We start from the raw sequence: 47915 nt of genomic DNA, 5'->3' as shown, positions 1-47915 counted from the left end.
ACGTGCTGCAGATCCTGCAGCAGTCGTTCAACCTGCCGATCTGGCTGACCGAGTGGGGCTTCAACATGTACGACACCTCCGCACAGCAGGGCAGCTACGTGTCGAGCGCGATGGCCGAGTACTACTCACTGCGTGAGCAGTACAACGTGCAGTCGATCATGATGTATGAACTGATCGACATGGCGACCACCGACGAGTACGGCCTGATCGAAGCCGACGGCGCGACCCACAAGGCGTGCTACGCATCGTACAAGGCCTTCACTGCGGGCAATACGCCCTGAGGTTGACAAGAGGGCATCAGAGTTCGCAGCGGCGCTTCGTGTGAAGCGCCGCTGCGCGGCTTGCATGAATTGCAACGCTCGAATACGTCAGCCCTCTGACGTTCCAGCAAATCTGTTTCGCCACCTAATGAGGCGAAGCCGCGTCACTCCCCTGCTTATGGGTTCGCCAAACGCCACGTCAGGCGGCCCATACACCCCCATACCCAGCCCACCCCATTAGCGATCCACCAGGATCCGCACAGTCGCCCTATTCCGGGCCTCAATCTCCCCCTGCCGCACCGCAGAACGGCCAGCGCGCCCAATCCGCACAAAACCCGATTGCGCCGCGCGCCAGACGCTGTGTGCGAAAACGTACCGAAGCCCGAATACAGAGGCGGCACCCTTCGTTGTCGGCGACGTAATTTGCCGGGTCGGGTGCGACATCCCGTCTTCCCCTGATGACTTGGACGGTAGCCGCTGTTGCGCGTCTTTCTAGAGGACTTCAAAAGATGAAATGTGACGTCTTGATCGTGGGAGCTGGCTTTGCGGGCGCAGTCTGCGCTGAGCGCCTTGCCGCTGCTGGCAAACGAGTGCTGGTCATCGATAAACGGAACCATATCGGTGGAAATGCGTTCGATTGCCTCGATAAGAACGGCGTGCTGATACATCCGTATGGTCCGCACATTTTTCACACTTCCAGCAAACGGATCTTCGAGTACCTGTCCAACTTCACCGACTGGCGCTTCTATGAGCATCGTGTTCTCGCTCGCGTGGAAGGAAAGTTTTATCCCATCCCGATCAACCGAACGACGATCAACGAGCTTTACGACCTCGACCTCGACGAGCAAGGCGTAACGGCATATCTTGAATCGGTGCGAGAATCCCGCGAGCGTGTTGCGACGAGCGAGGATGTCGTGCTGAGCAGCGTGGGCAACGACCTTTGCGAGAAGTTCTTCCGAGGTTATACGCGTAAGCAATGGGGCCTTGATCTCTCCGAGCTCTCAGCAGGCGTCGCTGCGCGCATTCCCACCCGCTCGAACGACGACGACCGTTACTTTACCGACGCGTACCAGTTCATGCCGGCCCAGGGTTACACAGCGATGTTCCAGAAGATGCTCGCGCATCCGAACATTGAGGTGCGCCTGTCGGAGGATTTTCAGGTCATTGGTTCCAGAATAGAGCGGGAACATACGGTCTATACCGGGCCTATCGATACCTATTTTGAGTATCGCTTCGGCAAACTCCCCTATCGCAGCCTGTCGTTTGAACATGAACACATGAGCGACACGGAACAATTCCAGGCAACCGGGACGATCAATTATCCTAACGACCATGAATACACGCGGATAACGGAATTCAAACATTTGACCGGCCAGCAGCATGACGGCACCTCGATCGTGAGGGAATATCCGCAAGCCGAAGGTGAACCGTACTACCCCATCCCTCGCCCCGAAAACGAAAGCCTGTTCAAGCGCTACAGCGAACTCGCGGACGCTACGCCCGACGTAACGTTTGTCGGCAGGCTCGCGCAGTATCGTTACTACAATATGGACCAGGTCGTGGGTGCCGCGCTGAAATCCGTCGAGGAATTGATTAGCGCACTGAAACCCGCCGAGGAACTGGTCCAATGAGCCCGCGCGTCGCAGCAATCGTTGTTTCGTACAACCGGAGAGCCTTGCTGCAAGAATGCGTCGAGGCGCTGCTCGCTCAAACGCGGCCCGTGGATACCATTTACGTAGTCGACAACGGCAGCAACGACGGCTCACGCGAGTATCTGGCCTCCGTCGCAGCGCAGCACGCCAAGGTTTCTGTCGTGCTGTCTGAGAGCAACATCGGAGGGGCTGGCGGATTCGCAAAGGGCATCACCACTGCATTCGCAAAGGGCTTCGACTGGTACTGGCTCATGGACGATGATGCAGAGCCAATGCCCGATGCGCTCGAAAAGCTGATGGTGTCCGAGGACGCCGCGCGTGCTGATGTGGTCGCGCTGTGCGGCTCGGTGTGGGGCATCGATCGGCGCGTGCAGTTCTGGCATCAAGGCGCCTTCGATGAACGGATGCGCCTGATTGCACCCACACCGGAGTACCACAAGGCGGCTTCCTTCAAGACCGACTACATGTCGTTCGTCGGCGCGTGCATCCGGCACGAGGCAATTCAACGCGTCGGTTTTCCCGCGCACGAGTATTTCGTCTGGAACGACGACGTTGAATACACAGCACGTCTGAGCCGCATTGGCGAGCTGCGTTGCGTCACCAGTTCACACATGACCCACAAGGACGGCGAGAACCGCGATGCGACGGATCGCCCTCGCTCGTTGCACGACTGGTTTGAAAGCAGGCGGATGCCGGCGGCCACGCAATGGAAGCACGCGTGCGGGCTGCGCAACTACGTTGATATGGTGTTCCGGCATCGCGGTCGCGCACCGTTGTGGGCGGCGTCGCTCTTTGCCAAGAGGCTCGCGCGTGTGCTCCTGTTTGGCGATCGTCGTTTTAGCGTCATCATGCTGTACGTTCGCTACTTTCAGCAGGCGGTTGGTCAAAGGAAGTTCGATACAGTCAGACCGACCGACTGGAAAAGGACGCTCGCGAAGTCCGATCGGACGCAGCCCGCCGCGAGCGGCGTCCCTCGCTAACAAGACGTCAACAGCTATTTCGTCTGCGCGTTTCTGATCCTGCCTTTACGACCGCGACGCTAAAGCAATTCGGCCACCGTTACTCAGACGGTGGCCGAATCGTTTTTACAACCTAGCCTGCTCAGCCATTCCGAAGAATGGCTATGCCGCCAGTTATCCCAACTTTTCGTGGCCCGGCCCGCTGCTTACGGGCCAAAGCCAGACCAGGCGCCGCCGCACAGCTCGCTTGATGCGTTTGGGCGTCATCTTCTTCAGCCACGCTTCTTGCCCAACAGCCTGGGTAGGTGCAGTCAATCGCTCTTCGAGCCAGCGCAGGCGTGCCTCATTTTCCCGCTCACGGTCTGCATAAAGCGCGAGAGGGAAAGGGTGCCCAAACCGTGGCGCGTAAACTGCGAACGCGGCATCCACGATGTCGCGGTTCTCTTCCCGCTGCGTGAAATAGGCAATATGGACGTATGGCACGCTACGCACGGAGACGATACGAAGATCGTTGCGCTCGCAGTGCATGTGCATCATATGCTCATCGTCGCGGCCGCCGTCGTCGATCTCTTTCCATAAATCCTTGCGGAACAGAATGCAGCCAATCGAGTAGCGCGACTGCGACGGCACATCGCACGACTCCAGCGCTCGCGTTGCCGCGATAAACGCGTCAGGTTGCAGCGTGGTGCGTTCGTGCAGCCAACGGGCGATGTGCGGATAGCCCCAGATAGTGCCGTTTGTACCGGTCTCGATCTGCTCCGCAGGAATGATTCGCAGCGGAAAGCGTTTGCTGGTGGCCGAGCCGACGAAATGCGGATGCGCCTGAGTGGAGAAGTATTCCTGCTCCAGGTTCATCGCCTTCAACAGTTGAGGGAAGCCCCAAGCGTTGTTATTGATGAGCGGCGTGACATACGCCAGCTTCCGGCCATTGCCTTTCTCAGCGCCGTCATAGGCTTCGATCATGTGGTCGAGCCATTGATGCGTAATTGGGAATGCGTCGTCGTCAACCTTGCAAATCAGCTCGATATCCGCGAACTCCGGCTTGGAGAGCAACTTCTTGATCGAGCTATAGGGGTCCCCAGGCACGATGTCGTCAACGACACTGACAACGCCAGGGAACAACCTTTCGTATCGCCGGGCCACACCGAGCGTCCGCTCGGCGTCGTACCCGCCACGGCAATTCTGCAGGATGAAGAACGGCACTCCCGGCGGCCGATATGCCATCTGGCTCGCAAGCGCCAATTCGAGTGCCGCATAGTCGCGACACGCAAGTATTACGACCGCCACTCGCCGGGCTCCGACGTTCGGATGCGATGTACTCATGCGTCAACTCCTTTTGGCAAATTCATGCATTCAACATTCATCAGCCGATGCCCTCGGCAAGAAAAACGGTACTTTCCTCTGCACGAGATAAAGCGCCATGGCGCTGGTGACAAGCGTCTCTGTCGCTAGCAGGGACATCGCCGCGCCCTGCGCTCCGAACCGAAGCGAAAGAGGGACCAGCAGCGCGACGTTAAAAACACCGGAACCAAGCAGAATCTCGCTGAATTTTTTCTTCATGCCGAGCGGCAGCATCATCTGGACCCCAAGAACGTTGTTCAGCGCCACCATCCATGGCACGAACGCCATCCACCGTAAAACCCCGACCACCGGCTCATATTGAGGTCCCATGCCGATGCGAACAATCCACGGCGCACACACCCAAAGCATCACTGACGCGACGAACATGACTACGCCCATCGCACATAGCGCTTTGCGCACCAGCGCGTACGCTTTCGCCGCATCCTCGGCGAATAGCGCGTTGACGCGTGGATAGATCGCGTTGCTAAGCGGCGCGATCAGCGCCTGTGTCACGTTGCGGATCTTGTCGGCCGCACCAAAGTAACCCAGCGTTACGTTCCCCGTCAGAAACCCCAGCAGCACCGTGTTCGTGGTTGTGTACAGGCTGACTGCGGCAGTTGCAATAAATACATGCCAGCCCTCCCGGAAAGCCTCGATCACGTCGCCAACGCTCGGAAACGAGCGCGAGATCATCTTTGTGCGGACGATCAATATCAGCGAGATGATCCCAGCCACGACGGTACTCATTGAAGCGATCAGCGCCGCGCGCCACGTGTCGTCTGTGGTGTGGACCAGCAGATACGTCGCGGGAATCACAAGCAAGCGTGCGCTCAACGTCGACACGGTCACAAAAACCATGCGCTCCAAACCCTGGAAGAGCCATTGTGGAAACAATACCGTGCCGACAACAAGCGGAAACGTCGCGAACAGAATGGGCCGCATTTCGATCAGTTTCGGCACCAGCAAAACGCCCAGCACCAGAAGCACCAGACCGCCACACGCAACCAGCGCCTTGGCAGCCTGGGTCTTCCAGAAAATCCTCGACACGGCGTCGCGGTCGTCCTGCACTTTTGCAATCTCGCCGGTGGCCGACCAATTGAAGCCATAGTCAGCCAGCAACACCAGATAGGCGATTGCGGCCTGAGCAAAGACATAGGCTCCGAAATGGTCGGGACCCAGCACGCGGAACAGATACGGCAGCGTCGCGAGCGGCAGCACCATATTCGCCACCTGCAGTAGCGAAAGTGCAGCCATGTTCCGCAATATACGGTGCGCCATAGTCAGTTAGTCCGTAGTTCTTACCGTTCGTTAGAGTCAGAAGTAGATGGTGTTACGCGGTACCCGAGGTAAATCGTGAAAGGGATGCGCGCCGCTGATCCCTCACAAACTAAGCATGGCGGGCGGTAAAGGCCTGGGTCTGGGTTTGTGTCGGCGTCTGCGCCCCACTCAACTGCATAATGTTTGCCAGCCGCTCTGCATAGCAATGAGGTAAAAATTCACTCACGTCGTAGTGTCTTTCCGGCCTCGCGAGGTGCGCCGCAAGGTCATCGAGCGCTGTCCGAAGGCTCTGCGGGTCGTCGCGATACATAATCTTGCTGCCGACCGTGTCGCCAAAGGCCAGCCGATGAACCCCTTCGCGCACGAGTGTTGGCAACCCCAGCATCGCGGCCTCGACGATCACCAGGGGCGCGATTTCGATTCCCACTGAAGGCAATACCGTTGCATCAGCAAAACGTCGCAGTTCGGAGAAAAGCCGGTCCTGCGGCAGCCTGCCAAAGAAAATGAGCTTCCCCGACTCGACGAGCGACGCATAGCGTTGCTCGATCGCCGCGCGGTCCGGACCGTCGCCGAAAACACCCAGGCACTTGATTCGCCCGAAATCGATCGAACGTGCGAGTTCGATAAACTCTCCCAAGCCTTTATCGTGGGCAACGCGTCCGACAAACGCCAGATTGAAGCGATCCCGATCACGAACGTTCACCGGCTTGTTCGCTACTGCAAGCGCGGAGGGGTTGTAGAGAACCACCGTGTTATTGATCCCACCCCGATGCAAAGCCTCTTGCATGAAATCACTTGGACAAAGGATCTGATCGAAAATCCGCTCCGGCTTGCACACAGCCCGCACCGCATGCCAGTACGCCTTCGAAAGGATGTCATGGACCGGACCTTTTGCGCTGGCGCGCAACTTCAGGACCTGCCAGGTCCCCAACGCATCGAGTGACAAATGTTCGATATGGCCGTTGACGTGGTAATGCAGCGTCGTGTTGTAGTAGATCAAATGATAGTCATGACAGGTCAGATACGCGCGATAGCCCAGCTCACGCTTGTATCGGGCGATCACATTCAGGACTGATGCTGATAATGCGTTGTGGTAGTTGTGGACAAGGATCCGATTCGGGCGATAGGTGATAAGGGTCTGCTTGAGCGCGCGTGCTGCCGCCAGGTTCCACGATTTCGACAGCAACGACGAACTCCCGTCGAACCGGCTGGTGTCGAAGCATTCCACTTCGACGCCGGACATCGCGCGCAGAAGTTCGGCGGACTGTCGATAGACAACCTCCGCACCACCTTGTTGCACAAAATCGTTGATAACCAAGACCCTGTATCTCTGCATGCCTGTCCCTTGTCCAGCAAGTACCATCGGCTCAGGCAACAAGAATACGTGGTGCAGTGCGGGACGCTATGTTCGGAATCACACAGAGGCCAAAGCAGGCGGGGCGGGAGAAGGGAGGCGTCGCCCTTACCCCGGCGGGCTCCGGCCGGGGCATGTGGGCAACCGCGTCACAGCAGCGTGTGACGACAAATCTATCGGCAACTTACACGCAGCAATGAAGACTCATCTTAAAGTGCGGGTAGTTCGGGCGGATTCGAGAGCACGCTTAATGCCACCGGCCTGAACGGATTGCATTCAGGCCAGGTGGGTGGAGCGCTCCTCCTCACTCGTTGGAGCCAAGTGGCGCCGGTTGAAAGTGGCTTTCGTGCAGCATGCTGGGCGGCGCGGAGTTAAGGATCCAGCGGCGCCGCATCGGATAAAGAATGACTTTTGCCGAGACTCCCGCAAGCATCGAGATGCACGCGACGAACACGAACACGCTGCTCCATCCACTGTGGGCCGCCAGCAGCGAGGCGACTGGAACCATCATCGCGGCAGTGCCCTTCGCCGTATAAAGCGTGCCGGCGTTACCGGCGGCATACTTGCCGCCGAACGTATCAGCACAAGTCGCGGGAAAGTTGGAGAACACATCACCGTAGCACAGGAAAATGAGCCCGGAAAACGTGATGAACAGATACGGGTCATGGCCGAAGTGCATCAAGCCGAGTAACGCGAGGCCCTGTCCGAGAAACGTCATGAACATGGTGTTCTCGCGGCCAATCCGGTCGGAGATGAAACCGCATAGTGGGCGCGTGAAGCCGTTGCACAGATTGTTGATGGACAGCGTCATCGTCAGGAGCGGCAACGTCACGCTTAAGACGCTTACCGGCATCGCCGCGAAACCGTATGACTTGGCGATCGGGCCGATCTGCGCGGTGGCAATAATGCCGCCCGAGGCCACACAAACGAACATCGCATACATCACCCAGAAGAGCGGCGCGCGAATCATCTGCTTGGTCGTGTAGTCCGTCTTCGTGGCCACGATGCGCTTGAATCCTGCCGCGTGGGCCGGCGGCTTCGGACGCACCAGCAGCGTGGCGAGCATCAGAATGCACACGCCCTGCAGGACACCGAAGAAGACGAACGCGTGCTCGTAGCCGGCGTGCTGGATCATGTTCGAGATCGGGATCACCGTCAGCGCCGCCCCGGCGCCGAAGCCCGCTGCCGTCAAACCCGCGGCAAGGCCACGTTTGTCCGGGAACCACTTGAGCGCCGTGCCCACACAAGTGCCGTACACGCAACCGGCGCCCACACCGGCGATCACAGCAGCCGCATACAGCACCGGCAGACTCGGCGCATACGCATCGAGCACCCAGCCGAGCGCCGCGCAGATCGATCCACCAATCACCACCGGACGCGGGCCCAACTTGTCGACCAGCCAGCCCTCCACCGGCACCAGCCAGGTTTCGGTCACGATGAAAATCGAAAACGCCAACTGGATTGCCGCTTGTCCCCAGTGATGTTTGGCATCCATCGGGACCACAAAGAGCGTCCATGCATATTGAAGGTTGGCGATGAGACCCATGCAGGCGACGCCGGCCACCAGTTGAACCCAACGGTTATGACGGCGCGCCGTATAACCGCTCGAGGCTGTGTCAGTATGTGCCACGTTGTTTGTCTCCATCAATTGACTTGTTAGCTTGCCTGATAAAAACACCAACCCGTCTACGCTGGACAGCCATGGCGCTTTAGACATCTTTGGTTCGACTCTGCCGCTCTGTTGAGAACCTGAGCCATGATGGACGGCCCAAATGATTAGCAAAATTTAAAGTTTTTTATGCTTTGGATTACGTATCGGTTATGCGTTCTGCAACGTGTTAGAGAGCACACCGATCCCTTCGATCATCACCTCGACTGTCGAGCCGTCCTTGATCGAACCTACGCCAATCGACGTGCCGCAGGCGATCACGTCGCCGGGCATCAGCGTCATGTCATGCGAGATCAGGCTCACCTGTTCGGCGGGCGAGAAGATCATGTCCGAGAGCGGATAGTTCTGCCGCTCCACGCCGTCGAGCCGCGTCACGACCCGGGCATTACGCCAATCGAATTCACGCTGCACCACAGGGCCAATGCAACTGAACGTATCGAAGCCCTTCGCGCGACACCATTGGGCGAAATTCGGATCCTCATTGAGCAACTCAACCGCCGTGACGTCGTTGATACAGCTAAAGCCAAAGATATAGTCGTCAGCCTGATCAACGGACACGTTGCTGCAACGCTTGCCGATCACGATGGCCAGTTCGCCTTCGTAGGCGATCTTGCCGCCATACTCTTTAGGACGACGGATCGGTTCGCTGGGTCCGATTACCGACATGGGCGGCTTGATCAGAAAGAGCGGATGTGAAGGCGCTGCCTTGCCGAGCTTCTCTGAAAGCGCATAGAAATTGTTCCATAGAGCGACCACCTTGGTCGGCATGCACGGGCTGAGCAGGCTGATCTCGTCCAGATTCAGGCTCGGTTCTACCGCGCCTGGGACGGCGTCACCAAACATGTCTCCTTGGTACTCCGTAATCCGATGGTTCTCCAGCACGCCAAATCCGATGTGGCCATCGACGTGCCGAAAACGTATCCACGATTTCATCTGACTCTCTCCTCCAATCTTTTATCTGTGCGCCGGTGCGCTTCAGGCCTGGCGTGTCTTTTTTCGCGGCAAGCGCTTTGGGCAAGTTGCGCGTGCGAAACCTGCTTCCCTAGATGGCGCCGACCGCGCGTAAGTGGGCAATTTGTTGCGCGTCGTAGCCCAGTTCGGCCATGACCTCGTTGGTGTGCTCACCCAGCAATGGCGAACGCTTGACCTCGGTCTCACTGTCCGACAACTTGATAGGATTGCCAACCGTAAGATATTTTCCGCGAACTGGATGATCCACTTCGACAATCGTGCCGGTCTTGCGCAGTGACGGCTCCTCGGCGATCTCCTTCATCGAGAGAATTGGCCCGCACGGAATGTCATATCGGTTAAGCGTTTCCATTGCCTCGAACTTGGTACGCGTCATCGTCCAGCGTTCGATTTCGGCAAATATCTCCTTCAGATTCGGCAGTCGCGCAGCGGGTGTCGCGTAGTCCGGATGCGTGGCCCATTCTTCCTTGCCGATCACATTGCAAATCTTCGTCCACACGGGCGCCTGGGCAATGAAGTAGATGTATGCGTTTGGGTCCGCCTCCCAGCCCTTGCACTTCAGGATCCAGCCAGGCTGGCCGCCGCCAGATGCATTGCCGGCTCGCGGCACCGCTTCGCCAAAAGTGCCGTTGGGATGTTGCGGATACTCGCGCATTACGCCGGTACGCTCAAGGCGCTGCTGATCGCGCAGCTTGACGCGGCACAGGTTGAGTACGGCGTCCTGCATCGCCGCGAGCACGTATTGACCACGCCCGGTTGTCTTGCGCTGATAGAGCGCCGTGACGATACCCAACGCGAGATGCAGGCCCGTGCCGCTGTCGCCGATCTGTGCGCCGGTGACGACCGGCGGACCGTCGTCGAAGCCCGTGGTCGAGGCCGCGCCGCCCACGCATTGCGCGACGTTCTCGTAGACTTTGCAGTCTTCATACGGGCCGGAGCCGAAGCCCTTGACCGAAGCCACGATCATGCGTGGATTGAGTTCCTGGATACGCTCCCACGTGAAGCCCATCCGGTCGAGTGCCCCCGGTGCGAAGTTTTCCACCAGCACATCGCAGGTCTGAATCAATGCTTCAAGGACCAGTTTGCCCTCGGCGTGCTTCGTGTCGATCGTCACCGAGCGTTTGTTGTGGTTGAGCATCGTGAAGTAGAGGCTGTCCGCCTCGGGAATGTCGCGCAACTGTTCACGCGTCACGTCACCGGCGCCCGCCCGCTCCACCTTGATCACGTCCGCGCCAAACCACGCCAGCAATTGCGTGCACGTCGGACCCGATTGCACGTGCGTGAAATCGAGGACCCGCACATCCTCCAATGCTTTGCCCATCTCGCCTCTCCTCGCTCACCACATCAAGTCCGCCGTCACGCGCCAACGCGCGCTTCAAGTTCGGCGATGCGCTTGCGCAAATTGCGCTCTTCCTGGAAACGGCTGGTTTCGTCGCGGATTACGGCAACGATTCCGGTCAACTCGTTTTCCGGCGAATGCAGTAATGCAACCGTGAAGGCAATCGACAGCGCGCGCCCCGCCTTATCCACGGCGGGTACGCGCAACACGTCGTTGCCATAGCGGGTCTGCCCGCTCGCCATGGTCTTGTGATATCCATCCCAATGCCTCCCACGCAGACGCTCCGGGATAATCAGGTCCAGCGACTTCCCAAGCGCCTCGCTTTGTGTGAAGCCGAACATGCGCGTGGCAGCGGGATTCCACAGTGTGATTTTTCCTTCGGCATCCGAAATGACGATGGCGTCACCTATCGCGTTGACGAGTTGCGCGAAGTCGATGGTGATTTGCATGAGGCTCCCCGAAGGCGAAGAAAGAGGGTGCGGCATGGATACGGCGTCGTGCAGCACGCAGTACCCATGTCAGTCGACTACGCGAATGCACATGCGAAGCCCAGTTGAACCGGACTTCGTGGCGCGACCGTCAAACCGCCTTTACCTCGCGCAGATTGAAGATTTCCTGCTTGCTATAGCCAAGGCTCGCCAACACTTCTTCCGTATGCTCGCCCAGCAGCGGCGACGCTGTAATCTCAGGCTTCAGATCGGAGAACTTGATCGGGCTGCCGACCGTCAGATACGTGCCGCGCTTCTTGTGCGGCACTTCGACGATGGTGCCGCTCTCGCGCAACGAGGGGTCGTTGGCGAGTTCCTTCATGGTCAGCACGGGTGCGCAAGGAATATCGAATTTGCGCAGAATATCGACCGCTTCAAACTTGGTCTTGTCGGCTAGCCATGCCTCGATCGTCGCGAAGATATCGAAGATGTGCGGCTGACGCGCCTCGGGCGTCTTGTAGGCCGGATCGTCGATCCACTCCGGCTTGCCCAGTGCGCGGCAGATCGGCTCCCATGCGTGGCCCTGAATGGTGAAATAGATGTAGGCGTTCGGATCCGTTTCCCAGCCCTTGCACTTCAGGATCCAGCCCGGCTGACCGCCACCACCTGCATTGCCGCCGCGCGGCACTACGTCGCTGAATTCGCCGTGCGGGTACTGCGGATATTCCTCGAGGTAGCCAACCCGCTCCAACCGTTGCTGATCGCGCAGCTTGACACGGCACAGGTTGAGCACGCTGTCCTGCATCGATACGGCCACTTTCTGGCCCTTGCCGGTCTTGTCACGGCCAATCAGCGCAGTCAGGATGCCGATGGCCAGATGCATGCCCGTGTTGCTGTCGCCCAGCGCCGCCGCGCTGATGGTGGGCGGGCCGTCCCAGAAGCCAGTGGTGGAGGCCGCGCCTCCCGCGCATTGGGCGACGTTCTCGTAGACTTTCAGGTCGTCATAGTGATGGCCGTCGCTAAAGCCCTTCACGGAGGCGACAATCATCTTCGGGTTGAGTTCGTTCAGGCGTTCCCACGAGAACCCCATGCGGTCGAGCGCACCCGGACCGAAATTCTCCACCAGCACGTCGGACTCGCGGATCAGCTTTTCGAGCACCTCTTTGCCTTCCGGCTTCTTGGTGTCGAGTGTCAGCGATTTCTTGTTGCTGTTCAACATCGTGAAGTAAAGCGCGTCCGCATCGGGAATGTCGCGCAACTGGTTACGTGTGACGTCCCCTGAGCCGGGACGCTCTACCTTGATCACGTCGGCGCCGAACCATGCCAGCAACTGGGTACACGCTGGGCCGGCCTGTACGTGCGTGAAGTCGATAATCTTGATGCCGTCGAGGGGTTTGCTCACTTGATCTCTCCTTGGTTGGCTCACGTTACTTTTTCATCGCCGCGCTTTGCGGATTCAGGTTTGTCAGACGGCCACTCTCCGTGCCGGCTGCTTCGTCGATCACGGCGTTGATGAGAGCGGGTTTGCCTGACGCAATGGCTTCGAGCAGTGCGTTGGTTAGTTCCTCCGGCGTGGTGGCGTGGTAACCGACGCCGCCAAATGCCTCGATCATCTTGTCGTAGCGTGCGCCCTTGACGAAGACGGTCGGCGCGACGTCCTTGCCGCCGGTCGGATTGACGTCAGTGCCGCGATAGACGCCGTTGTTGTTGAACACCACAGTGCAGACCGGCAACTCGTACCGGCAAATGGTTTCTAGTTCCATGCCGCTAAAGCCGAAAGCGCTGTCGCCTTCGATGGCAACGACCGGCTTGCCGCTTGTCACGGCCGCGCCGATTGCGAAGCCCATGCCAATCCCCATGATTCCCCACGTGCCAGAGTCGAAGCGCTTGCGCGGCTCATACATGTCGATGATGCTGCGCGCGTAGTCGAGGGTATTGGCGCCTTCATTGACGACGTTGATGTCCGGCCGCGTCTTCAGCACATCGCGTATCGCGCGCAACGCGCTGTGGAAATTCATCGGCGACGGATTCTTGTCGAGAGTCGCGGCCATCTTGGCGAGGTTCTTGTCCTTGCGCTCGGCGATCGCACCGGTCCACTCCGCACTGGGCTTCGCGAAGCTCGTGCCCATACTGGCAACGAGCGCTGCCACGCACGAGCCAATATCGCCAATTACCGGCGCGGCGATGGCCACATTGCTGTCGATTTCAGTGGGCGAGATATCGACCTGAATGAACTGTTTCGGCGAGCCCCATGTCTTGCCCTTGCCGTGCGCGAGCAGCCAGTTCAGACGCGCGCCGATCAGCACGACGACGTCCGCTTCCTGCAGCACGAACGAACGCGCGGCCGATGCGGATTGCGCATGTGTGTCAGGCAGCAAACCCTTAGCCATGGACATCGGCAAGTACGGAATACCGCTTTGCTCGACGAACGCGCGAATCTGCGCGTCAGCCTGCGCATACGCGGCACCTTTGCCCAACAGGATCAGCGGACGTTTAGCACCCTTGAGCAAATCGAGCGCACGGTTGACCGATTCCGGCGACGGGGTCTGACTGGGGGCGGGGTCGACCACCTTCACCAGCGATTGCCGGCCTTTCGCCGCGTCAATCGTCTGCGCCAGCAGCTTGGCCGGCAGATCCAGATACACGCCGCCTGGACGACCGGAGACGGCCGCGCGAATCGCACGCGCCACGCCAATGCCGATATCTTCGGCGTGCAGGACGCGATACGCCGCTTTGGCGTACGGCCTCGCGGCGTTCAGCTGATCCATTTCCTCGTAATCGCCCTGCTGCAGATCGACAATCTCCCGCTCGCTGGATCCACTGATCAGGATCATCGGGAAGCAGTTGGTAGTGGCATTGGCGAGTGCCGTCAGACCGTTCAGGAAGCCAGGCGCCGAAACCGTCAGGCAAATGCCCGGCTGTTTCGTCATGTAGCCGGTAATGGCGGCGGCGTTGCCCGCGTGCTGTTCATGACGAAAGCCAATGAAACGCATGCCCTCGGCTTGCGCGAGGCGTGCGAGATCGGTGATGGGGATGCCCACCAGGCCGAAGATCGTATTGAGGTTGTTCAGTTTCAGCGCATCGATGACCAGATGAAATCCATCGGTCATTGCTGTGGTTGTGCCTTGCTCTTGCGTCTCTCCTGCAGCTGTCTGCAGGTCGGTCCCAGCTTCTGCCATGACGTCTCTCCTCCGTGGCGGGGCGTTTGTGTGATTCGTGATATACAATATTCCACACACAATATTAGTCAAGTGTATTTTTTGAGGCTTACTGGATTGCTGCGGTGCGATTGCTCGGACGGGCGTGGTGGGAGCGAGGGAAGTGGTTGTGGAGTTTGCACTGCACCACTGCGAAACCGGCGATGTCTGCCGTGAGGGTGCTGAATTTTGGCGAGCCGCCAAAGCGTGAATCAGGCGTGCAGGCGGCGGCGATTTACGTGTGAAGGGTCTCGCGCACCCGGCGTTGGATGCAAAGACCGCACAAGCGATCGCGCGCTATGCACGTGCTAAGGGAGGTCGGGAAGCTGGAGGAAAGGTAGCGACGGCAAGCCCAACGGGCCGCTGCGCTCAATGCGGAATTGAGCCCCAGTCAAACGGGAATCAAGCAGCGATCTAACAGCAATCAATCAGCAATCAATCGAGAAAATCGCAATTCGCCTCGACAAAGGCGGCCAGTTCAAGCGAGTGCTGGCGCACCAGGCTCTCCACGCGTTCGGTGTCGCGCTGCTCGAGTGCTTCAATGATGCGCATGTGATCGACGATCGAGCGTGAGGCACGATCGCTCTTTGAAATGGTCACCTTGCGGATGGCCCGGACGTGCACGAAGAGGTTTTTCATCGCGTCCATCAGGATCTGCGATTGCGAGAGCTCGACGATCGACTGATGAAACGCAATGTTGGCCTCCGAATACTCATCGATATGCTCGGCGGGCGTAGCGTCGTGGAAGTCGTCGAACATCCGTCTGAGGTTGGCGATGTCCTGATCCGACGCGCGCTGCGTCGCAAGCCTCGCCGCCATGCTCTCCAACGCCGCCCACATATGAATCATGTCGACGATTTCTTTCTTGGTCTTGCGCTGGATATAGATGCCACGTCGCGGCACGGTGCGCAGGAAACCTTCCTGTTCAAGCAGCGTCATGGCCTCACGAACGGGAGTGCGGCTGACCCCAAGCGCCTCTGTCAATTCCTTTTCGTCGAGACGAATCTCTTCACGCGAGTGGTAGATGTCGGCGTCCGCAATGGCCTGCCGTAATCGTGCGTAGGCCTGATCGCGCAACGAGGCTGAAGCGTTGATCGGCACCAGCGTGAGTGCAAGCGGCGTGGCACGGACTTCATTGGTTTGCGTATCAGAGGCCATTGAGACGTTGCTTCCCCAGGTTGGAATCGTCCGCACGATGGTCTTCCCTGCCCCACCGCATGAAATCTTGCCCCGACGAGCCAGCGTGCAGTTCGGATTGTTGATCGCACCGCTGTTCGCACGTTAACCATACGTTGCAAACCGATGCAGCGCGGGTATATTTAATACCGTATATCAAAAACAACGCGGCGTCTACCCGCACAATCCGGTACCGGTACCTGCCGGTCAACGCAATGCAAACTCGATCTATAGACCGCCCCTTCAAGGGCTGATCCATGAACAATGCGACCTTGCGACAACTCAAGATCTTCGAAACGGTAGCCCGGCACCTGAGTTTTTCGCGGGCGGCCGGCGAGTTGTATCTGACGCAACCCGCTGTCTCGACCCAGGTGAAACAGCTTGAGGAGCACACCGGCCTCGCGCTGTTCGAACAGCTAGGCAAGCGGATCTACCTGACTCCCGCGGGCACCGAGATGCTTCACTACGCGCGCTCGATCATGGCCCAGTTCCGCGAGATGAACGAAGCCATGGCGGGACTCAAAGGCATTGCGGGCGGCCAGCTCAATGTTTCCGTAATCAGCGCCGGTGATTATTTTTTCCCGCGCCTGCTGGCTGAATTCATGCAGCGCAACACTGACATCAAGCTCAACCTGGCGGTGCACAACCGGGAGGAGTTGCTTCACCAACTGGCCAACAACCTCACCGATCTGGCCATCATGGTGAGGCCGCCGCAAGACTGCGACACGCTCAATGAATCGTTCGCGCCGCACCCTTACGTGATTGTCGCGCCGCCTGATCATCCACTTGTCGGCAAGCGGCGCATCCCTCTTTCAGCAATCGCACAAGAGCCGTTCATCGTCCGGGAGAGGGGTTCGGACACTTGGCATTCCATGGAAGAAGGCTTCGCCGGACAAGTCTCCAACCTGAATATCGCCATGGAGATCAGCAGCACGGAAACCATCAAACAGGCCGTGATTGCGGGCATGGGCATCAGCTTTCTGTCCGCCCATACCATCAGTCTGGAACTGCAGGTGGGCAATCTCGCCATCCTCGACGTCCAGGAGTTTCCATTGATGCTTCACTGGTATGTCGTGCATCGCAAGAACAAGCGCTTGCCGCCCGTTGCACAGGGATTCAAGGAATTCCTCGTCGACGAAGGCGCGGCGCAAATTGCCCAGATCACTCAGGTTGATGCGTATCTGCTACGCAGTCGTCCTAAGGAATGAGCGCGCGGAAATCGCCTTTGATCAGCACGAAGGCCGACGCCCTCAGCCGTGCGGCTGATCAATGCCGATGCTTGCCCGATAGTGTGCCAGCGCTACTTGCCGCGCTTCGGAACGCTCCGCCCGATCGACCAGATCGAAACCCGCCAGCCCCGCTATCCGCAGGCGCCTCGTCAAGCGATAGACGGCGAGCGGCACGACGATCCCAGCAGCCACGCCAGCTACAACATGGGCCACCGGCGAGGTAATGTAAGCCGCCAGCAGTCCGTTCCACACAAGTTCGGTCGCCAGAACGTGCAACAGGTAGATCGGAATCCACGCCGCGCCCAGCGTGATCAACCAGCGCACACGCGAGCGGTCGGTCAACAGTTTTACGGCCAGCAGAATCACCACGATGCCAGTGAAACTGGCCGGTAGTGACGACGCGTTCAAATACCCGCCGAATGACTGCGCAAGTCTGATCGTACCGGCGAAGACCACCACCGCCACAACTAACGCGGGAACACGTGAGGTACGTGCCATCCAAACGTTGCATCGCCGACCCAGCAGCATGCCGGAGAGGAAAAACGTCATACCCCATAGCGTCATGGTGACGATACCCCACGCTGTCCTCGCCGCAAGCGTGGCGCACACCACCGCTAACACGGCAAGCAACACACTGCTAGCAATGGAGAGCATGCCTCGCTGGTTGCCCAGCCCCTTCCGGACCGTCACAAGAGCGACCAGTTGGCAAATGCATAGCGCGTACAGAAACCAGAACTGGTCGGTGGGCGCCCACACTACACGAGCGAACTCGGTGGGCGGAAACGGATGATTGGCGTGTTGGGCAACAAACCATCGCACACCCATTTGCACCAGTGACCAAAGCAGGTACGGATACGCGAGCGCGCAGAGCGTCATTTTCACAAAGCTCCAACGGGATTGCGCGTCCTTGAGCGAGTCGACCGCTTTGACACCGAACAGAAAAAGCAAACAGGGATATCCAACGGTACATACCGCGTATTGAATCAGCACGAGCAGATGCGCAACGCGATCGTCCTGAAGAAAACCTGCGTCATCGATACGGTCGAGCACCGTACCGCAGACTATCGAAACGATGGCGAACCCTTGCGCGCCATCCATGTATCGCTCTTTCATGGTCACTTCATCCCGCGATTGGCATGCGCACCGATTTTCAGCGTCAGGTGCATAGCGTTACAGTTGCTCATGGAAGATGACGCACCAATTGTCCATCCGCTTCAATTCCCGGCCGTTGTCGAACTGGATTGCATCGCCTTGCGAATCGCGCAGGTTGCCGCGTGGACCGAAGCGGTTGCCGGCGAAGCCGTCGCCTTCAAACGCATATTCGACTTCGGTGCCTGCCGGAATGGCACTCTCGGCGGTGATCTGGACCTGGTCAGGCCCAACGATCGACACGGACCGGATAGGCAGTGGCTGACCCGACGGCAGACGCAACATGAAACCATAATTCGTATTGCCTGCAACCTGCGTGGTGTCCCACTGCAACGGCGGCACAGGTACCTTGAAACGCAACGTCGCTGTGTCGCCGTCGCGCCGCCAGGTTAGAGGTTCGAGTGGCGTCCAGGCTTGGTGGTCGATCAGAATGCGCTTGAGCACCAGACCATAGTAAGCACCCAGCCATTGACTGCTCCGATTGTCCGTGTGCCGGCCGTCGACATAGCGGAACAGGTACATCGGAACCGCGATATGGATATGCGGATCTTCGTGGCTCGCCTCCAGTAGCGCCAATGCGATGTGCGGAAACGGTTGCCCGAAGCTTCGATGTGTCGCGACCTGATACGAGATCAGTTCCACGTCGGCGCTCTGCCCGGTGATGGCCTTCGCATCGTGGTCAATCTCCTCCCGCAAGCGGCGCAGTTTCGTCACATAGTCGGGGATTGGCGTATCCTCCGAGTCGTTTGATTCTGCCTGAGTCCAAGTAACCGCGCCGACGCCATAGGTCTTGCCCTCTGCCGTAGCGAGCCGCTTTGCCTCGACAACATCGCGCATCATTCCGCTGTAGAACGTTCCCGACCTTGATAACTCGTCGACATCTCTCGCCCCCTCGCCTGGTGCGGTGCCGAGAAAGCGATATGGAAGGCTGGTGTGGTCCTGCAAGTTCTCCTGCTCGATTAGCTGCATCGCCATATCGAGCGTTCCGCTAGTCGGCGTTTCGGCTTCATATTCGAAGCGTGTTTCTGTCAACGGGACAAAATCCCGGTATGCAAGTGCCGCACCCTCAGTCTGCACCGCATCCTGAACGCGTACACCCCCAGCGAACCGGAGCGACGAATAGCGCTGATGGTCGGACAAGACGGGCTTGTTAAAATAACCCAGACTGAGCGACTGCCCATAGGTGATGATGTGCGTGATTGCCCACGGCGCTGCGCCATGCGGTGTCCAGTGTGAGTAGGCCGGCTCGATGCGGCCATCGCCACCAGCGGCTTGCGACGCATCGTAAATCGCCGAGAAGCTCCCCGCCTCCGATGCCGCCACCTTTTGCACAGTCCAGTTACCGCCCTCATGCGCAAGCGAAAACTGCAACGCGCTGGCTGGACGAGCGTCGGACCTACGGACGATGACCGTCGCGGAATCCCCATCGATCGCAACGTTGCTTGATTCCGGTGCATCGCGCAACCGGTCGCAAGCGCTCGCGGTCGAAGTATGGAGCACTTGCCGGACGCGTCGCTCGAGATTGGTGCTTACCTCTGCACTCAGAGACCCGCCATCGGCGCAGCGAGCGTGCGCGTATTGCCACACAGGATCGAACCTGTCGCGCCAGAGGCTCACCGCATGCTCCACAGCGGTGCGCTCCGAATGGAACGAACCCGGATCGGTTTGCCGGGAACATGCGCAACATGCCATCACGAGCAGCAGAACGGAATATTCAAGTCGCATGCACCACCCTTCGGCACTCGAGGTTGATTCGCACTGTCGGGCTGAACGCACACTTTTTCAGTGCGCCATCACACTTAAACCTGCGCGCCGCGTGGCTTCACGAGACATTCACACGAGTGCTCGCACGCCAGGAATCAATACGTGCGCTTCCGCACAGAGCATCTGTTATGGAGATTTGATAGTTAGACCAGTCACAGGCGACTGCCAGGACTACATTTCTCCATCCATCTCCTTGCGGCGCCGAGCGCCGATCCAGCCGCCAGCGCGGCCTGCATCATCCTCATCATCAGCATCTCGTGGGATTCGAACGATGACGCAACGCCTTGCGATCGATGAAACGCCAGCACAGCCGAAGCGCATTTCGCATTCCCGTGACAATTTCGATGCGATCCGTCTGTTCGCGGCGCTTGCCGTCCTTTACGGCCACGCTTTCTACCTGACCGGAGCGTCGCCCATACCGTCGATATTCGGCAACGAGGTCGCCGCGATCGCCGTTAAGGTGTTTTTTATTATCAGCGGTTATCTCGTGACGGAAAGCTGGCGCAGAGACCCTTCGCCCAGCCGTTATTTGTGGCGCCGAGGTCTGCGCATTTTTCCGGGTCTCTTCGCTAACACGGTGCTGTGCGCGCTCGTGCTCGGGCCGCTTGTCAGCACCTTGCCGCTCGCGGATTATTTTCACTCGCCGCTCGTTCCCCGCTATCTGCAGAACATTATCTTGCGGCCCGCATCGTTACTGCCAGGGGTGTTCAACACGCTCCCTTACCCTAACGCGGTGAACGGTTCGCTGTGGACATTGCCCGTCGAATTCGGCATGTATCTGATCGCGCCGGTACTCGTATTGTGGCGCGGCGGGCAGAAGGTCCGCATTCTGGCCGGCTGCGTTGCGCTGTGCGCGGCCAGCCTATACCTGAACCACGTCCAGCCACTTACACTCGGCGCACATGGCAGGCCCATTCACGATGCGCTCAATGTTGCGCCATACTTTTTGCTTGGCGCGGCCTGGCGTATTGTCGCTCCACAAAGCGTATATAACGTGAAAGCCGCGCTATTTGCGCTGGTGTTAATGGCGCTCATTCCCGCCAAAGAAACGGCCTACGAGATCGCCTTATATGTGGTGCTGCCGTACGCGATTCTTTCGTTTGCGCTGGCCAAGCCAGCCATCCTGGGCTGGGCCGGCCGCTATGGCGACTTCTCGTACGGCGTCTATATCTACGCGTTTCCTGTGCAGCAAACCGTTGCGCTGTACTTCCACACCGCAAGCCGGCCGATTTTGAACGCCGGATTGTCACTGGTGCCCACGCTGTTGCTCGCGATCGCGTCATGGCATCTGATCGAAAAGCGCTTCCTCTTGCTAAAACCCCAGCGGCGCCAGGCCATGCAGAATGCAGTCAGCGCCGGGAGCGCCACGGGCTAATTCCTGCTTGAGGTCAAACATGAGGAAACATATGACGCTGGAACCGGCGCGCGATGAGCGTTTCAAGCGAAGCATTCAGCCTGAAACAATAGCTTTCCTGCCGCGTCTTTAGGCGCGAGGATGGGCTCGACATCGGCCGGCCAGGCGATACCGACCTCGGGGTCGCACCAGAGCAGACTGCGCTCATGCTCAGGAAACCAATAATCAGTCGCCTTGTAGACGAATTCCGCGGTGGGCGACAACACCAGAAAACCGTGCGCGAAGCCCGGCGGAATCCATAGTTGCCGATAATTTTCCGCGCTCAGACGTACGCCCGCCCATTTGCCGAAGGTCGGCGAACTCAGGCGCATATCGACCGCGACGTCGAACACTTCGCCATCGATGACCCGCACCAGCTTGCCTTGTGGATGATGAATCTGATAGTGCATACCGCGTAGAACGCCGTACGACGAGCGTGAATGGTTATCCTGCACGAACTCGACCCCTTGCGCGACGTGCTCGTTAAACTCCCTCGCGTTAAACGACTCGAAGAAAAGCCCACGCGCGTCGCCAAATACCGCCGGTTCGATTACCTTCACCTCGGCGAGCTCAGTCGGGCTCACATCGAAAGCCATATCGTCTTCTCCATTCCCAAAAGTATTCGTTTATTTGACTGCCGACGCGGCCCATCGGCAAACGGGTTCGCTGATCAGGCCCGCTTCTGGTGAGTCGTCTCTACCCAGTCCCGAAAGTCGCCGGTGGCGACCTCGTGCGTCCACTGTTCATGTTCCACGTACCAGCGCACCGTCCTCGCCAAGCCGCTTTCGAAAGTCTCGGCCGGTTTCCAGCCGAGTTCCCGTTCAAGCTTGCGCGCGTCAGTTGCGTAGCGCCTGTCGTGCCCCAGGCGCTCCGTCAGCCAGGTGATCTGGTCGCGATATGACCCGGTGCGTTTCGGCTTGTATTGGTCGAGCAGGTCGCACACGAGATGCACGAGGTCAATGTTCTTCACCTCATTCCAGCCGCCGATGTTGTACGCTTCGCCCGGGCGGCCTTTGGCGAGAATCTTGCGAATCGCGCTGCAATGGTCGCCTACATAGAGCCAGTCGCGCACGTGCTGACCGTCGCCATGTACGGGCAATGCACGGCCCATGAGCGCGTTGGTAATCAACTGCGGAATCGGCTTGTCCGGGAACTGATAGGGCCCGTAGTTATTCGAGCAATGGGTGGTGAGGGTCGGCAGGCCATACGTGTGACCCCATGCACGCACAAGATGATCGGCACTCGCTTTGGTCGCGCAATACGGACTATCCGGCTGGTAATGCGAGTCTTCGGAAAATGGCGGATCGCTCAGATTGAGGGAGCCGAACACCTCGTCGGTCGAGACATGGAGAAAGCGAAACGCGTCTCTCTCGTCACTCTGCAGGCCGTTCCAATAGCAACGCGCTGCTTCCAGCAACGTGTACGTCCCAACGATGTTGGTGTGAACAAAGTCGTTAGGGCTGTCGATCGAGTAGTCCACGTGATTTTGCGCCGCAAAATGCACGATGGCGCGCGGTTGATAGTCCGCGAGCAGCACGTCGATGGTCGAGCGGTCACAGATGTCCGCCCGCACAAAAATGTGACTCGGATCGCCGTGCAAGGGTCTGAGCGTGCCGAGGTGGCCTGAATACGTAAGCTTATCGACATTGATCACCGCTTCATCGACGCCATCCAGCCAGTCGAGAACGAAGTTCGCACCGATAAATCCTGCGCCACCTGTCACGAGAATCATGATTGTCCCTTTATCAATATCGGGTTGCTATATCGGCATCAGACCTTGCACCACTGCTTTGCAGCCCTAATTAGCACCTTATCAACGTCGACAGACATTCGCCTTCCAGCCGTGACGTGGCGTACTGCGCCACGTCTTCGATTGCTTCACGAATGGTCCAAGACAGCGCTCCTGGATACGCATCGAGAGGATGGCCCTGATGCGACTGCGAGCCTCGACGCGCGGCTTCGGGTGGCGCAGCCGCGGCGGTATCACTGTCAAACCGCGGCGTTAGCCATTTGGCGACGCCGGCGTTGGCCTAAATCCACCACCTATATCCGCGAAGTGGCAGCGCGCGAAGCAACCGGGCGATCCGCACCGCCCGCCAGTTCGCGCTCCAGAACATCAAGCAACTGGCGTGCTGACCGATCCCACCGGAAAGCACGAGCGTGAGTCTTGCCGCGCACACGCCATGATTCGCGCAGCGCGGCATCTCCCATCATCTGCGTCACCTTGTCGGCAATATCGTCTACGGAGAACGCGTTGCAATACATTGCCGCGTCACCGCACACCTCTGGCAGCGCCGCTTCGCGCGAGACAATTACGGGGCATCCGCAAGCCATGGCTTCAAGAGGCGGTAAGCCGAAGCCCTCATACAACGAGGGAAACAGGAAGCAGGCCGCGTTTTCATACAGCGCCCGCAATTCACCATCCGAGACGAATCCTGCAGCGATGATGTTTTTCGACATCTCGAAACCGGTTTTCGCCTTGGAATTGAAGACCCGCAAATCGCAGCCGCCGACGACCACGAACTTCCACTCGTGACGCTCGCTCAGGCTTTCGATCGCCGCGAGCACGCGGGCGAGATTCTTGCCGACCGAAAGATTGCCGACCGCGAGCACATAGCCATCGTTCGCGAGGTTCAAGCGTGACAGAATCGAAGTGTCTGGCGCAATCCTGTCAAAATGATCGACGCCGTTCGAGACCACGGAAATGCGCGATGCCTCGATGCCGAGGCGCGCCATGATTCTCTTCTTCGAAAATTCCGACACCGTCACGATGTGGCTAGCGTTGCGCTTGAGCAGCGCAAAGGCAAAGCGGTACCAGAGCCTGAACTTCCACGAATAATTTTCTGGTAAATCGTAGACCGCCACATCGTGCATCATGACGACCTGGCGCCGCGCAAACAGGGGACCGATGTTGCAAAGGCTCAGCAAGGTGCGGCCACCCGCCGCGAATGGCAACGCCAGTTGTTCCCACAAGGTGCCCTTCATCCAGCCGAACACGGTTTTTGCTTTCAGCAAGGGAACATCGGCGCGGGCGTCACCTGGAATCAACAGGGGCAGCTCAGCATCCTCAGGAAAGAGCCGCTGAAATGCCATAGCCAGTTCATAGCCGACACGTTGTACCCCGGTGATCCGTTGCGATGTAAATTTACCGTTGATTGCAAATCCGGCCGAAGGCCCCTGCCATTGCGATTTTCGTTTCACGCCGACATCAACAGGGTGTGCCGTCTGAACGGCCATGTCCGCCCGGCGGACTTCGGGCCGCTCCGTAGACTGGTTCATCAGATATCGCTCCAGAGGATCCCCAACTTCAAGAACGCGCCCACTGCACCGTGGTGCCAAAACACGCGTTTGGGGGCGGTTGCCAGCCTGTACATGGATGTATTAAGCGTTCGGGCACACGGGTTGATCAGTACGGTTTCACACATAGTCCCCGGCCGAATGAAGGTGTGATTCCGCACCGATCAAAGGGGTCGATGGGCCTAGTTTGGCGAAACCGGCTCACGCATCCCGCCAGAACAGCGGACCTGCATGCCGGCTTGAGTCCTCTTCGATCGGTGCCCTTGCCTATGTCCGAAACTGCAGTCCGAGGCCGTCTGGATCACATTGACGCGATGCGCGCTGTCGCCGTGCTTCTCGTCATGTGGACGCATTACGCCGAGCTCTACGCCCAGATAGCGGGTTCGCAACACGTGCTCGATACGTTGCAGCGTTCGGTCAATTTTGGCCGGGTCGGCGTTGTGATTTTCTTTGGCGTTAGCGGTCTGCTGATTCCATCCAGTCTTCGTGGGCCGTTGCGCGACGGCACGCGCCGCTTTGTGATCCGGCGCTTCTTTCGCCTCTATCCGGCCTTCTGGCTCTCGATACCGATCGGCTATCTCGCCTACTGGACCCTATTCGGCCAGCAAATGAGCGTGCTCGATCTGCTCGCCAACGTATCGATGATTCCCACTGCGTTCGGTCACGATGCCGTGATGGCGCACTACTGGACGCTTGAAACCGAACTGTATTTTTACGGGCTTTGCCTTCTGCTCTTCTGGATTGGTGCGTTGCACCGGATGCGTGATCTGTGTCTCACCTGTATCGGCTTGTGCGCGCTGTTCGTCGTCACGTCCGCCCTGAAGATCATTCCGCCGACCGCGCTGGGCCAATATAAGGGCATGCTGTTTCACCTTGCGATCATGTTCTGGGGCGCGTGCTTCCGCCAGGCTTACGACAAGCCCCAGATGCAGGTTGTTTTCGCCAGGTGGCGCAACGGCGCGCGGTCCATCTCCATGTCGTACCGCACCGCACTTGTTGGTCTCACCGCGATGCTCGTGGCTGTCGCCCTGCTGATGGCCGCGCTGGACCTGCACAAACACGATATGGAGCATTTGTCGGCGTCGATTGGCTACGTGGTTGGAATTGGCGCATTCATCCTGTTTGCAACCGTGGTCAAGATTCATCTGCGCCTGTTTGCGTGGCTCGGAGAGATCAGCTACTCCATCTACCTGTTACATGGCGTACCGCTCTACGTCATTAGCTGGTATTGCAGGGGCCACGGCTTGACCGGCGGCCCGCTGGGCCTTTATATGGCGGTGACCATCCCGCCTGCCATCTTGCTTGCCTGGCTGAGCTACCGTCTGGTCGAGGCAACCAGCATTCGCCTGGGTCACGCGTTGACATCGAGCCGCAAGCCGATTGTCGCTGAAAGCTTTGAAAGTTCGGTCCCGCACTGAGCGTAAAAGCAACGCACCCTATTTTGACGTTACCGCAGCGCCGAATAGACCGCCTGCTCGCCTTTTGCCGAATTCGCCGCTCGCACGCCACGCCGTGTAGCGGCTTGACCCGTTTGCCGGCATATCCGTGATCGACACACCGGACATGCGAAAAAAAGCTCACTTCACGAATCGTTTGCGCGCCCTAACGTAGTCGGAGATTTCGATGTACGCAAAAATGATTTCGATGCTGTTCTACATGTTTTTTACCTGCGTCGTCTTCAACCCGCAGATTTCTGGCGTCACGATCTATCTGTACGTCATGCTGCCGTTGCTCGACCCGGGGTTCATCAGCTATCTCACGGTCACTTTTCGCCGCTGGGCCATCCCGCTTGGCGTGGCCCTCCTGATCTGTCTGCTGAGTTCGCCGATGACCGCCGCCAAAGTGCTGTCCGTCGCGATCTGCGTGGGCTATCTGGCGTACACGTTCACGAGGCGAATCGACTATCTGAACATGTGGATGGCGATCAATGTTCTGTTTGGCGTCGCCCAGTTCATTGCCTACTACGTCGACTATGACCTTTCCGTCCAGCTAGGGCCGAATGCGGTCTCTACGATGTTGTGGGGCGCGTCCGCGACGCAAACCAATACCAACTTCTATGAGATTCTCTTCTTCGCCCGGGTTTGCGGGTTCTCGCGCGAAGCCGGTTTCTTCGCGTCGTTACTGGTCGCATCGTTCGTGCTGTACCTGATGCAGGACCGGCCGAAGAGCAAAATCATGATCGCGCTATATTGCGTCGGGCTCGTCATCAGCTTCTCGAAGGCATCGCTCGTGCTCGTGATTTTCATGCTTCTCTACTACATGCGCCGGCAGCTCCGCTCGATCCACCCATTAGTCTCGATCATCGGCTTTACTGCTATCTCCATGGCCCTTGCGTTGTATATGAGCCAGCATGATTTCTTCGGTTCCGAGACTTTCGCGCACCGCTTCGCCGGCTATCCCTTCATGCTCGATGCGCGTTTCGCGGACCTCATCAAAGGGATTACCTCCGGGCAGCTCAATGCCGACTATGACTATCTTCCATACGTCCACATGAACGCGGAACTGTACGAGATGAGCGACGTGACGTTCTCCAGTCTCCCCGGTCTTGTGTCGGATATGGGCCTGATCGCTGCGCTCGCGATGGTGGGGGTGCTGGCATTCACCGCAAGCGACGGCTTCGTGGTCCTGCTGTTCCTGCTGATCACCGCGACCGTCAGCGTCACGATGGTCACTTCGTTCGTACCGCTTGCCTATCTGATCTGTTACTGGCCGCGTATTGCCGCGTACAACGCCGAGCAGCGCCAGCGTCCTCACGCGCCGGCAGGCCGCGGCGCCTCAGCGTTGCGACCAACCTGACGGGGACGTCACTGGCCGCTTTATGTCACCGAGTTCGGCCGACGCGGCCAGAATACGTGGCCCGTCTGCCTGAGCGCTCTATCAGGGATTCCATGCAAACGACCTGCCCCAATCGACCTTCCTCCAGCACAACCGGGCTCGTGCGAGCCGTGCTTTCTGCCCTGTGCTTTTTGCTGATTTCGAGCGGGTGTTACGCACAATCTCAACTCCGCGTGGATAACTTTCCAGGCTCGCTGGTCACGACGGCGAGCGGGAAAAAGACCATTCGCTTCGCAGTACCGCCCAATACCGACATACGCGGTGCCACCCTGGCGGTTAGCGTCACGCCTTACAACAGCGACGGCAGAGTGTCCTATAGACGCGGGCCCTCGTTTACCAAAACCATCACCGCTGTCGAGACGGGTGGGACCATCAGTATCACCGTAACCACCCCTGGTTCAGGGCTCTTCCAGCTTGACGCCACGTTGACATCGCCCAGCGGCGACATACTGGCGCTCGCCACGAGTAGCGTGGCAGTAGTCACGAAACGCAACGAGGTGGGCCCCTCTGACTTCGGCATCGTGACGCACTTTGGGCAAGGCGGGACACCGCCCTCGGTGCTGCTCCCCTTGATCAAGCAAGCGGGGTTCTCCTGGATTCGGGACGAACTGTATTGGCAAGAGATAGAAAAGAAACCCGGCAGCTTCGCATTTCCGGCGAGCTACGATACCTATGTCGCGGCGACCGCTCAAATGGGAATCTCGCCGCTGATCGTGCTCGATTACGGCAACCCGGTGGCCTATCCCAAGCTGTTTGCGAAAACCGCCTTTCCTGAGACCCCAGAGACACGCGCGTTATTCGTTCGCTATGTCAACGCTGTGGTCAAGCGCTATGGTGCGACCGTCAAGCACTGGGAAGTGTGGAACGAACCAAACTTCAGCGACATCAGCTACGACAACTATCTCGCCTTGCTAAAGGACACTTACGCCGCCATCAAGACGCTCAGCCCCGATTCGACTGTCATCTCGTGCGGCGGCGGCGGAGCGGGCGGGGGTCCAGGTGGCGATTGCATCGTCGCAATCATCAACAAGGGCGGTCTGAACGATCAGGACGGCTTCAGCATTCATCCGTATATGCCGCCCAATCCGCCGGAGACAGGCTATAAGGGCAAAGGTGGTCCAATCGACGCAGTGAGCATTCCGACCACATGGCCTTATTTGCACGATTACACCGCGCAACACGTGAAGGCCAACGGCAAACCGCTGCAGGTCTGGGTGACGGAGCTGGGATGGCCGGTGAATCCCAAAGTGCCGGGGCAGGATGAAGCCACCCAGGCAGCCAATCTGGTGCGAAGTTACCTGTTGTCGCGGCGCTATGGGGCCGTGCGCGTGTTGTTCTGGTATGACTTTGTGGACGATGGCACCGACATCAACAACTTTGAATATAACTTCGGCCTGCTTCACAACGACCTCACGCCTAAACCGGCGTTTGTCGCCCAGTCGGTCCTCAGCACGACCTTGGGCAAGCGCGCATGGGGCAAGAGCTTGATCGACACCCCTGACATCAAGGTGTATCAGTACGGCTCCGATGACCGCGTTATCGTGGGCTGGACGCCTGGAACCGAGAACCGCACGGCCTCCGTCACCTTGCCGCCGGGCAATTACATTCAGCGCGACTGGCAAGGCGTGGAAACGCCCGTTACGATTACCGATCAGGATTTCAGCTGGCAGGTGGGGCCACTCCCCCGCTACCTGATCCCGGCGCGCGCGGGCAAATAGGCCGCGCGTGCGGGGTGCCGCGGCTCGCCTTCCAGGATCGCACCGCGTTCGCCACCCAAACAAAACAGGAAGGCCCGACATCTCTGCAGATGCCGGGCCTTCCTGTTTTGCACCTTAACCGTGCTACACCGGTCAGATGCCGCACTTAATGGATGAGTCGACGGTCACGCGTACTTGTTGCTCCATAACGTCTCCCGTACCCCTCTCGGCCATACCTTCGGATCAAAGCCGTGGTGTTTGAAAAGACTGAGCGCCAGGCGTTCCAGTCCAAAGCCACAGCAGCCCGTGTGCGCGGTTTCGCCGGTATCGGTCTGGATCTTCCACAGCGAGCTGAATTTATCGCGGTGATAGTTGAAGCTTCCGCAAGCCGTTACCTTGTCGGGATTGACGCCCGGAATAAGCAACTCAAATTTCAGCTGCTGCTCGCGTTGGCTGTCGATCAGCAGCTTCCCGGTGCGCCCAAAGAACGGATCATTGGCAACGCCAATCGATGACGGCAACTGCAGCCAGCGCATCATGAGCTTTGCATGTTCAATCCATTCGTCACGGAAGGCGAGAATTTGTGCTGGCGTACCCATCCGCACGAACTCTCGTTGTCTGAACATCAGCATGCGCTCGGGCTGGTTCGAAGGCTCGTAGCGGCAGCAATATGAAAAGATATCGACTAACCGGCCGCCAGGGGGCAACGGGCCACGTGCCGCCATTACGCCGTAGACGGGATAACACGCCACAGGCGTCATGACGATACGCGTCGGTTTCACGTCTTCTGTCCAATCCTCCTTGTTGTCGAGGCATTTGAGCAGACGTTGATGGCTGCGCTCGTTGCCGCAAAAGCTGAACACGGCGCCAAGCTGGTCCGGGAAATTGGCCCAGTAGCCGCTCTCCTCCAGTACCTGCCGGCTCATTGCTGGCGGAAACCGTAGCACTTCAACCTGCTTGCCTTCGCCCCACGCGCCGATCAGATCGCTAATCCCTTCGACCACGTCCTCAAAGACCTGGCTGCGGCCGTATAGGCCGTCTACGCCCGTAGAAATCAACAGGCCAGCTGCCAGCAACTGCTGCATGTATGTGGGATTATCCAACTCGTCGTCCTCGTCGAACGACTCAACCTCTACCTCGGCGACGTTGAAACCTGCGACCTGCTCTTCAGTCTGCGTGCTCATATTGGATTCCCAATGGAGTGACTGCATAGTCGAATTTGAAGAAGGCTACGTTCTTCTGACTCTGCTCTGCATTGCCTGACACCGGTGCATCGGTCTCTTTGTGGGGACAATGAAAGACCTGCCTTGCACCACGATCTGTTCGTCGTTGTAGTGTGTCCAGCCGTTCAAACTATCAGCCGAGGAACGCACCCGTTCTGTGCGGAATCACACTCATACCCGGGCCCCTAATAGGCTAGGGCGCGTAACATCAACGCTCGCCGGCTGTCTAGTCCGAATTGACATCGACGCCCCCGGCTCGCCGATCGCCATCAATACAAACTCTGTGCGAAGCCGCACCGAAGGACCAGGGGGAACCCGAATAGGATCGGTTATGGTGACGGGGTTTGCACCACGCGGTATGTGTCGCAAAAGCTGCAGCGTCGCGATGCGAACCGCGCGCCCCGACGTCATTTCTAACAACCCGTCATTCACCCGCTACGCTGCTTGAGCGCGCCCACCTGGCGACGCCCGGCCACGTAGTGTCCATGTAATGAGCCACATCCCTTCGTGGCGGCATGTTGATTCATTTCCAGCAGCCTTCTCGCCGCAATCTATGCGCTGGCGAGCCAGCAGTTGTACCGCCTTATCAACCTGACGTGGGAACCTCTACCATGCTGAAAGTCACCAAAGCCGTGTTTCCCGTAGCAGGCCTCGGAACAAGATTTCTGCCGGCCACCAAAGCCAGCCCCAAGGAAATGTTGCCCGTCGTCGACAAGCCGCTGATCCAGTACGCCGTAGAAGAAGCGATCGCGGCCGGCATCACCGAAATGATCTTTGTGACGGGCCGCAGCAAGCGTGCAATTGAAGATCATTTCGACAAATCGTACGAGATCGAGGCCGAACTGGAAGCGCGGGGCAAAGCGAAACTGCTGGAACTGGTGCGCAGCATTAAACCGGCCAACGTGGACTGCTTCTACGTGCGTCAAGCCGAAGCACTGGGCCTCGGTCACGCAGTGCTTTGTGCTGAAAAACTGGTAGGCGACAGTCCGTTTGCCGTCATTCTCGCGGACGACCTGCTGCACAGTACGCAACCGGTGATGAAACAGCTGGTGAACGTGTTTAACCACTATCACAGCTCAGTGGTGGGCGTCGAAACCATCGCGCCGTCAGAAAGCCGCTCGTACGGCGTTATCGATGGACGCGAGTGGGAAAAGGATGTGATCAAGCTCAAAGGCATTGTCGAGAAGCCCGCACCGGACAAGGCTCCGTCTAACCTCGGTGTCGTTGGACGCTACGTATTGATGCCGACAATCTTCCAGCATATCCGTGCGCTCAAGCCAGGCGCCGGCGGCGAACTGCAACTCACCGATGCGCTTGAGTCGTTGCTAAGCGAAGAGCAGGTCCTCGCGTACCGCTACTTCGGCACGCGCTTTGATTGCGGCAGCAAGCTCGGGTATCTAAAGGCGACCGTTGAGTTTGCGCTGCGACATCCTGAGGTCAAGGCGGAGTTTGAAGAGTACCTGCAAGGCTATCTGGCTCTGCAACCGACTGCCGCAGCCGCATGAGTTGCATGAACCACCGCTCTGGATAACACTAAAACCTCGCAACGCAGGCAACTGCGGTGCGAGGCGCTGGTTCTCTTCGCGAGACCTGCTCAGGTTCCTGCTTAGTCCTTAGTCTCACCTGGCAATTCAAGGCCTTCGCCACCGGGCGAAAGCCTTCCCTCCCAAGCAAACCTCGCCCAATCGTTCAATACGCGCCGTCGCGCTTCAAAACCACGCCTACGGTCTTGAAGATGATGGTGATGTCGTACCAAAGCGACCAGTTCTTCACATACCACGCATCCAGAAACACCCGGCGCGCGTAATCGGTGTCGTTGCGGCCACTGACCTGCCACAGCCCCGTCATGCCGGGCTTCGCCAGCAGATAGTAAGCCGCCTCTTCGCCGTAACGTTCGATTTCCTTGTCGATCACGGGACGCGGCCCAACCAGACTCATGTCTCCCCGTAGAACATTCCACAGCTGCGGCAGTTCATCAAGACTGGTTTTGCGTAGTAACGCGCCAACCCGCGTGACCCGCACGTCGTTCTTCAGCTTGAAGTCTTTGTCCCATTCGGCGCGCGCGACCGGATCGCGTTCCAGCAATTCTTTAAGCACCTTATCGGCGTTCGGCACCATCGAGCGGAATTTGTAGCACTTGAATTTCCTGCCATGCTGGCCGATACGTGTGTGACCGAAGAAGGCCGCGCCCCCATCCTTCGCTACCAGCGCTGCAAGAATTGCAAAAATAGGCAGCAGCATGATGACAAGAAAGCCACCCACCAGCAGGTCAAAAATCCGTTTCAACACTTTGGCCGAGAAGCGCGCGAGATTGTTCTGCACGCGCAACATCATCACCTCGTGCCCAAAGAAGTATGAGATGTCGGTGCCGTACATCGGCACACCGCGCATCGGCGCCATCACGGTGACATCACGCACGCCGTTCTTGGTGAGCCCGCGAACCCACATGTCACGCAATTCGCGGTGATCGTGCTCAAGCGCGATGACAACCTGCACACCGGGCAAGGTTTGAAATGTCGCGGGCGTCAGGCCGTGAAGAACTGGCGCGTCCGACACCAGCACCTTGTCGCCGTTTAACGCGGTTTCGTTATCAGGCGCGACATAGGCCACTACGTTCACACCGAGAAACGACTGACTCGACAACGCGTGCTTACTTTCCAGGGCGTTTTCACCACACCCGATAATCAGCGTCGGGCGCTTCCAGAGGCCGGCATAGTCCAGCGCGCGCTTGGTCAGAGAACGAAACACCGGCACGAAGACAAACGCGCTGCTCCACGTCAGGGCCCACCATCCGCGGGAAAACATACCTTTTGTCAAAGTGGTCAACGCGAGGTGAATGACGGCCAGCACGATCACGGTCCTGAAGATTTCCTGAAACTCGCGCCACATGGGCCTACGGCAGGTGTAATGCCGCAACCTCGCCCAGAACCATGTGGTCCCGCCCAATGCCAACATGAGATACGTCAGCATCGGATGGCTCGAGAAAATCGTCCAGATGGTAGCGGGTTCATCGATCGTGAACGTGCCAAGCACATGCGCGGCCAGCAGCAGCGCGACCGTGAAGCCAAGGAAATCCGCGGCGGCCAGCGCGACCTTGTTGGTCAGTGCGGGATAGGGCGTCACGCCCAGTCTCGGCAATGACGCGTACTCGATTCCGATGGTTGAGTTCACTTGGCATTTCCTCGCATTGAGCTGCCGGCAGACCATTCAAAGCAATTCCCAGACCTTCTGCATCTGGTTCTTCGCGTGAACGTCGTACAGACTTTTTATCGAACACCGGCGCACGAAGTCACCGCCATCCTGTTTAAATGCATCTGATCAAAGCGACTGCACTTCGAGTTCAACCGGTTCGCTTTCAACCGGAACGGCTAGCATCGGCGGCTTGAGCGTCGAGCGAATCCTGCGCCAACTCGCCAAATGCTGACGCGACTCGGTCGCCTTCATGACAGCTGACAAAAACCCGCTTCTAAAGGCTGCTTTAGAGAATCTTTCCGCATTGGCGCGACAGTTCTCCGGCCTGAACTTTTGCGCACCGTCTTCAAACCTCGCCACCGCTGCCTGCACCGACTCCACCGTTTGCTCGTTGAAGAACACACCGGTGGGCATCGGCTGCGTGTCGTCGATGACCGATTCACAAGCCCCGCCCTTGCCGAATGCAATCACGGGAGTCCCGCAGGCCTGTGCCTCCACAATCGAAATGCCGAAATCCTCTTCGGCCGCAAACACGAAGGCCCTCGCACGCTGCAGATAGTCGCGCAGCACCGAGAACGATTGATGACCCATGATGGTTACGTTGGGGCCCGCCTTGGCTCGCACCTTCTCCATATCAGGTCCATCGCCGATCACGATGAGCTTGCGTTCCGGCGTGCCGGAAAATGCCTCGACAATCAAATCGACCTTCTTGTACGGCACCATACGGGACACCGTGACATAAAACGATTCCTTCTCTGTGCACAGCTGAAATTCTTCCGTGTCGACCGGCGGATAGACGACCGTCGACTCGCGCCGATACACACGATCCACACGGCGCCCAATAAACTCCGAATTGACCACGAAGGCATCGACACCGTTAGCGGTGCGCACGTCCCACGTACGCAGGTAATGCAACGCGATGCGAGCGAACATCGAGCGCATCCCGCTCGTCAGCCTGGCCTCGTTCAGGTACTGGTGTTGCAGATCCCACGCATAGCGGATCGGTGAATGCACATAGCTCACATGCAGCTGATCGGGACCGACCAGCACACCCTTTGCGACCGCATGCGAACTCGAGATGATCAGGTCGTACCCGGACAAATCGAACTGCTCGATGGCAAGCGGAAAGAGCGGCAAATAAGCCCGGTATTTACGCTTCGCAAGCGGCAGTTTCTGCACAAACGAAGTCTTCACCGCCTTTCCCTTCAGGAAGTCACGATCCTCCATGAAGTCGATCAGGCTGAAGACATCCGCTTCGGGGAAGCATTCAAGGATCTCTTCAACCACCCTCTCAGAGCCGCCATAGGTCACCAGCCATTCGTGAACGAGTGCCACCCTCATTGCATTACCCCCATGATTGGAACAGTTCTGCGGCTGCGGCAGGGTTTACGATACTGCGACGCCATGATCGATCCTATGCGGCACGTCACGGCCCTTCGGTTCGGATTCGCACAGAAGGTCTTCCGCGTGAAACGGGCATCGCCCCGGTTGCGAAGCGATTGGAGACTCAACATCCGTGCGATCACCGCAGGTCTACGCGATTCGCTCGCGTTCACCGCGTGAGCACAGGGCAGGCATCGTGGGCACGCCCTCGCACGAAGGCGATGCACCCATCGATTACGGATTACGCTCCCACTTGCCGCGTCAAACCCGCCGAGAGCCGTATCCCCGCCGCAATTCCTCGCAGCACGCTCTTGCGACCGGCCGGCGTGAGGCGTGGATATTTCGCGAGCATGGCGAGCAGCGAGTAGCTCTCCGCGATCAACGACCGCGGGAAGCCGAGATTCTTGCGGCTGAAGTAGATCCGGTTACGCGTGCAATAAAAGAGGCTAAAGGGACTTTCGCTACCGCCCGTAGAGAAGCTCACCTTATGCGCGACCTGCGAGGTCGGTACATACAGGAGACGAATGTTCTGATGATTCATGCGCCACACAAAATCCGCGTCGTCGTAGTAGACAAAATATTTTTCGTCCATCATGCCGACGCGCGCGAACACGCTGTTGTGGAGCATCATGAAGCACGTGGGTGCGTATTCCGTGAACGTGGGAAGGTCGAACTGCCCCTTGTCTTCATCACCATCGCCCACGTGGCTAGTAATCGCTCTTAACGGGGAGAACCAGCCGCCTGCGCACCAGATGCGATTGGTGCCGTAGTAGAGGATCTTCGGAATCGAGGCGAACGATTCACCTTGTGAAAGCGGTGCGACGAGCTTTGAGATCGTGGCGGGATCACGAAACTCGATATCGTTGTTGGCAAGCAAAACGTATTCGCAGCCGTCGCGTAGCGCCATTGCGATGCCCTGGTTGTTACCGCGTGCCACCCCAGCATTTGCGTTGTTGAAGACAATCTGCATATCCACGCCGCTGCGTTCGCCGAGTATTTTGGCCATGACGCTGCCGCTATCCGTTGCGCTGTTGTCGATTACATACAACTTCAAGGTCACGCCTTCCTGAACCTGCAAGCTGGCAAAAAAGTCTTCGAGCACGCCGTCGGACTGGTAAAGCACGGTCACAAGGCCGACCAGAGGTTTCGTAGGCACGCTATTCATATTCCCGCTCCCGTTTCTTCATGCTGCGACCTGACTCGCCTGGTACAGTCCTCGTGATTTCATTTCTACGATGCTCTGCTCGTAGTGATCGGGTTGAACTTCCTGTGAATTGACCCAGGAGGCAAAGCGTTCGATACCCTCGGCAAATGAGACCTTTGGCTCGAATCCGAGCAGTTCTCGCGCCCGCGTGAGGTCCGCATAGTTGTGGCGGATATCGCCCAGACGGAACGCACCGGTCACTGAGATCGGCACATCGCTGCCATATAACGCGCGCAGCTTTTTGGCCACCGTGATGACGGCGGTACGCTGACCCGAGCCGATGCCGAACACGCGATCGTTCGCTTCTTGCCGGACCAGCGAGGCCTGCGTCGCTTCGACGACATCGTCGATGTACACAAAATCCCGGCTCTCCAGACCATCTTCGAAGATGCTGATCTCGTTACCGTTTTTGATCCGTGTCGAAAAAATCGACAGAATGCCGGTGTACGGATTCGACAGCGACTGGCCCGGCCCGTACACGTTCTGATAACGCAACGCGGACGCGCCAATGCCGATCGAGCGGCACACTGTCATGACCATCTGTTCCTGGTCGTGCTTGGTAATGCCGTAGACCGACGACGGATGAATCTTCGAATCTTCGTCGGTGGGCAGACATTCCAGCGGCTCGCCGGAATACGGGCACAGGTAGTCGAAGTGGCCCGTCAGCAACTCCCTCTCCTCGCGCGCTTCCGGATACAGGATGCCCAGCGCTGGCGAGCGGTATTTGCCTTCGCCGTAGATAGCGCGTGACGAAGCCACAACGACTTTCTTGACCGTCTTGTTCTTTGCCTTGACGAGAAGGTCGAGCATCAGTCCACAGCCACCCACATTGACTTCGATATAGCGGCTGACTTCGTACATCGACTGTCCGGTGCCGGTTTCCGCAGCGAGGTGGATGATCGCGTCCTGCCCTTCCATGGCACGCTCCATGACGTTGCGGTCGGTCACCGAGCCTTCGATAAAGCGGACCGATTTGTCGAGCGACTGGAAGAGCGCCGATTGATAAGGGTCGTCACCGTGAATCTGCGGCGACAGGTTGTCGAGCACGGTCACCGTTGCGTTATCAGCCACCAGTTTTTTGGCGAGGTTCGAGCCGATGAAGCCGGCACCTCCTGTAATCAGGACTCTCATTATTCGCATCGCTCCCAGGTTTTCGTTTGCCCGCTATAACGCCTGATCAATCGCGCCGGGTTTCCGGCGACGACGCAGTAGTCCGGCACATCGCGCGTGACAACCGAATGCGACCCGACTACGGAATGACGACCGATGACCACGTTTGGCAGGATCATCGAGTTAAAGCCGATGAAGCTGCCCTCGCCGATCACGACACGATTGCCCCGCGCGCGCAAACGCAGCCCGATGCGCAACGGGTCGTGGATATCTTCGTATGGGTGCTCGACATCGACGATGCCGCACCCTCCAACGATGGTGACGTTGTCCTGTATCTCGATCGAAGACCCACAGACAATATGCACGTTCTGCTCGATGTTCACGTCGTTGCCGATCGTGAGCCGCGGCAATGCGTTGGGGTCCGTGACGATCAGCTCGATACGCGCGCCCTGGCGAATCAGTACACGCTCGCCCACCGATGCGAGGTGAACGTTGGAAAGCAACATGGGCTTGTAGATGGCGGTCTTCTTGCCAAGCGAGCCAAATGCATTGGCATACCAGAGCTGCGCCTTGAGGCGGTAGTAAGCGAATTGCAGCTTGTTCCAGCGGTCTATCCAGCGCAGCTCGCTGAACTTCGAGAAGGTGTTTGTCAGGACACTCATGCGCGCACCGGTTGCCGCCCTGCCATCTGCTTGGCGAGCGTGTAAAGGGTATGAAGCGCATGAGGCCAGTTTCGCAGGGCATGCAAGCCGGCCTGTTTGGCGCTGATGCGCGCATAACGCATGCTGGAAGCAATGCAACGCTCGAATTCCTGGTAGTGACCGGTCTCCAGATAGAGGATGGCCGAGGTGAGAAGAAGCCGCGCACGTCCGCGATCAACCACTGCTTTATCCATGCCTAGCGTTTCTGCCATCGTGCAGGTGTGCATCATGTCGGTGATGCTGGTCTCATGCCGTGCGGGGTTTCGGATCACCGTCGAGGTGAATCCTTGAGGATTCACACGGTACACGCCCATTTCCTCGTCGAGGTAGCGGGCCTGTGTGCCGTAGAACGACTGCATCAGATTGGCCACATCGGCCACCACTTTCAGCTCGAGATCGACCGGATAGCGTCTGCGTAAAGCCCCGCGAAACATCGCGGAACTGGTGAAGAAGAACGGACCGCGTTCGATCAGGTATTGCGCATCGAATACAAGAGGTTTTTCCCGTGGCAGCGCGAAGTCCACAGGCTCACCCGTCAGTGCATGGATCGGGCGCATTTTGTGCACGACCATGCCGAACTCACGCTGCGTTTCAAGAAACTCAAGTTGGCGTTTCAGTTTGCCGGGCAGCATCAGGTCGTCACCGTCGATACATGCGATGTACTCGCCCGAGGTCGCTTCGATGACATCCGAGAAATTGCGCGAATATCCGACGTTCTGCTCGTGCCGGATGAGCTTGATGATGCCCGGATAGCGCGCACAAAACGCCTCAATGACCTCGACCGATTTGTCCTTGGACCCGTCGTCGCCGACGATTACCTCGAACGGCACGTCAAGATCCTGCGACATCACGCTCTGCAGGCAGTCGCCAATGAAACGCTCCAGGTTGTAGCACAGGATTGCTACTGAAAGAAACGGCTTTCCCGAAGTGTTCCCGGATACCAAAGCCATGCTGTCTCTCCCTCAATTGAAAACGATGCGTCCTGCCAGATCGCGCGCTTTACGTTGCGCGATCGGCGAGACTGCAACGGCCGCGGCCATCATCGACAGCCACATGAGCAGCAGATAAATGAACAACTGGGGCCGCGACGCCTGGGACATATCGGTGTAGCGAAACGCGACGGCCACGAGTCCCGTAGCCGCAATGCGCGCTGCCATCCCGCCGTACCACCTCAGGTTGATACCGGGCAGAAACCTGTTGTGAACCACGCTGACCCATAGCAGCACCTGGAACAGTCCGAACGCGAGCCACGCATACCCCACGCCGGCAGCTCCGCCGTGCATGGCGCCAAACAGAACGGACGGCACGAGAATGAGCAGGAACACCACGTTGCCCTTGATGTGCAGCGACAGATTGCCCGCTGCGTACTGCACAAGGAATGCCAACGCAGCGATCGCCGCGCTCGCGTTGCCCACCGCATAGCATTGCAGGATGCGCCATGCTTCCGGCGTCGAAGGAGCGCTCAGCGACCACATCCTGAGAACCAGATCAGGTACGTTGACGAAGATCATCGCCACCGGAATGACCGCGAGCATCGTGATCTCGCTGGCAAGGAAGTAGGTCGGAATGATGCGGCGCGTGTCGCCGATGCTGTCGGCGGTGAAGCGCGGAATGAAGGCCTGCTGGATAGGGTTGGCGAGCAACATGATCCCGCTTGCCAGCAACGTCGCCATACTGAAGACGCCGAAGGCGCGCAACGAGAGCATCTTTGACAAGATCACCTTGTCGATCTGCGTCGTCGTCGCCCACATCAGCGCAGAGAATGCAATGGACAAAGACAGCTTCGCGCGCGCTGTCAGCACGGTGCGCGAAAAGGTCCGCGTCAATATCGGCGCGCCGATCGCATTGCCGAGCAAAATACGCATCGTTAACGCTTCACCGACAATGGCGGACAGTTGCCAGAGAAAGAACACCTCGACGGTCGGCCATATGATGATGACAGGCACGACCAGGACCGCGCGAATGATTGCAAAGACCACCACCACGACGTTCAGCGTCGGCTGCCGGTCAATGCCAACCATCCCGCCACGGTAAAGCGAAGAGAGCCAGCGCGACGATACCGTCAACACCATCAGGACAAAAGCGACTTCGATCTCGTGTAGCGGCAGTCCTTTTGCGTTGAGCCAGTCCTCAGCGAAAAATGGCGCGGTAAAGATCGACAAAACGATCAGGATCGCGCACATCCCCGCGACAAATTTCTCGAGCGACTGCAACAGGACGCGCACCTCCTCACGCGACGCGTCGTCACGCGTGCGTGCGAGTTCCCGGCACAGTGTGGGCGACAGCCCAAGGTCCAGCACCTGAACCCACGCCAGCAAGACCGCGTTGAGCGCGATCAGCCCGTAGGCTTCGACGCCAAGATGCCGAACGTACGCAGGCACCATGACCATGCCGAGCACAACAGTAACCATCTGTCCTGCGTAATTGGCAAGCAGGCTGCGTTTGAGCATCGTCGTATGAGGACAGGAGTGAAAACCTTTAGGCGCACTAAGGTGCGCGAGCTTCGCTGAGTTCCGGTCAGTTGTTGCAGTGCGCAATCATTAGCGCTTGATGGTTGAAAAGCCTGTGCAAGCCCGCATGTCGTCATTGCGAGCGGGTGTGTATTCCGAGAGGAAAGCCACTTCACCTTTCGCCCTCTATCGCCCGTCAGTTATGCCCTCTTGCGAGCAACCCGGTAAATTAGGAACCCTCAGGTGTGCCCGATCAAGCAAATCTGACCGGCTATTAAACGCTTTGCTGCGACGCAAATAGCAAACTCACTGTATCCGCTGCCAAACATCGGTAATGTGCGAATTCGAACACAGCCCCTGGCGGCTGCCCGACGCATAACTTTTGTCAAAAAGCGCGCCGGACAACCGTCTTCAATACAGACGAAAGCGCGCTGGCATGGTCTCGCCAACGCACTTTGCGAACAAGCGCGCACCATGCTGGAACATCAGGCGTGGCCGTCCCCCGTCCGGGATTGGTCGGATAGGCGGATTCGTCAGGCCGGTCTTATACTGGCGGCAATTCACCGAATAGAGTCGTGGATAGGCGATTCTTCGAGGAATGCCCCGGCGGCTTCGTGTGGCAGACTTTCAACATCAAGCGGTTTCCTGCAAGCCGTCGTGCGACTTCTCGTGAACGCCATGCATCTTTTGATCATCTTCTCCGTACTCGAAATAGTCGCGATACTCGTCGTGGTATCCCTATGCGTGATGGCGCGGCGCTCCGACAACCGGACGGAGCGCGCGCTCACCCCCGAGGAAATCAGGGCCAGGCGTCAGACTGCTGACGACCGTCCCAAGCCCCGCAGTGTCACCACCTTCGGCGAGCACGCGCTTGCGCGCTGGTTTAGCTCCGTGCTGCGTCCCAGCAATCGCGGCAAGCGCGGCGGCTGATCGCGACTACTCGCGGCTGAATCAGACCAAGCAGCCGCAACGCATCAATTCAGTGCATCTGCCACTCTTGCAGGTTCGAAAGCAATACCGCGGGCCTTCGGGAAACCCAGATATTTCTCCAGACGTATCCTCGCCACGAGGAAGTACAGCGCGAGCGGAAAAACGATTCCGCACGTCACTCCGACGCACAGTTGCAGATACAGGTTGTCGACGTGCAAATGCAGCAGTACGATGCGCGCCCCAGATCCAGCCAGGATATGGACCAGATAGATCGGCATTGAAGCGATCCCGAGCATCCGCAGCATTCCACGCTCGCCCGAGCGGCTGACGAGCAACGCGATCTCGCACACCAGCAAAATGCCAAGGACTGCCGCCGGCAATGTCCGTGGCCTCAGGGCCAACTCGGGCAATGCCCAGTCGGTGCCGGTGTTACCCGCTCCGTGAGCCAGATAGACGGCCGCGCAAAATGCAACCAATGTGATCCCCACCCCGCGCAGCGTCGCGCAACGTGTGACGATAGTGCGCAGATTCCCCGCCAGCAAAATCCCGCCCGCGAAGAATAGAAAATACTTCAGCGCAATCGTGAGAATGTTCGCTTCGAATGCGATGCCGAGAACATAGGCGACGATTGCAACCAACACGAGCCGTAAGCGCTGTGTGCTTGCCAGGCATACAAACAGCTGGCACAGAAAGAGCGCGTAGAGAAACCAGAACTGACCGATAGGATTCCAAAGGATGTCCGTCATATCGGACAGATAGAAGCGATGGTTCGCATCGGCCGAGATCACCCATTGCACCAGTCCCTGAATGACCGACCACAACGCATACGGATACACAATGCTCTGCAGCTTCGAGCTCAGGAAGCTTTTTCGGCCTCGCTGCAAACCGCGTTCAACGTGCAAGCCGGACAACAGGAAAAACAGCGGCATATGGAACGTATAGATCGCGGAGCCGGACGAGATGAGCCAGTGACGCGCCGGCACGAGATTGGCGTTCATCAGCCCGAGCAGGACATGTCCATACACAACCAGCACAATGCCGATTCCGCGCGCACAGTCCTCGAAATCATCTCTCACCCAGCCCTCCCGGCACGACGTGTAACCCGCTAAGCCGCCGCATGGTTGTGATTCGAATACGCAGTCATATGCCCGTAGGCACGCCGTTCACTGCGTCGCAACGGCACGGCGTTAAACACGGCGCCACCCAGCGTCGCGCCCGCGCGCCGCAGCTTGGTCACCGTCTCTTCGATTTCCTCTTCGGTCTGCATGCCCGAGCGCAGCACCAGCACGGTGTTGCCCGCCCGGTTCGCGACGATCGAGGCGTCGCTCACGGCCAGAAGCGGCGGCGTGTCGACGATCACCAGGTCGAAGCGCTTGTTGAAGACGTCGAGCAATGCCTGAAAGCGCGGCATCATCAACAGTTCGGACGGGTTGGGCGGATAGGCACCGCACGAAATGAACGACAGTCCGGGGACGCCCACGTCTCTGATGGCCTGATCGCTGGTAAGGCTACCCATCAGCAGTTCAGCAAGGCCGCCTGAGTTCGGCTGTCCGAACGTTTGCGCGAGATGGCCACAGCGCATGTCAGCGTCGATCAGCAAGACGCGCTTGGTTGTCTCCGCCTCCAGCACCGCAAGATTGGCCGCGACAAAACTCTTGCCGCTGCCGGGCGTGGGGCCCGTCAGCACGACGATCTTGTCCGACGATGCATTTGCGCCGGCAAAATGCATTGCAGTACGCACGCCGCGCAGCGCCTCGACCGAGGCGTTATACGGGAAACTGCGCGATAGCAGGTAATGCGCCGTCGGCGGCAATGCACCTGCGGCACCCTTGATCGCAACCCCGTCTTTAGTGCGCGCAGCAGGCAGCAGCGGAATCCGCGTCGCTGCACCATACGGTGTGTCGACACCCTGCAACGAATGCATCATCGCGCGCTTCAGTTGCGCCTGCTGTGGGCTATAGAGCACCGAGCCGAGTACAGGGATGCTGAGGCTCCATTCGACGAAGCGCGGATCGGTCACGCCGTTGAGCAACTGGCTGCGGGCAAAGACGAACAATGCCCCGAGCATCAGCCCAATGCCCGCACTCGCTGCCAGCACGACGGGGACATTCGGTGACACCGGATCGGCCGGGCGAACCGCGGCATCGACGAGATTCACGTCGCCCGTGGTGCCGGCGCGGCGAACCGTCAGCTCTTCCGCCTTGTTTACCATCGTCACGTAGATCGATTCGGCCACCTTGGCGTTACGCGTCAGATCCACGTCCTTGCGTTCCGACGCGGGCATTTTGTTAAAGCGCGCATCGAAGGTGCCTTTGGCTGCATTCAATTGCGCGAGCTGCTGGTCAACGTTCTGCACAGGCGGGCTTGAGGGCTGGAAGTGCAACATCAACTGCGTGCGTTGCAGTTGCAGAGCTGCAATCTGCCGCTCCAGCTCGATGCCGCCCTGCAGATAGGACTGCGCTTCAGCGGTCGGCTGCATGGAGTTAGACGAAGACTGATAGGTGGACAGCGCCGCCTCGGACTGCTTGAGTTCGTCGCGCAGTCGCGGCAATTCCTGATTGATGAAGTCGAGCGTCTTGCTATCGCTCATGCGGCGATTTTCAATCGTGTTCTCGACATAGCCATTCGCAACCGCATTGGCCACACCCGCTGCCACGACGGGGCTGCTGCTATCGAACCCGATCTGCACGATGCCGGTCTCCTTGCCCTTCTCCATCACCTTGAGATCTTTGGAGAAGCGCTTCAGCGCGTTGACCGTATTCCACGGGACCACCTGGAATTCCGTGTGGGGACGCGCAACAAGACGTGTCACGAGCATCGAAACGTCCTGCCCCGTGGCCAGTTGACCGACCTGTCCAGTAACGAGGACCGAGCCGTCCGTATCCAGTAGTTCGTAGTGGGTGTTATCGAGCACGCGCAGCTGAAGCTTGGCGTTCTCGAGCGACTGCGGCACATGAAGGGAATCTATATGGATCTCTTCACCGCCCCATGCATACGATTGCAGTCCGAACCATGCTCGCGACGGCTGCCCAGGCGTGGCAAACTTGTTGGCAATCAAGCCGAGTAACGGGAAGGTGTGTGCCTTCACCGTCAAGTCATAGCCGAACTTCTTCATCACCGGCTCGAGCACCTCGCGGCTTTGCATCATCGCGATTTCGGCGTCGGTTGACGGCGGCCGCGCCTGCACGACCAACGGTCCGCCCGGCCCAGTGCCAAGCTCGTTTGGATCAGGTGATTCGATCCGCACGAGGGCACCCGCCGTATACGTCGGCGTCGCCAGCGAGACATAGATGGCGGCCAGACCGACGATGACGAGCGCAACGCCAACGACAGTCCAGACATGATCCGACAACAGCCTGATCATGTCCCTCGCGCTGACTGCACCGTCACGAGGGGGCCCAAAGGTTCCTGCATCTATATTCGGCGTGTTCACGTCGGTCGTTCCTATGAAAGGGGCCCGTGGAAAATGGCTGCGTGAGAACCTGCTACATCAATGTCCTACCGAATACAGCAGGTACAGGCTCGTCACCGTCGGCAACAACTGGATCAGCAAACGGTTCAGGCGTGCAATGTCAGCTGTGCCTACGTACACGACATCCAGCGGTTGCAGATCGAACTGCGTCGATAGCAGGATCGCGTCCACCTGTGTCATATCGAGGCGATAGATGGTCGGTTTCGCCGGGTCGCTTGCCGAGCGGCGAATCACGAGGATCTGGCGCGGCTGCGCGGCTTGCGAATCGATGCCGTTTGCGCCTGCGATGGCGTCGGCAAGCGTCAGCCTGCCCTTGTCCATGTAGAGCGTTTGCGGCTTGAGGATTTCGCCGAGCACGAACACACGGCTCGCGTTGTGGTCCGGCACATACACAATGTCACCGGCCCGCAATACGATGTTCTGCGAAACATCGCCGTGATCAAGCGTGCGTTGCACGTCGAGCACATACGATTTGCCATCGCGCGTCAACTGCACACGCTGCAGGTCCGCATCAGTGACAGCGCCGCCGGAGCGCGTGATCGCATCGATCACCGTGAGCTTCATGTCAGTGATGGGCAATGACCCGGGATTCTTCAACTGGCCCGCCATATAGACCTGCTGGCTGCGGAACTGGATCACGCGCACGTCGAGCTGCGGCTTGACGGCGTAGCCTGCCAGCTTGTTCATCAGCAGGGTCGAGATCTGTTCGGTGGTCTTGCCTGCAACGTTGACGCGGCCAATGGTCGGGAAATAGATCGTGCCGTCGGCTGCGATACGTTGCCCATCCGGGTTGACTGCTGCACCTGGCGCGCCGCTCGCGACCGTTCCGGAACCGGCGTCCGCGCCGCCGGGAAGACCCGGTGTGCCGTTCACGGTCAGTTCCGGATGATTCCAGACGGTGATGCCGAGAATGTCACCGGCACCGACCCGATAGTCGGAGTAGCCGCCTACCAGCGGCTCGATGGGCAGCATGTGGGTACGCGGGTCGTCCTTCACCAGCACCTTGGACTGGTTCGCGATGACCGAGGCGTTGATCAGTTGAACCGGGTAGACCGTCGCCGTCGAATTGTCAGGAGCAGGCTCCTGCATGCGAGCAGGATCAAGGTACGAGCCAGGCGAGAGCGAACAGCCCGCCAAAGCCAGGCAGAACATCAAAGCAATGAGCCATACACGTCTTATCATGATGTGTTTTTTTCCGAGAACGGTACGTGCGTTGAGACGGGCTTGCGATGCGTCTTGAGAGCGGCGTCACTGCCGCAATTGAGCAACGGGTGGCGGGCGGACGGCCCGCTTTCTGCAATCAGCGGCCGGAGTAAGCCACCTGGTATTCAGGTTCTCTGCTGCGATAGTGGGTCATCGTCGTCGCGACGGGGCGCACGGCACCCTCTTTCTCAGCCGCGCTCGCCAGCAACAGGCGGCGGAATTCACGCTTGACGATTCCATAGCATTCGCAGGCACGCCCTTCGAGACCTTCGCGGTCGAGGATCGTGATGTGACCGCGGCGCATGCTGATCAGCCCGGCTTCCTGGAGGCGCCCTGCTGCCTCCGTCACCCCTTCACGACGGACGCCGAGCATGGTGGCAATCAATTGCTGTGTGACGGTGAGTTCATCGGACTTGAGACGATCCTGCGTCAGCAGTAGCCAGCTGCAAACCTGCTTGACGATGTGATGGTGGCGGTTGCAAAGCGCGCTTTGCGAGACCTGCGTCAAAAGCGCTTGCACGTAGAGCAGCATGAGCTTGTGCAAGAAGCCGTGGCCCTCGAATTCGCGCTTGAAGATCTGCGCACTGATCGCATAGGCGTAGCCGCCGCTGCGTACTTCGATGCGGCTCGGCATGGTTGAGCCACCCATCAGCACCGGCACGCCAATCACGCCTTCATTGCCGATCGCCGCGACTTCCGCGGTAGCGCCGTCTGCCATCAGATACACCATGGAGACGACGGCCGTGGTCGGGAAATAGACGTGCTTGATCGATTCACCGGAGTCGGAAAGCAGTTGCCCCGGACGCAGCCGCTGAAGCTTCAGGTGAGGCGCCAGCGGCGCCAGGTCATCTGCCGGCAAAGCGGCTAGCAGATGGTTTTCTAGCTGATCGTTTGTAAAGTCGAGCATAGTGGTTTCCGGCGGTTTTCTCGCTTGCCAGGCGGCGAGCAAGAGGTGATTGCAACGGGTCAGGCGCATAAATTACTGCACTGCAATGGTCTGACTTCGACACCACTTCAAACGTCCTACGTCGATGTTCATTGATGACTACGATTTAGCCAAAAGCGTGCCATTGGTTTTAAATGATTGTTTTTCATAGTGTTTTTAAAATGAGGCACAAAGTCGGTGCCCGCTCAGGCCGCGAACTGTCTCAGATCTGAACAATTCTTGCTTAAGAGAGCCTGTGAGCGCGAAATCGCGTTTTGCTGCGCTGCATTTCCTACGATTACCAGGGTTACGCCCTACGGGGGTTCCCGAAGCTGGAAACGATTTTGGCCCGCGGAATGGGGCTTCGGGCCTGGGGAAAGTCGTAGGCCGCTTTTGTCGAAAAGTGTCTCACTTCTGATGCGACGCAAAGGAAGCGAAAGGGAATTCGGCGATTAAGGCCGTTTAAAGTTTACATTTCGCGAACTATTTTGGGCTTTAAAACCGGTAAAGATTGCTTTCTAATGATCAATTAAAAGACATTAGTCGTATTTATCCCTCCATCTGGGAACACCCTTAAGTTCGCCTCCGAACAGAGCGCGGGTTTTCCCCGACATAAGGTGAGCACGTTTACGAATGCCCTCACCCGAACGGAGCCGATCGATGAGCACTGCATTTGAGTCCCACTCGAAACACCCGCGAAGCACCGGCCAGACCCTGGCACCTCTAACGATCCAACCCGTGATTCTGGCGGGCGGCGCTGGCACCCGGCTATGGCCGCTTTCGCGCGACCAGTATCCGAAACAACTGATCGAACTGCTTGGAGAAGAGTCGCTGCTAGCGGGGACAGCACGGCGCCTCGACGGCCTGGAAGCCCTATGGCCAGTCGCAGACGAGCTGCTACTGGTGTGCGGCGAGCATCATCGTCACGTCAGCGCCGAGCAATTGCGCGGCTGCGGCAAGTCAGCCCGTATCCTGCTTGAACCCTACGCCCACAATACGGCCCCAGCCCTCACCAACGCAGCCCTGCAGGCCGTCGCGGGCGGCAACGACGCCGTACTGGTGGTCATGCCCGCAGACCACGCCGTGCCCGATGCGCAGGCTTTCCAGGCGGCCGTCGCGAACGCCGCGCACTACGC

Annotated in this window: 37 protein-coding genes and 1 pseudogene; 11 read left to right on the top strand and 27 right to left on the bottom strand. The window is 58.6% G+C overall.

What is annotated here, in order from left to right:
* From WCA85_RS01610 to WCA85_RS01600, 3 genes and pseudogenes are all read left to right on the top strand, one after another.
* Window positions 1–281 (top strand): annotated as a pseudogene (locus WCA85_RS01610) (glycosyl hydrolase); the annotation flags it as partial.
* A gap of 488 nt (window positions 282–769) precedes the next feature.
* Window positions 770–1891 carry a UDP-galactopyranose mutase gene (gene glf / locus WCA85_RS01605; RefSeq protein ID WP_424061311.1) on the top strand — a complete coding sequence of 374 codons (1122 nt, stop codon included), beginning with the start codon at window positions 770–772 and terminating at the stop codon, window positions 1889–1891.
* Entirely contained in the window at window positions 1888–2892 is a 1005-nt protein-coding gene (locus WCA85_RS01600) for a glycosyltransferase family 2 protein (protein ID WP_424061309.1), read from the top strand. The genes glf and WCA85_RS01600 overlap by 4 nt, the downstream gene beginning before the upstream one ends.
* Window positions 2893–3045: 153 nt before the next feature.
* Here the strand turns inward: WCA85_RS01600 and WCA85_RS01595 are convergent, their stop codons facing one another.
* The 10 genes from WCA85_RS01595 to WCA85_RS01550 all read right to left on the bottom strand — a co-directional run bounded on the left by WCA85_RS01595 (window position 3046) and on the right by WCA85_RS01550 (window position 15604).
* The gene (locus WCA85_RS01595; RefSeq protein WP_424061308.1) at window positions 3046–4194 is read right to left on the bottom strand and encodes a hypothetical protein; all 1149 of its coding nucleotides are present in this window, start codon (window positions 4192–4194) and stop codon (window positions 3046–3048) included.
* Between the two features lie 30 nt (window positions 4195–4224).
* The gene (locus tag WCA85_RS01590; RefSeq protein WP_424061307.1) at window positions 4225–5466 is read right to left on the bottom strand and encodes a flippase; all 1242 of its coding nucleotides are present in this window, start codon (window positions 5464–5466) and stop codon (window positions 4225–4227) included.
* 133 nt (window positions 5467–5599) lie between these two features.
* Window positions 5600–6808 (bottom strand): glycosyltransferase family 4 protein, encoded by a 1209-nt coding sequence (locus WCA85_RS01585; protein ID WP_424061306.1) that lies wholly within the window; start codon window positions 6806–6808, stop codon window positions 5600–5602.
* A 340-nt stretch (window positions 6809–7148) separates the two neighbouring features.
* Window positions 7149–8474 (bottom strand): oxalate/formate MFS antiporter, encoded by a 1326-nt coding sequence (gene oxlT / locus WCA85_RS01580; RefSeq protein ID WP_424061305.1) that lies wholly within the window; start codon window positions 8472–8474, stop codon window positions 7149–7151.
* A gap of 189 nt (window positions 8475–8663) precedes the next feature.
* On the bottom strand, window positions 8664–9446 hold the full coding sequence (locus WCA85_RS01575; RefSeq protein ID WP_424061304.1) for a fumarylacetoacetate hydrolase family protein: 783 nt from the start codon (window positions 9444–9446) through the stop codon (window positions 8664–8666).
* A 109-nt stretch (window positions 9447–9555) separates the two neighbouring features.
* On the bottom strand, window positions 9556–10803 hold the full coding sequence (frc, locus tag WCA85_RS01570; RefSeq protein WP_424061303.1) for a formyl-CoA transferase: 1248 nt from the start codon (window positions 10801–10803) through the stop codon (window positions 9556–9558).
* 35 nt (window positions 10804–10838) lie between these two features.
* Entirely contained in the window at window positions 10839–11270 is a 432-nt protein-coding gene (locus tag WCA85_RS01565; protein ID WP_424061301.1) for a PAS domain-containing protein, read from the bottom strand.
* Between the two features lie 130 nt (window positions 11271–11400).
* On the bottom strand, window positions 11401–12651 hold the full coding sequence (gene frc / locus WCA85_RS01560) for a formyl-CoA transferase (RefSeq protein ID WP_424061299.1): 1251 nt from the start codon (window positions 12649–12651) through the stop codon (window positions 11401–11403).
* 25 nt (window positions 12652–12676) lie between these two features.
* On the bottom strand, window positions 12677–14428 hold the full coding sequence (oxc, locus tag WCA85_RS01555; protein WP_424061297.1) for an oxalyl-CoA decarboxylase: 1752 nt from the start codon (window positions 14426–14428) through the stop codon (window positions 12677–12679).
* Window positions 14429–14881: 453 nt separating this feature from the next.
* Window positions 14882–15604 (bottom strand): GntR family transcriptional regulator, encoded by a 723-nt coding sequence (locus tag WCA85_RS01550; protein WP_424061296.1) that lies wholly within the window; start codon window positions 15602–15604, stop codon window positions 14882–14884.
* 275 nt (window positions 15605–15879) lie between these two features.
* Here WCA85_RS01550 and WCA85_RS01545 point away from each other — a divergent pair, with 275 nt between their 5' ends.
* On the top strand, window positions 15880–16830 hold the full coding sequence (locus WCA85_RS01545) for a LysR family transcriptional regulator (RefSeq protein WP_424061295.1): 951 nt from the start codon (window positions 15880–15882) through the stop codon (window positions 16828–16830).
* A gap of 42 nt (window positions 16831–16872) precedes the next feature.
* Here the strand turns inward: WCA85_RS01545 and WCA85_RS01540 are convergent, their stop codons facing one another.
* Window positions 16873–17964 carry an acyltransferase family protein gene (locus tag WCA85_RS01540; protein ID WP_424061294.1) on the bottom strand — a complete coding sequence of 364 codons (1092 nt, stop codon included), beginning with the start codon at window positions 17962–17964 and terminating at the stop codon, window positions 16873–16875.
* A gap of 57 nt (window positions 17965–18021) precedes the next feature.
* Window positions 18022–19725, bottom strand: coding sequence for a hypothetical protein (locus WCA85_RS01535; protein WP_424061292.1), 1704 nt, complete (start codon window positions 19723–19725; stop codon window positions 18022–18024).
* Between the two features lie 310 nt (window positions 19726–20035).
* Between WCA85_RS01535 and WCA85_RS01530 the strand changes: the two genes are divergently transcribed.
* Window positions 20036–21139 carry an acyltransferase family protein gene (locus tag WCA85_RS01530; RefSeq protein WP_424061291.1) on the top strand — a complete coding sequence of 368 codons (1104 nt, stop codon included), beginning with the start codon at window positions 20036–20038 and terminating at the stop codon, window positions 21137–21139.
* A 62-nt stretch (window positions 21140–21201) separates the two neighbouring features.
* Here WCA85_RS01530 and rfbC read toward each other — a convergent pair whose 3' ends face one another.
* The 3 genes from rfbC to WCA85_RS01515 all read right to left on the bottom strand — a co-directional run bounded on the left by rfbC (window position 21202) and on the right by WCA85_RS01515 (window position 24436).
* Entirely contained in the window at window positions 21202–21753 is a 552-nt protein-coding gene (gene rfbC, locus WCA85_RS01525) for a dTDP-4-dehydrorhamnose 3,5-epimerase (RefSeq protein ID WP_424061290.1), read from the bottom strand.
* Window positions 21754–21827: 74 nt separating this feature from the next.
* Window positions 21828–22889: a dTDP-glucose 4,6-dehydratase gene (rfbB, locus tag WCA85_RS01520; RefSeq protein ID WP_424061288.1), complete on the bottom strand. Its 1062-nt coding sequence runs from the start codon at window positions 22887–22889 to the stop codon at window positions 21828–21830.
* Window positions 22890–23200: 311 nt separating this feature from the next.
* The gene (locus WCA85_RS01515) at window positions 23201–24436 is read right to left on the bottom strand and encodes a glycosyltransferase family 4 protein (RefSeq protein WP_424061286.1); all 1236 of its coding nucleotides are present in this window, start codon (window positions 24434–24436) and stop codon (window positions 23201–23203) included.
* A 287-nt stretch (window positions 24437–24723) separates the two neighbouring features.
* Between WCA85_RS01515 and WCA85_RS01510 the strand changes: the two genes are divergently transcribed.
* The 3 genes from WCA85_RS01510 (at window position 24724) to WCA85_RS01500 (ending at window position 29007) form a co-directional block, all read left to right on the top strand.
* Window positions 24724–25872 (top strand): acyltransferase family protein, encoded by a 1149-nt coding sequence (locus WCA85_RS01510; protein ID WP_424061284.1) that lies wholly within the window; start codon window positions 24724–24726, stop codon window positions 25870–25872.
* A gap of 205 nt (window positions 25873–26077) precedes the next feature.
* A complete protein-coding gene (locus WCA85_RS01505; protein WP_424061283.1) occupies window positions 26078–27250 on the top strand; it encodes a hypothetical protein in 1173 nt (390 codons plus the stop codon).
* Window positions 27251–27462: 212 nt separating this feature from the next.
* Complete coding sequence (locus WCA85_RS01500; RefSeq protein WP_424061281.1) at window positions 27463–29007, top strand: beta-glucosidase; 1545 nt, start codon at window positions 27463–27465, stop codon at window positions 29005–29007.
* Between the two features lie 164 nt (window positions 29008–29171).
* On the opposite strand, the gene WCA85_RS01495 is transcribed toward WCA85_RS01500, so the two are convergent.
* Window positions 29172–30170 (bottom strand): amino acid--[acyl-carrier-protein] ligase, encoded by a 999-nt coding sequence (locus tag WCA85_RS01495; protein ID WP_424061279.1) that lies wholly within the window; start codon window positions 30168–30170, stop codon window positions 29172–29174.
* 650 nt (window positions 30171–30820) lie between these two features.
* On the opposite strand from WCA85_RS01495, the gene galU reads away from it, so the two are divergent.
* On the top strand, window positions 30821–31714 hold the full coding sequence (gene galU / locus WCA85_RS01490; RefSeq protein ID WP_424061277.1) for a UTP--glucose-1-phosphate uridylyltransferase GalU: 894 nt from the start codon (window positions 30821–30823) through the stop codon (window positions 31712–31714).
* A 184-nt stretch (window positions 31715–31898) separates the two neighbouring features.
* Here the strand turns inward: galU and wbaP are convergent, their stop codons facing one another.
* The 7 genes from wbaP to WCA85_RS01455 all read right to left on the bottom strand — a co-directional run bounded on the left by wbaP (window position 31899) and on the right by WCA85_RS01455 (window position 40249).
* On the bottom strand, window positions 31899–33416 hold the full coding sequence (gene wbaP / locus WCA85_RS01485; RefSeq protein ID WP_424061275.1) for an undecaprenyl-phosphate galactose phosphotransferase WbaP: 1518 nt from the start codon (window positions 33414–33416) through the stop codon (window positions 31899–31901).
* 111 nt (window positions 33417–33527) lie between these two features.
* Window positions 33528–34742, bottom strand: a complete 1215-nt coding sequence (locus WCA85_RS01480; RefSeq protein ID WP_424061273.1) for a glycosyltransferase family 4 protein — start codon at window positions 34740–34742, stop codon at window positions 33528–33530.
* Window positions 34743–35025: 283 nt separating this feature from the next.
* Window positions 35026–35949, bottom strand: a complete 924-nt coding sequence (locus WCA85_RS01475) for a glycosyltransferase family 2 protein (RefSeq protein ID WP_424061272.1) — start codon at window positions 35947–35949, stop codon at window positions 35026–35028.
* Window positions 35950–35967: 18 nt separating this feature from the next.
* Window positions 35968–37119, bottom strand: coding sequence for an NAD-dependent epimerase/dehydratase family protein (locus WCA85_RS01470; RefSeq protein WP_424061271.1), 1152 nt, complete (start codon window positions 37117–37119; stop codon window positions 35968–35970).
* Complete coding sequence (locus tag WCA85_RS01465) at window positions 37119–37760, bottom strand: acyltransferase (protein ID WP_424061270.1); 642 nt, start codon at window positions 37758–37760, stop codon at window positions 37119–37121. The genes WCA85_RS01470 and WCA85_RS01465 overlap by 1 nt, the downstream gene beginning before the upstream one ends.
* Complete coding sequence (locus tag WCA85_RS01460) at window positions 37757–38749, bottom strand: glycosyltransferase family 2 protein (protein ID WP_424061269.1); 993 nt, start codon at window positions 38747–38749, stop codon at window positions 37757–37759. Before WCA85_RS01460 ends, WCA85_RS01465 begins: the two co-directional genes overlap by 4 nt.
* A gap of 12 nt (window positions 38750–38761) precedes the next feature.
* Window positions 38762–40249 (bottom strand): lipopolysaccharide biosynthesis protein, encoded by a 1488-nt coding sequence (locus tag WCA85_RS01455; RefSeq protein WP_424061268.1) that lies wholly within the window; start codon window positions 40247–40249, stop codon window positions 38762–38764.
* A gap of 678 nt (window positions 40250–40927) precedes the next feature.
* On the opposite strand from WCA85_RS01455, the gene WCA85_RS01450 reads away from it, so the two are divergent.
* Window positions 40928–41179, top strand: a complete 252-nt coding sequence (locus WCA85_RS01450) for a hypothetical protein (RefSeq protein ID WP_424061267.1) — start codon at window positions 40928–40930, stop codon at window positions 41177–41179.
* 44 nt (window positions 41180–41223) lie between these two features.
* Here the strand turns inward: WCA85_RS01450 and WCA85_RS01445 are convergent, their stop codons facing one another.
* From WCA85_RS01445 to WCA85_RS01430, 4 genes are all read right to left on the bottom strand, one after another.
* On the bottom strand, window positions 41224–42255 hold the full coding sequence (locus tag WCA85_RS01445) for an acyltransferase family protein (RefSeq protein ID WP_424061266.1): 1032 nt from the start codon (window positions 42253–42255) through the stop codon (window positions 41224–41226).
* 29 nt (window positions 42256–42284) lie between these two features.
* The gene (locus WCA85_RS01440; RefSeq protein WP_424061265.1) at window positions 42285–44543 is read right to left on the bottom strand and encodes a polysaccharide biosynthesis tyrosine autokinase; all 2259 of its coding nucleotides are present in this window, start codon (window positions 44541–44543) and stop codon (window positions 42285–42287) included.
* Window positions 44544–44669: 126 nt separating this feature from the next.
* Window positions 44670–45833 carry a polysaccharide biosynthesis/export family protein gene (locus WCA85_RS01435; RefSeq protein ID WP_424061264.1) on the bottom strand — a complete coding sequence of 388 codons (1164 nt, stop codon included), beginning with the start codon at window positions 45831–45833 and terminating at the stop codon, window positions 44670–44672.
* A 118-nt stretch (window positions 45834–45951) separates the two neighbouring features.
* A complete protein-coding gene (locus WCA85_RS01430; RefSeq protein ID WP_424061263.1) occupies window positions 45952–46761 on the bottom strand; it encodes a Crp/Fnr family transcriptional regulator in 810 nt (269 codons plus the stop codon).
* A 678-nt stretch (window positions 46762–47439) separates the two neighbouring features.
* On the opposite strand from WCA85_RS01430, the gene WCA85_RS01425 reads away from it, so the two are divergent.
* Window positions 47440–47915: sugar phosphate nucleotidyltransferase (locus WCA85_RS01425; RefSeq protein WP_424061262.1), on the top strand; the 476-nt coding region annotated here is incomplete at its 3' end.

Origin of the sequence: Paraburkholderia sp. (assembly GCF_049581445.1) — a bacterium.
Taxonomy (GTDB): domain Bacteria; phylum Pseudomonadota; class Gammaproteobacteria; order Burkholderiales; family Burkholderiaceae; genus Paraburkholderia.
This window is presented reverse-complemented; position numbering and strand designations above follow the sequence as displayed.

Coding starts and splice junctions, on each gene's coding strand:
- WCA85_RS01440 (WP_424061265.1), bottom strand. CDS start 44,543: ATGATCAGGCTGTTGTCGGATCATGTCTGGACTGTCGTTGGCGTTGCG.
- rfbC (WP_424061290.1), bottom strand. CDS start 21,753: ATGGCTTTCGATGTGAGCCCGACTGAGCTCGCCGAGGTGAAGGTAATC.
- WCA85_RS01455 (WP_424061268.1), bottom strand. CDS start 40,249: ATGCTCAAACGCAGCCTGCTTGCCAATTACGCAGGACAGATGGTTACT.
- WCA85_RS01470 (WP_424061271.1), bottom strand. CDS start 37,119: ATGAGAGTCCTGATTACAGGAGGTGCCGGCTTCATCGGCTCGAACCTC.
- WCA85_RS01435 (WP_424061264.1), bottom strand. CDS start 45,833: ATGATAAGACGTGTATGGCTCATTGCTTTGATGTTCTGCCTGGCTTTG.
- WCA85_RS01505 (WP_424061283.1), top strand. CDS start 26,078: ATGTACGCAAAAATGATTTCGATGCTGTTCTACATGTTTTTTACCTGC.
- WCA85_RS01450 (WP_424061267.1), top strand. CDS start 40,928: ATGCATCTTTTGATCATCTTCTCCGTACTCGAAATAGTCGCGATACTC.
- WCA85_RS01495 (WP_424061279.1), bottom strand. CDS start 30,170: ATGAGCACGCAGACTGAAGAGCAGGTCGCAGGTTTCAACGTCGCCGAG.
- WCA85_RS01465 (WP_424061270.1), bottom strand. CDS start 37,760: ATGAGTGTCCTGACAAACACCTTCTCGAAGTTCAGCGAGCTGCGCTGG.
- WCA85_RS01595 (WP_424061308.1), bottom strand. CDS start 4,194: ATGAGTACATCGCATCCGAACGTCGGAGCCCGGCGAGTGGCGGTCGTA.
- oxc (WP_424061297.1), bottom strand. CDS start 14,428: ATGGCAGAAGCTGGGACCGACCTGCAGACAGCTGCAGGAGAGACGCAA.
- WCA85_RS01545 (WP_424061295.1), top strand. CDS start 15,880: ATGAACAATGCGACCTTGCGACAACTCAAGATCTTCGAAACGGTAGCC.
- WCA85_RS01600 (WP_424061309.1), top strand. CDS start 1,888: ATGAGCCCGCGCGTCGCAGCAATCGTTGTTTCGTACAACCGGAGAGCC.
- WCA85_RS01575 (WP_424061304.1), bottom strand. CDS start 9,446: ATGAAATCGTGGATACGTTTTCGGCACGTCGATGGCCACATCGGATTT.
- WCA85_RS01540 (WP_424061294.1), bottom strand. CDS start 17,964: ATGAAAGAGCGATACATGGATGGCGCGCAAGGGTTCGCCATCGTTTCG.
- WCA85_RS01550 (WP_424061296.1), bottom strand. CDS start 15,604: ATGGCCTCTGATACGCAAACCAATGAAGTCCGTGCCACGCCGCTTGCA.
- WCA85_RS01510 (WP_424061284.1), top strand. CDS start 24,724: ATGTCCGAAACTGCAGTCCGAGGCCGTCTGGATCACATTGACGCGATG.
- WCA85_RS01475 (WP_424061272.1), bottom strand. CDS start 35,949: ATGAATAGCGTGCCTACGAAACCTCTGGTCGGCCTTGTGACCGTGCTT.
- rfbB (WP_424061288.1), bottom strand. CDS start 22,889: ATGATTCTCGTGACAGGTGGCGCAGGATTTATCGGTGCGAACTTCGTT.
- frc (WP_424061303.1), bottom strand. CDS start 10,803: ATGGGCAAAGCATTGGAGGATGTGCGGGTCCTCGATTTCACGCACGTG.
- WCA85_RS01430 (WP_424061263.1), bottom strand. CDS start 46,761: ATGCTCGACTTTACAAACGATCAGCTAGAAAACCATCTGCTAGCCGCT.
- glf (WP_424061311.1), top strand. CDS start 770: ATGAAATGTGACGTCTTGATCGTGGGAGCTGGCTTTGCGGGCGCAGTC.
- wbaP (WP_424061275.1), bottom strand. CDS start 33,416: ATGGTCTGCCGGCAGCTCAATGCGAGGAAATGCCAAGTGAACTCAACC.
- WCA85_RS01565 (WP_424061301.1), bottom strand. CDS start 11,270: ATGCAAATCACCATCGACTTCGCGCAACTCGTCAACGCGATAGGTGAC.
- WCA85_RS01460 (WP_424061269.1), bottom strand. CDS start 38,749: ATGGCTTTGGTATCCGGGAACACTTCGGGAAAGCCGTTTCTTTCAGTA.
- WCA85_RS01480 (WP_424061273.1), bottom strand. CDS start 34,742: ATGAGGGTGGCACTCGTTCACGAATGGCTGGTGACCTATGGCGGCTCT.
- WCA85_RS01535 (WP_424061292.1), bottom strand. CDS start 19,725: ATGCGACTTGAATATTCCGTTCTGCTGCTCGTGATGGCATGTTGCGCA.
- galU (WP_424061277.1), top strand. CDS start 30,821: ATGCTGAAAGTCACCAAAGCCGTGTTTCCCGTAGCAGGCCTCGGAACA.
- WCA85_RS01515 (WP_424061286.1), bottom strand. CDS start 24,436: ATGAACCAGTCTACGGAGCGGCCCGAAGTCCGCCGGGCGGACATGGCC.
- WCA85_RS01530 (WP_424061291.1), top strand. CDS start 20,036: ATGACGCAACGCCTTGCGATCGATGAAACGCCAGCACAGCCGAAGCGC.
- WCA85_RS01590 (WP_424061307.1), bottom strand. CDS start 5,466: ATGGCTGCACTTTCGCTACTGCAGGTGGCGAATATGGTGCTGCCGCTC.